The following is a 57,671-nucleotide window of genomic DNA, read 5'->3' as shown; positions in this document are numbered from 1 at the left end:
GGAAGAAAAATTGGTGGAGCCGGGGGGATTTGAACCCCCGTCCGCCAGTACTCCGCTGTCGGTACTACATGCGTAGCCGTGTCTACTGATTTAATCCGCAGCCGCCCGACGGGCAGGGTGCTTTGGATGAGTTGTGTAAGTTTTAGTCACTTCGCCCACAACGTGCTACGCGACGATCCTGTTCTGTATGACAATCAGTTCGGGTTTACAGGCATCCCCTAGTGATTGCTGGAGCCGAAGCTACCAGAAGCAAAGGTCACTTACGCTGCGAGAGCGTAGGTTTCCTCGCCGTAGGTTTCGTCATTGGCAACTATAGAAAGTTGCAACAGTGGATTTACGAGTTCTGTTACCAACTCGGCATGCACCTAGAGTTTCGCTACCGGCGTCGAATCCTAATCGGCCCCACACTAGCGTTACGCTAACGCACCTTACGGCACGTGGGACGGAGTATACGCCATTGAGCGGGCGACGTCGACAGCTGGTCCTGTCGCCCGCATCAAGGCTCACGCGCCGCCGCCGCCGCTGCCGGAGCTGCTGCCTTTTTCGGTTTTTTCCAGGCGCTCCAGCACTTTGCTGGTGATGGCGATGCATTCCTTGGTGTCGCCCGAAGCCTGGGCGGCCTTGGCTTTGTCGACGTGCTCGGTGAGGGCCTTGTCCAGGCCTTCGGAGGTGGCGCCGGCGGTGGCCATGCTGTCGTCGATCTTTTGCAGGTTGGTGGTGCAGAGGTCATCGGCGGCAAACACCGGCGAAGCCAGCAGGGTGGCGGCCGCGAACAGGGCCGAAAGCGCGGTACCTTTCATGGGTGTCTCCTCTGGGGCCTCTGGAAGGTGGGCCTGTAGGGTGGACTGTGGGGGATTGGCGGGGGTTCAATCGGGATGGCGGCGGGGCGATATTGAGGTGGGGGATGGCACCGGCTTTGCCGGTGTTCGCGGCTGAAGCCGCTCCCACAGGGATCGTGCTTGGCTCGGGGATGCGCTGTACCTGTGGGAGCGGCCTTGTGTCGCGAAAGGGCTGCAGGGCAGCCCCCGATCTATGCAGCACTGCTGAGAACCTGGGGCCGCTTTGCGGCCCGATCGCGACACAGGGCCGCTCCTGCAAAGGTGAAGGTGTCTGCCTTTAGATGCTGCGTGGGCGGGTGACGCGGTCTACCAGGTAGACCAGGCCATGGTAGTCAATGCCGCTGTGACTCGACAGGCCTATCTCGCAGGTGCGGCTGGTGGAGATGCCTTCGCTGCAATACTGCACCGCATCCTTCAGGCTGCGCAGCGAGTGGGCGTTGAGCTCGGGGGTGGTGAAGCCTTTGTCACCGGCAAACCCGCAGCAATGGATGCCTTCGGGGATTACCACCTGTTTGCTGCAACGCCGGGCCAGGTCGATCAGGGCCTGGCTTTCGCCCAGGTGCTGGGTGCTGCAGGTCACGTGCACGGCCACCGGCTCGTCTTGGGGGGTGAACTCCAGGCGGTCGAGCAGGTGGGTGCGGATGAAGCGCACCGGGTCGTACAGGTCGAGGCGGGTTTCGCCCAGGTCTTGCACCAGGCGCAGGGTGCAGGGGCTGGTGTCGCAGTAGATCGGGTCCAGGCCGCCGCGGCTGGCGTGCAGCAGGGCGGCGATCAGTTCCTGGCGCTTGTGCTCGGCCTGTTCGGGGTAACCCTTGGAGGCGAAGGGCTGGCCGCAGCACAGGCTGTCGGCGTTGTCGGGGAACACCACCTGGTAGCCGGCCTTTTCCAGCAGGCTGCGGGTTTTGTCTAGCAGCGAACTTTGCTCGCGGTCGGCGTAGGCCGGGCCCATGACACGTGAAACGCAGGCGGCCAGGTACACCACGCGGGGGCGGGCGTCGTTGCTGGCCGGGCCGAAGCTGATCGGGCGCAGGGGTTGTGGCATGGCCGGTGTCCACTGCGGCAGGCGGCCTTTGCTGGCGTTGCTCAGCGAGGTGCTCAGGCGGCCCAGGCGCGGGGCGCCGAGCAGCTTGCGTGCAGTGTTGGCGGCCGTGAGGGTAAGGCGGGCGCCACCCAGTGCGGTGTGGAAGTGCTCGGCTAGCCAGTCGGCGGTCTTGGTGTGTTCGGCGGCCTGGCTGCGCAGCTTTTTCACCAGTTCGCCGGTGTTGATTCCGACGGGGCAGCGCTGGGCGCATAGGCCAGTGGCTGCGCAGGTGTCGAGGCCTTGGTACTGGTAGGTCTGCATCAGTTCGCGGGTATCGATGCCGGCGCGTTGCTTGGCCTGGATGTCCCGCCACATGACGATGCGCTGGCGCGGGCTGAGGGTAAGCCCTTTGGACGGGCACACCGGTTCGCAGAAGCCGCATTCGATGCACTTGTCGACGATTTCGTCGGCGGCTGGCAGCGGCTTCAGGTTTTTCAGGTGGATATCAGGGTCTTCGCTCAGCACCACGTCGGGGTTGAGGATGCCGTTGGGGTCGAGCAGGCGCTTGAGCTTCCACATCAACTGGTAGGCGTCATGGCCCCATTCCAGTTCCACGAACGGTGCCATGTTGCGCCCGGTGCCGTGCTCGGCTTTCAACGAGCCGCCAAACTCCACCGCCACCAGTTGCGCCACGTCGTCCATGAAGGCCTGGTAACGGGCGACTTCTGCAGCGCTGTTGAAGCCTTGGGTGAAGACGAAATGCAGGTTGCCTTCCAGCGCGTGGCCAAAAATGATCGCTTCGTCGTAGCGGTGCTTGTCGAACAGCAGGATCAGGCGGTTGACGCCTTCGGCCAGTTGCTCGACGGGGAAGGTCACGTCTTCGATGATCACCGTGGTGCCGGTCTGGCGCACGGCGCCGACGGCGGGGAAGGTGTCCTTGCGGATTTTCCACAGCTGGTTGTAAACGGCTGGGGCTTCGCTGAAGTCCACTTGCTGTTCCAGCGGGAAGTCGGCAATCGAGGCCATCACCTGGCGCAGTTGCTCGTGCAGCAGGCTCTGGCTGGCGGCGCGGGACTCGATCAGCAGGGCGCAGGCATTGTCCGACAGGCCTTTTACCCACAGCGGCATGCCGGGCATGTTCTGGACCGAGCGCAGGCTGCGGCGGTCGAGCAGTTCCACGGCCGAGACTGGCTGCTGCTTGAGCACGGGCACCGCGCGGCAGCAGCTTTCGACGCTGGGGAACACCAGCAAGGCGCTGGCCTTGTGCGGGTGGTCGGGCACGGTGTCGTAGGTGACGGCGCTGATGAAGCCCAGCGTGCCTTCGGAACCGACCAGCAGGTGCTGCAGGATGTCCAGCGGCTGGTCGTAGTCCACCAGTGCGTTCAGCGACAGGCCGGTGGTGTTCTTCAGCCGGTATTTGTGCCGGATGCGCTCGGCCAGCGCGGTGTTGGCGCGGGTCTCGCGGGCCAGGTGGGCCAGCGATTCCAGCAGCTCGGCGTGGCTGCGTTCAAAGGCGGCAACGCTGGCCGGGTCTTCGCTGTCGAGGCGGGTGCCGTCGGCCAGCACCAGGCGCAGGCCGGCCAGGGTGTGGTAGGTGTTCTGCGCGGTGCCGCAGCACATGCCGCTGGCGTTGTTGGCAACGATGCCGCCAATCTTGCAGGCGTTGATCGACGCAGGGTCGGGGCCGATCTTGCGCCCGAAGGGGGCCAGCCAGGCGTTGGCCTGGGCGCCGATCACGCCCGGTTGCAGGCGGATCTGCTCGCCCTGGCCACGGATTTCGCGGCCGTTCCAGTTATCGCCAAGCACGATCAGCACCGAGTCGGTGATGGCCTGGCCAGACAGGCTGGTGCCGGCTGCGCGGAAGGTGACCGGCACCCGCTCGCGCTGGGCCAGTTTGATCAGGCCGACCACTTCGTCCTCGGACTCGACGCGCACCACCAGCTTTGGGATCAGCCGGTAGAAGCTGGCGTCGGTGCCGAAGGCCAGGGTGGACGTGGGGTCGTCGAAGCGGCGTTCGGCGGGTATCAGGCGCTCGGCATCACGCAGGAACGCGGCGGGCAAGCTCATGCAGTCTCCTCGCGGGGCCGTGGCGTCTGTGCGCCACATGCCCCGGGTCAATCAGGCGGTGTTTCTTGCAGGCGGTCAGGCGCCCAGTTCGCGTACCAACGAGTCGCGGGTGATCTCGCTGATCGACTTGGCGCCGGTCAGCACCATCGCCACGCGCATTTCCTTCTCGAACAGCTCCAGCAGGTTCTTCACCCCGGCCTCGCCGTGCACGGCAAGGGCGTAGAGGAAGGCGCGGCCGATCAGGACGGTGTCGGCACCCAGGGCGATCATGCGCACCACGTCGAGGCCACTGCGGATGCCGGAGTCGGCCAGAATTTTCAGGTCGCCTTTGACGGCGTCGGCGATGGCCGGCAGGGCGCGGGCGCTGGACAGCACGCCATCGAGCTGGCGGCCGCCGTGGTTGGACACCACGATGCCGTCGGCGCCGAACTTGACCGCGTCGCGGGCGTCATCGGCATCGAGAATGCCCTTGATGATCATCGGGCCGTCCCAGTACTCGCGGATCCACTCCAGGTCTTTCCAGGAGATGGACGGGTCGAAGTTGTTGCCCAGCCAGCCGATGTAGTCGGCCAGGCCGGTGGGGTTGCCCCGGTACCTGGAGATGTTGCCCAGGTCGTGCGGGCGGCCCATCACGCCGACATCCCACGCCCACTCGGGGTGGGTCATGGCTTGCAGTACACGGCGGAGCGGGCCGTTGCGGCCGCTCATGCCCGAGTGGGCATCGCGGTAGCGGGCGCCGGGTACAGGCATGTCGACGGTGAACACCAGGGTCTTGACCCCGGCGGCCTTGGCCCGCTCCAGGGCGTTGCGCATGAAGCCGCGGTCCTTGAGCACGTACAGCTGGAACCACATCGGCCGGTTGATCGCCGGGGCCACTTCTTCGATCGGGCACACCGACACGGTAGACATGGTGAACGGGATGCCATGGGCCGCGGCTGCACGCGCCGCCTGCACTTCGCCACGGCGCGCGTACATGCCGGTGAGGCCGACCGGGGCCAAGGCCACCGGCATGCTCAGGGTTTCGTCGAACAGCTTGGTTTCCAGGCTGAGCTCGGACATGTTGTTCAGCACGCGCTGGCGCAGGGCAATGCCGGCCAGGTCCGACACGTTGTGGCGCAGGGTGTGCTCGGCGTAGGCGCCGCCGTCGGCGTAGTGGAACAGGAAGGGAGGCAGCTTGCGTTGGGCCGCGGCGCGATAGTCGGTAGAGGCAGAAATGATCATGGATTCTCGCAGCGTTGCTTGTGGGGAGTGCCGGGCGCGCAATGGCGCCCGGCCCCTTTCACTTTAGTGATGAACCAGCATGCCGGTCAGCCAGTAAGCCTGGACCAGGGTGATCAGGCCCACGATGGTGGCAAAGAACAGGCTGTGCTTGACGGTGAAACGGAACAGGTCGGATTCCTTGCCCACCAGGCCGGTGGCAGCGCAGGCCACGGCGATGGACTGTGGCGAGATCATCTTGCCGGTCACGCCGCCGCTGGTGTTGGCCGCTACCAGCAGGGTGTCGTTTACCCCGATCTGGTGAGCAGTGGTGGCCTGCAGCGAGCTGAACAGGGCGTTGGACGAAGTGTCCGAGCCGGTCAGGAATACGCCCAGCCAGCCAAGGAACGGCGAGAAGAACGGGAACGCGGCACCGGTGCCGGCCAGTACCAGGGCCATGGTCGAGGACATGCCCGAGTAGTTGGTGACGAAGGCGAAGGCCAGCACCATGCCGATCGACAGGATGGGCCAGCGAAGCTCCCAGAAAGTCTCTTTGAAAGTGGTCAGACCAGTTTTGAAGTTGATCTTCAGCACTGCCATGGAAATCAGCGCCGAGAGGAAGATCGCGGTGCCGGTGGCGGAGATCGGGTCAAGCTTGAACACCGCTGGCATGGCAGTGGGCGCGGCAACGATCGGTGCGGTCTTGATCACCAACTGGTCGAGGTGCGGGATGGCGAAGTTGAAGACGAAGTTGTACATGGCACCGCCCGGGGCGAACGCTGCCTTGAACGGCTTCAGGGTCCAGATGGTGACCAGTACGGTCAGGATCAGGAACGGCGACCAGGCCTTGAAGATTTCGCCAAAGCTGTAAGGGCTAGGCTGGCTGCCACTTGGCTGCACAACGGCTGCGCCGACGCTGCCTTTGGCTTCGCTGAACGAACGCTTTGGCTGCCAGACTTTCAGGAACAGGGTAAGGCAGATAAGGCTGGCCAGTGCCGAGGTGATGTCGGGCAGTTCCGGGCCGATGAAGTTCGACGTGAAGTACTGGGTAACGGCGAAGCTCAGGCCGGCGACCAGGGCGGCAGGCCAGGTTTCCTTCACGCCGCGCAGGCCGTCCATCATGAACACCAGCCAGAACGGCACGAACAACGACAGCAGCGGCAGTTGGCGGCCGGTCATCGCGCCGATGTGGAAGGCGTCGATGCCGGTGACCTGGCCGGCCACGATGATCGGAATGCCCAGGGCACCGAATGCCACCGGTGCGGTGTTGGCGATCAGGCACAGGCCGGCGGCGTATAGCGGGTTGAAGCCCAGGCCCACCAGCAGTGCGGCAGTGATTGCCACAGGGGCGCCGAAGCCCGCCGCGCCTTCCAGGAAGGCACCGAAGCAGAAGCCGATCAGCAGCACTTGCAGGCGCTGGTCGTCGGTAATCGACAGCACCGAGCTGCGGATCACTTCGAACTGGCCACTCTTGACCGTGAGTTTGTACAGGAACACCGCGGCAACGATGATCCAGGCAATCGGCCAGAGGCCGTAGAGGAACCCATAACCCGCGGCAGCGAGGGCCATGTCGACAGGCATCTGGAATGCGAAGATCGCCACCAGGATCGACAGCGCGAGGGTGATGCTGCCCGCTACGTGGCCTTTCAGGCGGAACACGGCGAGGGCAAGGAAGAAGAACACGATAGGGATGACTGCCGCCAGTGCGGACAGGCCAAGACTACCAAGCGGGCTATAGAGTTGTTGCCAGGTTTGCATATGGGGTGGCCCCTAATTGTTGTTGGTCAGCACTGGCATTGGATAATTGGTAAGACCAATTTACAATGGCTGGTCGCTAGGTTAAAAGCGCTGTCGTGGGTGTGTCAATTTGTCCTGTGCAAAACTTTGGTCGCGTGCCGATGAGCGGGCGCCTGATGCGCTGGGAAAATCGCGGCTTGATGGGTGTTTGCGCGGCCTGGATCGGCGAGAATAGGCGCCCCTGAAATTTGCCGGGGGTTTGTGGAGAGCATGTGATGGTTTTTGATCAGGTCCGCCAACGGCGCCTGTCCGACGACATCGTCGATCGGTTGGAAGGGATGATTCTGGAAGGCACGCTGACCTCGGGGCAGCGGCTGCCGGCCGAACGCGCCCTCGCCGAGCAGTTCGGCGTGTCCCGCCCGTCACTGCGTGAGGCGATCCAGAAGCTGGTGGCCAAGGGGCTGCTGGTCAGCCGCCAGGGCGGCGGCAATTTTGTTGCCGAGTCACTGGGCTCTACATTCAGCGACCCATTGCTGCAGTTGCTCGAGCACAGTGCCGAGGCGCAGCGCGACCTCCTTGAATTTCGCCATACCCTGGAGGCGTCGTGTGCCTATTACGCCGCCCAGCGTGCCACCGAGCCGGACCGGGCACGCCTGAAGGCGGCCTTCGATGCGTTGCAGGACTGCTACACCCGGGTCGATGAAGTCACTCGGGCGGAGGAGGGGGTGGCCGATGCGCGTTTCCACCTGGCGATTGCCGAGGCCAGCCATAACGCGGTGCTGCTGCACACCATTCGTGGTTTGTTCGACCTGCTCAAGCGCAACGTGGTGACCAATATTGGTGGCATGTACCAGCAACGGACCGAGACCCGGGACATGCTGATCAGCCAGCACCGGGAGCTGTACCTGGCGATTGTCGAGGGCAGGGCGGAGGATGCGCGGGAGGTGTCCAGCCGGCACATTCTGTATGTGCAGGAGGTGCTGCAAGAGGCACACGAAGAGGCGCAGCGGGTGGCCCGGGCAGAGCGGCGCAGCGGGCGCTGAGATCGGTGCTGGATTCTTCGCGGGCACGCCCGCTCCCACAGGATGGGCGCCGGGTTTGAACCTGGCGCCGGTCCCTATGGGAACAGGCTAAAGACCGATTAGTCTTCCTTGCCCTTGTTCCGCACGACCCGCTGCAGCTCGCGGTTGGAATCGCGTTCGCGCACGGTGTCGCGCTTGTCGTATTCCTTCTTGCCCTTGCCCAGCGCAATTTCGCACTTGATCAGGTGCTTGCTCCAGTACAGCGACAACGCCACGCAGGTGTAGCCCTTTTGCGCTACAGCCGCTTCCAGCCGCTCGAGCTCGCGCTTGTTCAGCAGCAGCTTGCGGGTGCGGATGGGGTCGGCGATGACGTGGGTGCTGGCAGTGGTCAGCGGGGTGATGTGGCTGCCGAACAGCCAGGCTTCACCGTCCTTGAGCAGCACGTAACTGTCAACGAGGTGCGCCTTGCCAGCTCGCAGGCTTTTTACTTCCCAGCCGGACAGGACCAGCCCGGCCTCGAACTTGTGTTCGATGAAGTAATCGTGTCGCGCTTTTTTATTTTGCGCGATGGTCCCGGTCGGATGTTTTTTTTGCTTAGCCATAGGGGCGGCATTATAGGCAAGTCCGTGCGTCGTCCGCTATGGGATTTCGGTGTGCTTGAGCCACTGCAATGAATACCGGACAATACGGGCCTGTCTTGGTGACAGAACCTGTTTTCGGCACGCTGCGAAGCGCCGCCACCCAGCCTTGGAAGTGACGCCTGGATGACTACCCATATTCAACGCTCCGCCCTGCTGCCATACCCCGCCCAGGCGCTCTACGATCTGGTCAACGATGTGGCCAGCTACCCAGAGTTTCTGCCGTGGTGCTCGGCCTCGACGGTGATCGACGCCAGCGACACGCACATGCACGCCAAGCTCGAGGTGGCCAAGGGCGGCATGAGCCAGTACTTCGTCACGCGTAACGTGCTGGTGCCGGGGCAGTCTATCGAGATGAACCTTGAGGAGGGGCCGTTCACGCAGTTGCATGGCGTGTGGGTGTTCAAGCCGCTGGGTGAAAAGGCCTGCAAGATCAGCCTGGACCTGTCTTTCGATTATGCCGGGCCGATTGTGCGCGCCACCTTGGGCCCGCTGTTCAATCAGGCGGCCAACACGCTGGTCGATGCTTTCTGCCAGCGTGCCAAGCAACTGCATGCCTGACAGATACGGCGAAAACAAAAAGCCCGGACCAGGTCCGGGCTTTTTTGTGACTGCTGTTCCCGCTTAGCGGGTTTCCAGCGGAGCCGGCGTCGGGACCGGGGTGGTCTCGATGGTGTCGATTTCGCGCTGGATGGATTCTTCCACCGAGCCTGGCTTGGCTGGTTTTTCTTCAGGCTGAGCCGCTGGCTGCGCTGTCTGGCCTGGCTCGGTGGCCGGGCTGACTGTGGTGTCGCTGCTGCCCCCCAGGATTTCCTGGTCGCGGCTGACGCCTGGCATGAAGTCGCCCGACAAGCTGACCAGTTGGTCGCTCTCGTTGAAGAAGATGCTCATGCGCTCTTGCTGGCGTTTACCACCACCAGGCTGCAGGCTGTACAGGTAATCCCAACGGTTGGTGTGGAAGGTATCCTGAATCAGCGGGTTGCCCATGATAAACCTTACTTGCCGGCGGGTCATTCCCGGGCGTAATTGGTCTATCATGTCCTGCGTGACGACATTGCCCTGCTGGATGTCGATTTTGTAAACCCCGGGAAACGAGCAACCGGCGAGTGCGAGCAGTCCCACTAGGGTGAGGCTGGTTAGCAAGAGCTTGGTGTTTTGCATCGGTGGGCGACTTCCACTATCTTGGCTGGACAACGTAAACCCCGATCATACCCGTATTAAGAGAAGCTGCGAAGCAGCATCGGCGAGAAAGCTGACCATGGTTGAAAATAGCGAATTACGCAAAGCCGGTCTCAAGGTGACCCTGCCTCGAGTCAAGATCCTTCAGATGCTCGATTCCACCGAGCAGCGTCACATGAGTGCCGAGGATGTTTACAAGGCACTGATGGAAGCAGGCGAGGACGTAGGCCTGGCCACCGTCTATCGCGTACTGACCCAGTTCGAAGCAGCGGGTCTGGTGGTTCGCCACAACTTCGACGGCGGCCACGCAGTGTTCGAGCTGGCCGATGGCGGTCACCACGACCATATGGTGAACGTGGATACCAGTGAAGTCATCGAATTCATGGATGCCGAAATCGAGAAGCGCCAGCGCGAAATCGTAGCCGAGCATGGCTTCGAGCTGGTAGACCACAATCTGGTCCTGTATGTGCGTAAGAAGAAGTAACGATTTTTTATCGTTATGAATGACAAAGGCGACCTTCGGGTCGCCTTTGTGCTTTCTGCTTCGGCAGATTAATTGGGTTGTCTGCACTGGCCCTATCGCCGGCAAGCCAGCTCCCACAGGTACACCACATATTTCAGGGCCTGTGATCACCTTGTGGGAGCTGGCTTGCCGGCGATAGGGCCAGTACCGGTAGCATCAGGCCTTGCCAGAAACCACCATCTTGCGCGCATGCGCCAGGGATTCCTTGGTCAGGTCAATGCCGCCCAGCATCCGCGCCACTTCTTCTACCCGCTCACGCTTGCCCAGGCTGGCCACGGCGGTGTGGGTGGTGTCGCTGTTGCGCACCTTGTGTACAAACAGGTGGTGATGCCCTTGCGCCGCAACCTGTGGCAGGTGAGTCACGGTCAGCACCTGGCCGCGCTCGCCCAGGCGGCGCAACAACTGGCCGACGATTTCGGCAGTAGGGCCGCCGATACCCACATCGACTTCGTCGAACACCAGGGTAGGAATGCGCGATGTCTGTGCGGTAATCACCTGGATCGCCAGGCTGATACGCGACAGTTCGCCACCCGAAGCCACCTTTGCCAGGCCCTTGAGCGGCTGGCCGGGGTTGGCGCTGACCAGCAGTTCGATCTGCTCCAGGCCATGCGGTGACAGGTCCGCGCCCTCGGTGGGCGTCAGCTCGATGCGGAAACGCCCGCCGGGCATGCCCAGGCGCTGGATTTCCTGCTCGACGGCGCCCGCCAGTTGCTGGGCGGCTTGCTGGCGCAGGGCGCTGAGTTCACGGGCCCGCTCTTTATAATGCTGTGCGAAAGCAGCCAGTTCTTCGCCCAGCCGCTCGATCGACTCGTCGCTGGCGTTCAGGCCTTCGATTTCTTCCATCAGTTGTTGCTGCAGGTGCGGCAGTTCAGTGGGGTGCACGCGGTGTTTGCGCGCCAGTGTATAGATGGTGTCGAGGCGTTCTTCCAAAGCCTGCAGGCGCATCGGGTCGGCGTCGAAGTTGTCGAGGAAGCGGTTGAGCTCGCCTACGGCTTCTTCTACCTGGATCTGAGCGCTGGCGATCAGGTTGGCGGCCTCGCCCAAGGCCTTGGGTGAGTGGGTGGCAGCGCCCAGCCGGTTGAGGCTGGAGGTGAGGGCGCTGAGCACGTTGCCCGAGTCGCTTTCACTGCACTGGTCGATCACCTGGCGACAAATGCCGAACAGCGCTTCGGCGCTGGTCAGGTTCTTGTGCTCCTGCTCCAGTTGCTCCAGTTCGTGCTCGCCCAGGCCCAGGTTGTCCAGCTCTTCCAGCTGGTAGCTGAGCAGCTGATGGCGGGCGCGCTGCTCATCACCTGAATTGGACAGCCGCTCCAGCTCCAGGCGGGTCTGGTTCCAGCGCTTGGCCGCCAGATGCACCTGGCGGGCCAGGTCGACGGCGCCGGCGTACTCGTCGAGCAGGCGGCGGTGGGTGTCGGTTTTCAGCAGCGACTGGTGCTCGTGCTGGCTGTGGATATCGATCAGCAGCTCGCCCAGCGCCTTGAGGTCGCCCAGCGGGCACGGCGTGCCGTTGATGTAGCCGCGGCTACGGCCTTCGGCGGTGATGACCCGGCGCAGTATGCACAGCCCGTCGTTGTCCAGGTCGCGTTCGGCCAGCCAGGCGTGGGCCTCGGGGATGTCTACCAGGTCGAAAGTGGCGAGGATGTCTGCCTTGTCGGTGCCAGGGCGCACCACGCCACTGTCGGCCCGATCGCCCAGGGCCAGGCCGAGGGCGTCGAGCATGATCGATTTACCGGCACCGGTCTCGCCCGTGATGACGGACATGCCGCGGGCAATTTCGAGGTCGAGGTGCTCGACGATGGCGTAGTTGTGAATGGACAGGTGCACCAGCATGAGGGGCGGCTCCCGAAAGTCAGGTCTGGTTATTTATACAGTACTTTTTTCAGGCCTGCCAATGCCCCTTGGCAGATTCTGTTGCAACCGGGAAAACCACCTTGCCCCTTGAAGCTGGTTTTTCCGGCCCCATATAGCCGACATCACAGGCGAGCCTGGCTCGCAGTCCACAAAATTGCGCAGGAGAGACCCCATGGCTGATGAACAGCTGAACGAGAAAGACCTTAACGTGGAAGAAACCGGTGCAGGCACTGCAGCTGACACCCGTGTTCTGGAGCTCGAGGAACAGCTGGCCGCAGCCAAGGACCAGGCGCTGCGCGCCGTTGCCGACGTGCAGAACGTGCGACGTCGTGCCGAGCAGGATGTCGAGAAAGCCCACAAGTTCGCCCTGGAGAAGTTCTCCAACGACTTGCTGCCGGTGATCGACAGCCTGGAATTGGCCCTGGCGCACTCCAGTGACGAAGATGAGCAGGTCAAGGCTATCCGCGAAGGCGTCAAACTGACCCTCAAGATGTTCCAGGACACCCTGAAGCGCTACAACCTCGAAGTCGTCGATCCGCACGGTGAACCGTTCAACCCTGAGCATCACCAGGCGATGGCCATGCAGGAAAGCGCCGAAGTCGAGCCGAACAGCGTGCTGAACGTGTTCCAGAAGGGTTACCTGCTGAACGGCCGTCTGCTGCGCCCCGCCATGGTGGTGGTCAGCAAGGCGCCGAGCGCTGCGCAACCCTCGATCAATGAAAAGGCTTGAAATCCGTCGGGGCAACCCCATCTAGGTGTCAAGCCTTCAAGTATTACCGCAGTTGGCCAAAGTAGTCGCTGCTACCAAATTCAAGTTTCGGGAGAGTTAACATGGGCAAAATCATCGGTATCGACCTGGGGACCACCAACTCGTGTGTCTCCATCCTGGAAAACGGTAACGTCAAAGTCATCGAAAACGCCGAAGGTGCGCGTACCACCCCTTCGATCGTGGCCTACGCCAACGATGGCGAAATCCTGGTAGGTCAGTCGGCCAAGCGTCAGGCTGTTACCAACCCGCACAACACCCTGTTCGCGGTAAAGCGCCTGATCGGCCGCCGCTTTGAAGAGCAGGTCGTGCAGAAAGACATCCAACTGGTTCCGTACAAGATCGCCAAGGCTGACAACGGTGACGCCTGGGTTGAAGTGAACGGCCAGAAAATGGCACCGCCGCAAATCAGCGCCGAAGTGCTGAAAAAGATGAAGAAAACCGCCGAAGACTACCTCGGCGAGCCAGTTACCGAAGCGGTCATCACCGTTCCGGCCTACTTCAACGACAGCCAGCGTCAGGCGACCAAAGACGCCGGCCGCATCGCCGGTCTGGACGTGAAGCGCATCATCAACGAGCCGACCGCTGCTGCGCTGGCCTACGGCATGGACAAGGCCAAGGGCGACCACACTGTCATCGTTTATGACCTGGGTGGCGGTACCTTCGACGTTTCGGTCATCGAAATCGCCGAAGTCGACGGTGAGCACCAGTTCGAAGTACTGGCTACCAACGGCGACACCTTCCTGGGTGGCGAAGACTTCGACATGCTGCTGATCGACTACCTGGTCGAAGAGTTCAAGAAAGAGTCCGGCATGAACCTGAAGGGCGACCCTCTGGCCATGCAGCGCCTGAAGGAAGCGGCCGAGAAGGCCAAGATCGAGCTGTCGTCTGCTCAGTCGACCGACGTCAACCTGCCGTACATCACTGCAGATGCCACCGGTCCTAAGCACCTGAACGTGAAGATCTCCCGCGCCAAGCTGGAGTCGCTGGTTGAAGAGCTGGTGCAGCGCACCATCGAGCCTTGCCGTATCGCCCTGAAAGATGCTGGCATCGACGCCAGCAAGATCGACGACGTGATCCTGGTCGGTGGCCAGACCCGTATGCCGCTGGTGCAGAAAACCGTTGCCGATTTCTTCGGTAAAGAAGCGCGCAAGGACGTCAACCCGGACGAAGCCGTCGCCATGGGCGCCGCCATCCAGGCTGCTGTTCTGGCCGGCGATGTGAAAGACGTGCTGCTGCTGGACGTCAGCCCGCTGACCCTGGGTATCGAAACCATGGGCGGCGTGATGACTGCGCTGATCGAGAAGAACACCACCATTCCGACCAAGAAGTCGCAGGTGTTCTCGACTGCCGATGACAACCAGGGCGCCGTGACCATTCACGTGCTGCAAGGTGAGCGTAAGCAGGCCGCGCAGAACAAATCGCTGGGCAAGTTCGACCTGGCTGACATTCCGCCAGCTCCACGTGGCGTGCCTCAGATCGAAGTTACCTTCGACATCGATGCCAACGGTATCCTGCACGTCAGCGCCAAAGACAAGGCGACCGGCAAGTCGCAGTCGATCGTGATCAAGGCCAACTCCGGCCTGTCGGACGAAGAGATCGAGCGCATGGTGCGTGACGCCGAGGCCAACGCCGAGGAAGACCGCAAGTTCGAAGAGCTGGCCGCTGCCCGTAACCAGGGTGATGCGCTGGTTCACTCGACCCGCAAGATGGTCGCTGACGCGGGTGACAAGGTCACCGCTGAAGAGAAGACTGCCATCGAAGCGGCCGTGGTTGCCCTGGAAGCCGCCGTCAAAGGCGACGACAAGGCTGCCATCGATGCCAAGGTCGAAGAGCTGTCCAAGGTCTCTGCCCCGGTTGCCCAGAAAATGTACGCCGAGCAGTCGGCCGAACAGCCTCAGGGTGGCGCGCAGCAGGCCGAGCCGGAAGCCAAGCACGATGACGTGGTTGACGCCGAGTTCGAAGAAGTAAAAGGCGACGACAAGAAGTAATCGTTGCATGTTGTCGGCCAGCTCACCGCCGTTTGGCGGTGAGCTGGTAGGATGTCGCCGCGCGGGGGCTTGCTCCCGCGTTGGCGTATCTGGAATTCGAGAATTTTTACAGCATCTGTCAGCGGCCCTTGGTGGCGCAGGCAGGTGCTGACGGCGCGGCGCAGATGCCAGACGCCCAACAAGGTGCAAATGACCTATGTCCAAGCGTGATTACTATGAGGTTCTGGGTGTCGAGCGCGGCGCCAGTGAAGCTGACCTCAAAAAGGCTTACCGCCGTTTGGCGATGAAGTACCACCCGGACCGCAACCCGGGTGACAAAGAGTCGGAAGACATGTTCAAGGAGGCCAACGAGGCCTACGAAGTACTGTCTGATGCCAGCAAGCGCGCGGCGTTCGACCAGTATGGCCATGCCGGTGTCGACCCAAGCATGGGCGGCGGCGGTGCCGGCTTCGGTGGCGCCAACTTCTCCGACATCTTCGGTGATGTATTCAGCGACTTCTTTGGCGGCGGCCGTGGTGGCGGACGTGGCGGTGCCCAGCGCGGCAGCGACCTGCGCTACACCCTGGAGCTGAACCTGGAAGAAGCGGTGCGTGGCACCACGGTCAGCATCCGCGTTCCTACCCTGGTCAATTGCCAGCCTTGCGACGGTTCCGGTGCCAAGAAGGGTTCGACCCCGTCGACCTGCCCGACGTGCGGCGGCATCGGTCAGGTGCGCATGCAGCAAGGCTTCTTCTCGGTGCAGCAAACCTGCCCGCGCTGCCATGGCCAGGGCAAGATCATTACCGACCCGTGCACCTCGTGCCACGGCGAAGGGCGTGTCGAAGAATACAAGACGTTGTCGGTCAAGGTGCCGGCAGGTGTCGATACCGGCGACCGCATCCGCCTCTCGGGCGAGGGCGAGGCCGGTACCCATGGTGGCCCGACTGGCGACCTGTACGTGGTGATCAGTGTACGTGAGCACGAGATCTTCCAGCGCGACGGCAAGCACCTGTACTGCGAAGTGCCCATCAGCTACACCGATGCCGCCTTGGGTGGTGAGCTGGAAGTGCCGACCCTTGATGGTCGCGTGAAGCTGAAAATTCCGGAAGGCACCCAGACTGGCAAGCAGTTCCGCCTGCGTGGCAAGGGTGTGGCGCCGGTGCGCGGTGGTGGTGCGGGTGACCTGCTGTGCCGTGTGGCGGTGGAAACCCCGGTCAACCTCAGCCGCCGTCAGCGCGAGCTGCTCGAAGAGCTGCGTGACTCGCTGGAAGGCGACAGTTCCCACTCGCCCAAGGCCAGTGGCTGGTTCGATGGCGTGAAGCGCTTCTTCGGCGATCTCTGACAAGGAAAAGGCTATGCGACGTATTGCAGTGATGGGCGCGGCAGGGCGGATGGGCAAGACCCTGATCGAGGCTGTGCAGCAAACCCCGGGTGCCGGCCTGACGGCAGCGATCGATCGCCCTGACAGCTCGCTGGTCGGGGCGGACGCCGGTGAATTGGCGGCCCTCGGCCGGATCGGTGTGCTGCTGTCCGATGACCTGGCCAAGGTTGCCGACGAGTTCGACGTGCTGATCGATTTCACGCACCCTTCGGTCACCCTCAAGAACCTGGCGTTCTGCCGCAAGCACGGCAAGGCGATGATCATCGGTACTACGGGCTTCTCTGTTGAAGAGAAGCAACTGCTGGCCGAGGCAGGCAAGGACATTCCAATCGTGTTTGCCGCCAACTTCAGTGTCGGCGTCAACCTCAGCCTCAAGCTGCTGGATATGGCGGCGCGGGTGCTGGGTGATGATGTTGATATCGAGATCATCGAGGCGCACCACCGGCACAAGGTCGATGCGCCGTCGGGCACTGCGCTGCGCATGGGTGAAGTGGTTGCCAATGCGCTGGGCCGGGACCTGCAGGAAGTGGCCGTGTATGGCCGCGAAGGGCAGACCGGTGCGCGTGATCGCAAGACCATTGGTTTCGCGACTGTGCGTGCCGGTGATGTGGTGGGTGATCACACTGTATTGTTCGCTGCCGAAGGCGAGCGTCTGGAAATCACTCACAAGGCCTCCAGCCGCATGACCTTCGCCAAGGGCGCCGTGCGTGCGGCACTGTGGCTGGATGGGCGCGAGCCTGGCCTGTACGACATGCAGGATGTGCTCGAGCTGCGCTAAGCCGTTCGAGTGGTGTGGGCTTCTTCGCGGGCTTGCCCGCTCCCACAGGTATTGCGCCGGTCTTGTGGGAGCGGGCAAGCCCGCGAAGAAGCCACCGCCGATGTCAGTCTGTCGCATTCATGTGTTTTAGAGACACATATGCGGTAGACCGAAAACGCACTTTTCTGTAAGCTACAGCTTTAGTGTGTCCACTAAAAGCGCGCAGCGAATTGAATTCAGCACATGAAAGCGGGGTGACGTGTCCATACGTCACTCCGCTTTTTTGCAACCTGCGATCGCCCTTTCATGCTTGATTTACGGGAGGTCTTCTTGACAAAGCCAGCCATACTCGCCCTTGCCGACGGCAGTATTTTTCGCGGTGAAGCCATTGGTGCCGACGGTCAGACCGTTGGTGAGGTGGTATTCAACACCGCTATGACCGGCTACCAGGAAATCCTTACAGACCCTTCCTATGCGCAGCAAATCGTTACCCTGACCTACCCGCACATCGGTAACACCGGTACTACGCCGGAAGATGCCGAGTCGAACCGCGTCTGGTCCGCTGGCCTGGTCATCCGTGACCTGCCGCTGCTGGCCAGCAACTGGCGTAACACCCAGTCGCTGCCTGAATACCTCAAGGCCAACAACGTCGTTGCCATCGCTGGCATCGACACCCGTCGCCTGACCCGTATCCTGCGTGAAAAGGGCGCCCAGAACGGTTGCATCCTCGCCGGTGACAACATCAGCGAAGAAGCCGCCATCGCCGCTGCCCGTGGTTTCCCGGGCCTGAAGGGCATGGACCTGGCCAAGGTCGTTTCCACCAAAGAGCGCTACGAGTGGCGCTCCAGCGTGTGGGAGCTGAAAACCGACAGCCACCCGACCATCGAAGCTGCCGACCTGCCTTACCACGTGGTTGCCTTCGACTACGGCGTCAAGCTGAACATCCTGCGCATGCTGGTTGCCCGTGGCTGCCGCGTGACTGTGGTGCCGGCCCAGACCCCGGCCAGCGAAGTGCTGGCCCTCAACCCGGACGGCGTGTTCCTGTCCAACGGCCCTGGTGACCCTGAGCCGTGCGACTACGCCATCCAGGCGATCAAGGAAATCCTCGAAACCGAGATTCCGGTATTCGGCATCTGCCTCGGCCACCAGCTGCTGGCCCTGGCCTCCGGCGCCAAGACCGTGAAAATGGGTCACGGTCACCACGGTGCCAACCACCCGGTCCAGGACCTGGACAGCGGTGTGGTCATGATCACCAGCCAGAACCACGGTTTTGCTGTTGACGAAGCTACCCTGCCGGGCAACGTTCGCGCCATCCACAAGTCGCTGTTCGACGGCACCCTGCAGGGTATCGAGCGCACCGACAAGAGCGCGTTCAGCTTCCAGGGCCACCCTGAAGCGAGCCCTGGCCCGACCGACGTCGCGCCACTGTTCGATCGTTTCACCGATGCCATGGCCAAGCGCCGCTGAGCATCCTGCTTCAAGGCCCCGGGCCGGCTCGCGCCGCGCCCGGAAGCGCCTGACCCAGATTGTTCTAAGCGGCTTGCCGACTGACCCCGGATTTGAGTGACCACCATGCCAAAACGTACAGACATCAAAAGCATCCTGATTCTCGGTGCCGGCCCGATCGTGATCGGCCAGGCCTGTGAATTCGACTACTCCGGCGCCCAGGCCTGCAAGGCCCTGCGCGAGGAAGGTTTCCGCGTCATCCTGGTGAACTCCAACCCAGCCACCATCATGACCGACCCGGCCATGGCCGACGCCACCTACATCGAGCCGATCAAGTGGCAGTCGGTGGCCAAGATCATCGAGAAAGAGCGCCCGGACGCCGTTTTGCCGACCATGGGTGGCCAGACCGCCCTGAACTGCGCCCTGGACCTGGAGCGCCACGGCGTTCTGGAGAAGTTTGGCGTAGAGATGATCGGTGCCAACGCCGATACCATCGACAAGGCTGAAGACCGCTCGCGCTTCGACAAGGCCATGAAAGACATCGGTCTGGAATGCCCGCGCTCGGGTATCGCCCACAGCATGGAAGAGGCCAATGCGGTCCTCGAAAAGCTCGGCTTCCCGTGCATCATTCGCCCGTCGTTCACCATGGGTGGCACCGGCGGTGGTATCGCTTACAACCGTGAAGAATTCGAAGAAATCTGCACCCGTGGTCTGGACCTGTCGCCGACCAAAGAGCTGCTGATCGACGAATCGCTGATCGGCTGGAAAGAGTACGAGATGGAAGTGGTCCGCGACAAAAAGGACAACTGCATCATCGTCTGCTCGATCGAAAACTTCGACCCGATGGGCGTGCACACCGGTGACTCGATCACCGTTGCTCCCGCGCAGACCCTGACCGACAAGGAATACCAGATCATGCGCAACGCCTCGCTGGCGGTGCTGCGTGAAATCGGTGTTGAAACCGGCGGTTCCAACGTGCAGTTCGGTATCTGCCCGGACACCGGCCGTATGGTCGTCATCGAGATGAACCCGCGCGTATCGCGTTCGTCCGCCCTGGCTTCCAAGGCCACCGGCTTCCCGATTGCCAAGATCGCCGCCAAGCTGGCCATTGGCTACACCCTCGACGAACTGCAGAACGACATCACCGGCGGCCGCACCCCGGCTTCCTTCGAGCCGTCGATCGACTACGTCGTCACCAAGCTGCCGCGCTTCGCCTTCGAGAAATTCCCGAAAGCCGACGCCCGCCTGACCACCCAGATGAAATCCGTGGGTGAAGTCATGGCCATCGGCCGTACCTTCCAGGAATCCCTGCAGAAAGCCCTGCGCGGCCTGGAAGTCGGTGCCTGCGGTCTGGACCCGAAAGTGGACCTGGCCAGCCCTGAAGCTGCCGGCATCCTCAAGCGCGAGCTGACCGTACCGGGCGCCGAGCGTATCTGGTACGTCGCTGACGCCATGCGTTCGGGCATGACCTGTGAAGAAATCTTCGCACTGACCGGCATCGACATGTGGTTCCTGGTGCAGATGGAAGATCTGATCAAGGAAGAAGAGAAGGTCAAGACCCTGGCCCTGTCGTCCATCGACAAGAGCCTGATGCTGCGCCTCAAGCGCAAAGGTTTCTCGGACCAGCGCCTGGCCGTGCTGCTGGGTATCACCGACAAGAACCTGCGCCGTCACCGCCACAAGCTGGAAGTGTTCCCGGTGTACAAGCGCGTCGACACCTGCGCCGCCGAGTTCGCCACCGACACCGCCTACCTGTACTCCACCTACGAGGAAGAGTGCGAGGCGAACCCGTCGACACGCGACAAGATCATGATCCTGGGTGGCGGCCCGAACCGTATCGGCCAAGGTATCGAGTTCGACTACTGCTGCGTACACGCCGCCCTGGCGCTGCGTGAAGACGGTTACGAGACCATCATGGTCAACTGCAACCCGGAAACCGTCTCCACCGACTACGACACCTCCGACCGCCTGTACTTCGAGCCGCTGACCCTGGAAGACGTGCTGGAAGTGTGCCGTGTCGAGAAGCCGAAAGGCGTGATCGTCCATTACGGCGGCCAGACCCCGCTGAAACTGGCACGTGCCCTGGAAGAAGCCGGCGTACCGATCATCGGTACCAGCCCGGATGCCATCGACCGCGCCGAAGACCGTGAGCGCTTCCAGCAGATGGTTCAGCGCCTGAACCTGCTGCAGCCGCCAAACGCCACCGTACGCAGCGAAGAAGAAGCCATCCGTGCTGCTGGCGGCATCGGCTACCCGCTGGTGGTGCGCCCGTCGTACGTACTGGGCGGCCGCGCCATGGAAATCGTCTACGAACTGGACGAGCTCAAACGCTACCTGCGTGAAGCGGTACAAGTGTCGAACGACAGCCCGGTACTGCTCGACCACTTCCTCAACTGCGCCATCGAGATGGACGTGGATGCGGTGTGCGATGGCACTGACGTTGTGATCGGCGCCATCATGCAGCACATCGAACAGGCCGGCGTTCACTCCGGCGACTCGGCGTGCTCGCTGCCACCTTACTCGCTGAGCAAGGAAGTGCAGGACGAAGTCCGCGTACAGGTCACCAAAATGGCCCTGGAGCTGGGCGTTGTCGGCCTGATGAACGTGCAGCTGGCCCTGCAAGGCGACAAGATCTACGTGATCGAAGTCAACCCGCGCGCCTCGCGTACCGTGCCGTTCGTGTCCAAGTGCATCGGCACTTCCCTGGCCATGATCGCAGCCCGCGTAATGGCCGGTAAAACCCTGAAAGAGCTGGGCTTCACCCAGGAAATCATCCCGAACTTCTACAGCGTCAAGGAAGCCGTCTTCCCGTTCGCCAAGTTCCCGGGGGTTGACCCGATCCTCGGCCCTGAGATGAAATCGACCGGTGAAGTCATGGGTGTCGGTGACACCTTCGGTGAAGCGTTCGCCAAAGCCCAGATGGGTGCCAGCGAAGTGCTGCCGACCGGTGGTACCGCGTTCATCAGCGTGCGTGACGACGACAAGCCACAAGTGGCTGGCGTTGCCCGCGACCTGATCGCCCTGGGCTTCGAAGTGGTTGCAACTGCTGGCACCGCCAAGGTTATCGAGGCGGCTGGCCTGAAAGTGCGCCGTGTGAACAAGGTGACCGAAGGTCGCCCGCACGTGGTCGACATGATCAAGAACGACGAAGTCTCGCTGATCATCAACACCACCGAGGGCCGTCAGTCGATTGCCGATTCTTACTCGATTCGTCGCAATGCGCTGCAGCACAAGATTTACTGCACCACCACCATTGCGGCCGGTGAAGCCATCTGCGAGGCGCTGAAATTTGGTCCTGAAAAGACCGTTCGTCGCCTGCAAGATCTGCATGCAGGACTGAAAGCATGAGCATTACCAAGTACCCGATGACCGTCCAGGGCGCTCGCGCCCTGGAAGAGGAGCACCTGTTCCTGAGCAAGACCGAGCGCCCGCGCCTGAGCCAGGCGATCGGTGAAGCGCGCGAACTGGGCGACCTCAAGGAAAACGCCGAATACCATGCCGCCCGCGAAGAGCAGGGCATGGTCGAGGCGCGTATCCGCGATATCGAAGGCCGTCTGCAGAACTCGGTCGTGATCGACGTGACCACCATTGCCCATACCGGCAAGGTCATTTTCGGCACCACCGTTGAGCTGGCCAACACCGAAACCGACGAGCGGGTTAAATACCAGATCGTTGGCGAGGATGAAGCCAACATCAAGCTCGGCAAGCTTTCGGCAAGCGCGCCGATTGCCCGTGCCATCATCGGCAAGGAAGAAGGCGACATCGTCGTCATCAAGACGCCAAGCGGCACGGTCGAGTACGAGATTGTCGAAGTCCAGCACATCTGACCGGCGCCTGCGGGCGCCATCCCTTGAGGGGATCCTCTGGCAACTGGCCCAGGTTTTCTGGGTTGGTGGCCTGTGGGTGTTCCATGTGGGGCTGGTGCCTGCGCTCAAGGTCAGTGGTCTGGCACCCTTGCTGGTGCAAGACATTGCCGGGCAGATCGACCGCTGGTTGATTGGCGTGGCGCTGCTTGGGCTGTTGACTCAGCTGGCGGTACTGGCGAGGGTGGACGGCCTGGCGGCCTGGTGGCGGCAATTTCGCGGCCAGATGCTGTTGCTGGGGTTTTCAGCCTGCGTGGGGTACTACACCTTGCGCTACGGCATTTCGGTCGGCGAGCGCTGGCAGATGTTCTGTTTCCTGGTGCTGGGTTTTTCCGGCATCGTGCTGGTGGCCCAGCCGGTACCGGTCAGGGCGCGCAAACCGCGCCACTGATCGGAGCCACCGTTACTTGTAGCGGTGGATATTGGACAGCTGCTTGTTGGGCTGTGGGTTCTTACGGTAGATCAGCGCTTTCTTGCCGATGGTCTGCACCAGCTCGGCACGGCCGGCCTTGCACAGTTCTGCAATGGTTGCGGCACGTTCTTCGCGGTCTTCCGAGCGAATCTCGACCTTGATCAGCTCATGGTCGACCAGGGCGCGTTCCAGTTCGGCAACTACGCCTTCATTCAAACCGTTGCCAGCAACGATCAAAACCGGCTTCAGGTCATGACCAATGGACTTGTACTGCTTCTTCTGCTCGTTATTGAGCGGCATAATCTGACCCTTTCCGTCTGATTCTGTAAAATTGACCGGCATTTTACCCGAGGGCCACCGGCTCCGCCCAGTCAATCACGACGCATATCATCGAGGTGCCCCGTGGTACAACGTTCCAAAAGCAGCGCAAACTGGCTGCGAGAGCATTTTAACGACCCTTTTGTGAAACAGGCGCAGAAGGATGGCTACCGCTCGCGTGCGAGCTACAAACTGCTGGAGATCCAGGAAAAGGACCGCCTGATCCGACCTGGCATGAGTGTAATCGACCTCGGCGCGGCCCCTGGCGGCTGGTCGCAGGTGACCAGTCGTCTGATTGGTGGTCAGGGCCGGTTGATCGCTTCCGATATCCTGGAAATGGACTCGATCCCTGACGTGACCTTCATCCAGGGTGACTTCACCGAGGATGCAGTGCTGCAGCAGATCCTCGCGGCGGTCGGTGATTCGCACGTAGACCTTGTGATTTCGGACATGGCCCCCAATATGAGTGGTACGCCCGAAGTGGACATGCCGCGCGCCATGTTCCTCTGCGAGCTGGCTCTGGATCTGGCAACCCGCGTGCTGAAGCCCGGCGGAGATTTCCTGATCAAGATTTTCCAGGGCGAAGGCTTTGATATGTACCTGAAGGATGTGCGCACCAAGTTCGACAAGGTGCAAATGCGCAAGCCGTCTTCTTCGCGGGACCGTTCCCGTGAGCAGTACCTGTTGGGCAAGGGTTTCAAAGGCGTTTGAACAGCGTGCTGCGGGTGGTCGATAGTTATTTCCAATCGGCCCTCCCGTCTGGATCGTCCGAACTTCGTGTAGTCTAGCTTTCACAAAGGGTTACAGACGGTGCCTGCGGCTGCGTAGGTAATGTAGTAAGTTAGGGCGATGAATATCATGCGAGGCACGGCTGCGTCGTGCGCCGGCCTCAGAGGGTAGCGAATTGAACGACATGGCAAAGAATCTGATCCTGTGGTTGATCATCGCAGCTGTCCTGGTGACAGTGATGAACAACTTCTCCAGCCCTAACGAGCCGCAGACCCTCAACTATTCCGACTTCATCCAGCAGGTCAAGGATGGCAAGGTCGAGCGTGTGACCGTCGACGGCTACATCATTACCGGCAAGCGCGCCGACGGCGACAATTTCAAGACCGTGCGCCCGGCCATTACCGACAATGGCCTGATCGGTGACCTGGTCGACAATCACGTGGTTGTCGAAGGCAAGCAGCCAGAGCAGCAGAGCATCTGGACGCAGTTGCTGGTCGCCAGCTTCCCGATCCTGGTCATCATCGCCGTGTTCATGTTCTTCATGCGCCAGATGCAAGGTGGTGCGGGTGGCAAGGGCGGGCCGATGAGCTTTGGCAAGAGCAAGGCGCGCCTGCTGTCCGAAGACCAGGTCAAGACCACATTGGCTGACGTTGCAGGTTGCGACGAAGCCAAGGAAGAAGTGGGCGAGCTGGTCGAGTTCCTGCGCGATCCGGGCAAGTTCCAGCGCCTGGGTGGTCGTATCCCGCGCGGTGTGCTGATGGTTGGCCCGCCCGGTACCGGTAAGACCCTGCTGGCCAAGGCCATTGCGGGCGAAGCAAAAGTACCGTTCTTCACCATTTCCGGTTCGGACTTCGTGGAAATGTTCGTCGGTGTCGGTGCCAGCCGTGTGCGCGACATGTTCGAGCAGGCCAAGAAGCACGCCCCGTGCATCATCTTCATCGACGAAATCGACGCCGTTGGTCGCCACCGTGGCGCCGGCATGGGCGGCGGTCACGACGAGCGTGAGCAAACCCTCAACCAGTTGCTGGTAGAGATGGACGGCTTCGAAATGAACGATGGCATCATCGTCATTGCCGCTACCAACCGCCCTGACGTACTCGACCCGGCGCTGCTGCGTCCAGGCCGTTTCGACCGCCAGGTAGTGGTAGGCCTGCCAGACATCCGCGGTCGCGAACAGATCCTCAAGGTGCACATGCGCAAGGTGCCGATTGGCGAAAACGTCAACCCGGCGGTCATTGCCCGTGGTACCCCTGGCTTCTCCGGTGCCGACCTGGCCAACCTGGTCAACGAGGCCTCGCTGTTTGCCGCGCGTTCCAACAAGCGCCTGGTCGAAATGAAAGAGTTCGAGCTGGCCAAGGACAAGATCATGATGGGCGCTGAGCGCAAGACCATGGTCATGTCCGAGAAAGAAAAGCGCAACACTGCCTACCACGAGGCGGGTCATGCCATCGTTGGTCGCCTGGTGCCTGAGCACGACCCGGTCTACAAGGTTTCGATCATTCCGCGCGGTCGCGCCCTGGGCGTGACCATGTTCCTGCCGGAAGAAGACCGCTACAGCCTGTCCAAGCGTGCACTGATCAGCCAGATCTGCTCGTTGTACGGCGGCCGTATCGCCGAAGAGATGACCCTGGGCTTCGACGGCGTCACCACGGGTGCCTCCAACGACATCATGCGGGCCAGCCAGATCGCTCGCAACATGGTCACCAAGTGGGGCTTGTCGGAAAAACTCGGCCCGCTGATGTACGCAGAAGAAGAGGGTGAAGTGTTCCTCGGCCGCAGCGCGGGCAGCCAGCACGCCAGTGTTTCCGGCGAGACTGCCAAGCTGATCGACTCCGAAGTACGCAGCATCATCGATCAGTGCTACGCCACTGCCAAGCAGCTGTTGATCGAGAATCGCGACAAGCTCGAAGCGATGACCGAAGCGCTGATGAAGTATGAGACCATTGATGCCGATCAGATCGATGACATCATGGCTGGCCGTACGCCACGCGAACCGCGTGACTGGGACGACGACAAGCATTCGGGCACCCCTGCTGCCCAGGATGATCGCCCTGAATCGCCAATTGGCGGTCCGGCAGCTCAACACTAAGGGCGTCTATGAGCTCAGTGCAGTACCCGACCCGGTTGCCTTGCGGCAACCGGGTTCTTGATTTGTCGCGTACCCATGTCATGGGTATTCTCAATATCACCCCCGATTCCTTCTCCGATGGTGGGCGCTTCAGTCAGCGCGACGCGGCCCTGCGCCATGCCGAAGCGATGGCTGCCGCCGGCGCCACGCTGATCGACATCGGTGGTGAGTCCACGCGCCCCGGTGCGCGTGCGGTATCCGTGACCGAGGAGCTGGAGCGTGTGGCGCCGATGGTCGAGGCTATCAACAGCCGCCTGGACGTCGTCATTTCGGTCGATACTTCGACGCCTGCCGTCATGCGTGAATCGGCGCGCCTCGGTGCCGGGCTGATCAATGACGTCCGTGGCCTGGAGCGTGATGGCGCCCTGGATGCCGCTGCCGACACCGGGCTCCCGGTGTGTCTCATGCACATGCGCGGCGAGCCGGGTAACATGCAGGACGACCCGCATTACGATGATGTGACCGCCGACGTTACGCGTTATCTTGAACAGCGGATGGCCGCCTGCGCTGCAGTGGGCATCGATGCGAACAGAATCATCCTTGATCCGGGCTTTGGTTTCGCCAAGACATTGGCGCACAACCTGAGCCTGTTCAAGCACATGGAAGCGCTCTATCGCCTTGGGCGCCCGCTGCTGGTGGGCGTTTCACGAAAGAGCATGATCGGCCTGACGCTGGATCGTCCGGTCGGCGAGCGGTTGTACGGCAGCCTTGCGCTGGCGGCGTTGGCCATGACCAAGGGGGCGAGCATCCTTCGTGTCCATGACGTGGCCGAAACTGTCGATGTGGTGCGCATGATCGCTGCGGTACAAAACGCCGAATAAGAACATTGGAGTCCCTATGAGCAGAAAATACTTTGGTACCGACGGCATTCGTGGCCGCGTCGGCGAATTCCCGATCACGCCTGACTTCATGCTGAAGCTTGGCTGGGCGGCCGGCATGGCCTTCCGTAAGCAGGGCCATTGCCGCGTGCTGGTGGGCAAGGACACGCGTATCTCCGGCTACATGTTCGAGTCCGCACTCGAAGCCGGTCTGGCCGCAGCAGGTGCCGACGTCATGCTGCTGGGGCCAATGCCTACACCGGCCATCGCCTACCTGACTCGCACCTTCCATGCCCAGGCGGGCATTGTCATCAGTGCTTCGCACAACCCGCACGAAGACAACGGCATCAAGTTTTTCTCGGGCCAGGGCACCAAGCTGCCGGACGAAGTCGAGCTGATGATCGAAGAGTTGCTCGACCAGCCGATGACCGTTGTCGACTCGGGCAAGCTGGGCAAGGTCTCGCGCATCAACGATGCTGCTGGCCGATACATCGAATTCTGCAAGAGCAGCGTGCCTAGCAGCACCAGTTTCGATGGCCTGAAGCTTGTGGTCGACTGTGCCCACGGTGCCACCTACAAGGTCGCGCCAAGCGTGTTCCGCGAGCTGGGTGCTGACGTGACCGTGCTGCATGCCCAGCCGGACGGCCTGAACATCAACGAAGGTTGCGGCTCGACCCACATCGAATCGCTGCAGGCCGCCGTGCTGGTTGGCCATGCCGACCTCGGCATTGCCTTCGACGGTGACGGTGATCGCGTGTTGATGGTCGACCACACTGGCGCCATCGTCGATGGTGACGAGCTGCTGTTCATCATTGCCCGCGACCTGCACGACCGTGGCAAGCTGCAGGGCGGGGTGGTGGGTACCCTGATGAGCAACCTGGGCCTGGAGCTTGCGCTGAAGGACCTGGATATCCCGTTCGTGCGGGCCAAGGTCGGCGACCGTTACGTCATGGCCGAACTGCTGGAGCGCGAGTGGCTGGTCGGGGGTGAAAACTCCGGCCACGTCGTGTGCTGCAACCACACCACCACCGGTGACGCGATCATTGCCGCGCTGCAGGTGCTGATGGCGCTCAAGCGCCGTGGTGAAACCCTGGCGCAGGCTCGTCAGGCCCTGCGCAAGTGCCCGCAGGTGCTGATCAACGTGCGCTTCGGCGCGAGCAAGGTCGACCCGCTGGAGCACCCGGCAGTCAAGGAAGCCAGTGCCAATGTGACCGAAGCCTTGGCTGGTCGCGGCCGTGTTCTGTTGCGCAAGTCCGGTACCGAGCCGTTGGTGCGGGTCATGGTCGAGGGCGAAGACGAAAGCCAGGTGCGGACGCACGCTGAAGCGTTGGCCAGACTGGTCGGCGAAGTTTGTGTCTGAAGGCGCTTGCCAGCGCAGATCTGGTTGGGTAAGATCTGCGCCCACTTTGACCGACGAGGTAAAGCATGCGTCGCCCTATGGTAGCTGGTAACTGGAAGATGCACGGTACCCGCGCTAGCGTCGCTGAGCTGACCGAAGGCTTGAGCAATCTCGCCTTGCCGAGCAGAGTGGAAGTCGCGGTGTTTCCACCGGCTTTGTTCATCAATCAGGTGATTGATGGCCTGGCAGGTAAAGAAATAACTGTCGGCGCACAGAATTCTGCTGTACAACCCGAACAGGGTGCGCTGACCGGGGAAGTTGCTCCGGAACAGCTGGTTGAAGCAGGTTGCAAGTTGGTGTTGGTGGGGCACTCGGAACGTCGCCAGATCATTGGTGAAACCGACGAAGTGCTCAATCGCAAGTTTGCAGCGGCCCAGGCCAAAGGTTTGAAGCCAGTGCTTTGCATCGGGGAAACCCTTGAAGAGCGCGAGGCAGGCAAAACGCTTGAAGTTGTCGGGCGTCAACTAAGCAGTATCATCGAAGCATTCGGTGTTAAGGCTTTTGCCAATGCAGTAATTGCCTATGAGCCTGTATGGGCCATCGGCACCGGCCTGACGGCCACGCCACAGCAGGCCCAGGATGTGCACGCCGCCATCCGCGGCCAGCTGGCGGCAGAAGATGCTGAAGTAGCTGCGAAGGTGCAGCTGCTCTACGGCGGCAGCGTGAAGGCGGCCAATGCGGCCGAACTGTTCGGCATGCCGGATATCGATGGGGGGCTCATTGGTGGGGCTTCCCTGAACGCAGACGAATTCGGTGCAATTTGTCGCGCCGCAGGAAACTGAACAAATGCTGGAAACAGTCATCGTTGTTTTTCATCTGTTGGCAGCGCTGTCGCTTGTAGTGCTGGTACTGTTGCAACAGGGTAAGGGTGCCGAAGCAGGTGCATCTTTCGGCGCGGGTGCTTCAAATACCGTGTTCGGGAGCCAGGGCTCTGCAACGTTCCTAAGTAAATTCACTGCTATACTCGCTGCCACTTTCTTTTTGACAGCACTTGGGTTAGGATACTTCGCGAAGCAACAAGCTCACCAGCTTAGCCAAGCAGGTCTTCCAGATCCAGCAGTGCTAGAAGTGAAAGAGCAGCAGAAGCCGGCAGTTAATGATGATGTACCGGTGCTCCAACAGCAGAAGAGCGAAACCACCAATAATACCGGTGATGTACCTCCTCCGGCTCAAGAGCAGAAGTAACGGGTTTCAAGTAGTAGTATTGCCGAGGTGGTGGAATTGGTAGACACGCAACCTTGAGGTGGTTGTGCCCATAGGGTGTAGGGGTTCGAGTCCCCTTCTCGGTACCATATTGAAGCTTGAGAGCCCGCTTTAGCGGGCTTTCTTGTAGGTGAAGGTTTGGATTTGACCCTCAATGGGGTTCGGTCTTATACTTTCGCCCCAGCTTTGTCGCGGGGTGGAGCAGCTTGGTAGCTCGTCGGGCTCATAACCCGAAGGTCGTTGGTTCAAATCCAGCCCCCGCAACCAGCTTCAGCGGAGCCCCTTTTCAGGGGCTTTTTGCTAACCGAACAGTTTTCGGCGTCGTTGTCCAACGGCGCTTTCAGGGATGGGCGCTTCGCCCATTTTTCATTTGCACAGCATGCACGAGGGGGTTCAGGTGTCGAGCAAGCTAGAACAGTTGCAGGCCTTGTTGGCCCCGGTGGTCACGGGGCTGGGCTTCGAATGCTGGGGGATTGAATTCGTCTCCCAAGGCAAGCATTCGGTACTACGTGTCTACATCGACAAGGAAGGCGGGATTCTGGTGGACGACTGCGCAGAAGTCAGCCGTCAGGTCAGCAGCGTTCTCGATGTGGAAGATCCGATCAGCTCTGAATATACCCTAGAGGTTTCTTCTCCTGGCATGGAACGCCCGCTGTTCACGCTTGAACAGTTTGCCTCGCATGCCGGCGAACAAGTGAAGATCAAGCTGCGCTCACCCTTCGAGGGTCGTCGTAACTTCCAGGGCCTTCTCCGCGGTGTGGAGGAGCAGGATGTGGTGGTCCAGGTGGACGATCAAGAGTTCCTGTTGCCGATCGACTCGATCGACAAGGCCAATATTATTCCCAGTTTTGACTGAGACGTGCCGGGCCCGGCGGACTATCCGGGCCCAATGGCTTGCGCAAGGCGAGGCGTACGATGAGCAAAGAAGTACTGCTGGTTGTTGAATCGGTATCCAACGAAAAAGGTGTACCGCCCGGCGTCATTTTCGAAGCGCTGGAAGTGGCTCTGGCCACTGCGACCAAAAAACGTTTTGAAGATGAAGTCGATCTGCGTGTGGAAATCAATCGTCACACCGGTAGCTACGAGACCTTCCGTCGCTGGACCGTGGTCGATGAAGCCGATCTTGATGATCCGGCGATCGAAACCTGGCTGGACAAGATCAAGGACACTCATCCGGAAGCCAAGATTGGTGACGTGATCGAGGAGAAGATCGAGTCCATCGAGTTCGGTCGCATCGCCGCCCAGACCGCCAAGCAGGTCATCGTACAGAAGGTCCGTGAGGCCGAGCGTGCCCAGGTGGTCGATGCTTACCGCGAACGGGTAGGCGAGATCATTTCCGGTACCGTTAAAAAGGTTACCCGCGACAACGTCATCGTTGACCTGGGTAACAACGCCGAGGCCTTGCTGGCCCGCGAAGATATTATTCCGCGCGAAACCTTCCGTGTGGGTGTGCGCCTGCGTGCACTGCTCAAGGAAATTCGCACTGAAAACCGTGGTCCTCAGCTGATCCTGTCGCGCACCGCGCCACAGATGCTGATCGAGCTTTTCCGCATTGAAGTGCCGGAAATTGCCGAGGGCCTCATTGAAGTCATGGCTGCCTCCCGTGATCCGGGTTCGCGAGCCAAGATCGCCGTCCGCTCCAAGGACAAGCGCATCGACCCGCAAGGCGCCTGTATCGGCATGCGTGGTTCGCGCGTCCAAGCTGTATCCGGGGAGTTGGGTGGTGAGCGTGTGGATATCGTCCTCTGGGACGATAACCCGGCGCAGTTCGTCATCAACGCCATGTCGCCGGCTGAAGTCGCGGCGATCATCGTTGATGAAGATGCCCATGCCATGGACATCGCCGTCGCCGAGGATAACCTGGCCCAGGCCATTGGCCGTGGCGGTCAGAACGTTCGTCTTGCCAGTCAGTTGACCGGCTGGACCCTGAACGTGATGACCGAGAAGGACATTCAGGCCAAGCAGCAGGCCGAAACAGGTGACATCCTGCGCAATTTCATCGATGAACTGGAAGTCGACGAGGAGCTGGCCCAAGTGCTGGTCGACGAAGGCTTCACCAGCCTCGAAGAAATTGCCTACGTACCGTTGGAAGAAATGCTCAACATCGATGGCTTTGACGAAGATATCGTCAATGAGCTCCGCGCTCGAGCCAAGGACCGTTTGTTGACCAAGGCCATCGCTACCGAAGAAAAACTGGCAGACGCCCACCCGGCCGAAGACCTGCTCTCTCTTGAGGGTATGGACAAGGACCTGGCGGCTGAACTGGCGGTGCGCGGCGTGGTTAACCGCGAAGACCTGGCCGAGCAGTCGATCGACGATCTGCTCGACATCGACGGCATCGACGAAGAGCGTGCCGGCAAGTTGATCATGGCCGCCCGAGCCCATTGGTTCGAGTAATTAGGCGCGGCCTGAGGAGAGAAGTGCATGACGCAAGTCACGGTGAAAGAACTGGCCCAAGAGGTCGAGGCACCGGTAGAGCGCCTGCTGCAGCAGATGCGTGAGGCAGGTCTGCCGCACACCGACGCCGGTCAGGTAGTGACCGACAATGAGAAGCAGACCCTGCTGACTCATTTGAAAAGCAGCCACAAGAGCAAGGCGGAAGAGCCGCGCAAGATTACCTTGCAGCGCAAAACCACCAGCACCCTGCGTGTCGCCGGTAGCAAGAGCATTAGCGTAGAAGTACGCAAGAAGAAAGTATTCGTGCAGCGCAGCCCGGAAGAAGTCCAGGCTGAGCAGAAGCGTGAAGTGGAAGAGCGCCGTGCGGCTGAAAACGCCGTTCGTGACAAGGTTGATGCCGAAGTCCGCCAGCGCAACGAAGATCAGGCTCGCCGTCAGGCAGCCGACTCTGCTGTAGCCGCTCCTGCGCCTGCCGCCAAGCCAGAGCCGGCACCTGCCGCTGCCCCGGCTCCGGTAGTCGCCGACGCCCCGGCCTCCGAAGACGCTGCAGCCCGTGCTGCCGAGCGCAAGAAGGACGAGACCCGTCGCAACGAAAGCCGTACTCGCGATGACGATCGTCGTCGTGGCGAGGCGCCTCGTGTGTCGATCAAGGTCAAGGTCAAGGAAAAGGAAAAGGCGCCGACTCCGCGTGCCGCTCCGCGTACCACCGACGAAGAGAGCGATGGCGCTCGTCGCGGTCGTGGTGGCAAGGGCAAGCTGAAGAAGCGTAACCAGCATGGCTTCCAGAACCCGACCGGCCCCGTCATCCGTGACGTGACCATCGGCGAGACCATCACGGTCTCCGAACTGGCCAACCAGATGTCCGTCAAGGGCGCTGAAGTTGTCAAGTTCATGTTCAAGATGGGCACCCCGGTTACCATCAACCAGGTACTCGACCAGGAAACCGCTCAGCTGATCGCAGAAGAGCTGGGCCACAAGGTCACTCTGGTCAGCGACAGCGCCCTGGAAGACTCCCTGGCCGAATCGCTGAAATTCGAAGGCCAGTCCGAGTCGCGTGCGCCGGTGGTAACTGTCATGGGTCACGTTGACCATGGTAAGACCTCGCTGCTCGACTACATCCGTCGTGCCAAGGTTGCCGCTGGCGAAGCCGGTGGTATCACCCAGCACATCGGTGCCTACCACGTCGAAACCGACCGCGGCATGGTCACCTTCCTCGACACCCCGGGCCACGCAGCTTTCACTCAGATGCGTGCACGTGGTGCCAAGGCGACCGACATCGTCATCCTGGTGGTGGCGGCGGACGACGGCGTGATGCCGCAAACCCGCGAGGCCGTTCAGCATGCCAAGGCAGCTGGCGTTCCGCTGGTGGTCGCGGTGAACAAGATCGACAAGCCGGGCGCTGACCTCGATCGCATCCGCAACGAACTGTCCGTCGAAGGCGTGACCTCCGAGGAATGGGGTGGTGACACGCCGTTCGTCAAGGTTTCGGCGAAGATGGGTACCGGTGTCGACGAACTGCTCGAAGCCGTCCTGCTGCAGGCCGAGGTTCTCGAACTGACCGCTACGCCGACCGCCCCAGGCCGTGGTGTCGTGGTTGAATCGCGCCTCGACAAGGGCCGTGGTCCGGTTGCTACCATCCTGGTCCAGGACGGTACGCTGCGTCAGGGCGACATGGTCCTGTGTGGCTCCAACTATGGCCGTGTTCGCGCCATGCTCGACGAGAACGGCAAGCCTGTGAAGGAAGCTGGCCCGTCGATCCCGGTCGAGATCCTCGGCCTGGATGGCACGCCGGAAGCCGGTGACGAGCTGTCGGTAGTGGCCGACGAGAAGAAAGCCCGCGAAGTTGCCCTGTTCCGTCAAGGCAAGTACCGCGAGGTCAAGCTGGCCCGTGCTCACGCCGGCAAGCTGGAAAACATCTTCGAGAACATGGGCCAGGCCGAGAAGAAAACCCTCAACATCGTTCTCAAGACCGATGTTCGCGGTTCGCTCGAGGCGCTCAACGGTTCGCTCGGCGCTCTGGGCAACGACGAAGTACAGGTCCGTGTGATCGGTGGCGGCGTCGGTGGTATCACCGAGAGCGACGCCAACCTGGCGCTGGCTTCGAATGCAGTACTGTTCGGCTTCAACGTGCGTGCCGATGCCGGCGCGCGCAAGATCGTCGAGCAGGAAGGTCTGGATATGCGTTACTACAACGTGATCTACGACATCATCGAAGACGTCAAGAAGGCCCTGACCGGCATGCTCGGCAGCGATGTTCGCGAGAACATCCTGGGTGTCGCCGAAGTACGTGACGTGTTCCGTTCGCCGAAGTTCGGCGCCATCGCTGGCTGTATGGTCATCGAGGGTACCGTGTACCGTAACCGTCCGATCCGCGTACTGCGCGAAGACGTGGTTATCTTCGAAGGCGAGCTGGAATCGCTGCGTCGCTTCAAGGACGACGCCGCCGAAGTGCGTAACGGCATGGAGTGCGGTATTGGCGTCAAGAGCTACAACGACGTCAAGGTCGGTGACAAGATCGAAGTGTTCGAGAAAGTCCAGGTGGCTCGTACCCTCTAAGGGCGAGCTAGCCGCAAACGCCCGCTACAGGGCGGTTTGCGGCACCTCTTCAGGTAGCGCCCGGTCAGGCATTCGTCTGACCGGGCGTTTGCCGCTTTAAGTTACAGGTAGCAAGAATGGCCAAAGAATACAGCCGTACCCAACGTATCGGCGATCAGATGCAGCGCGAGCTGGCCGAGCTGATCCGTCGCGAAGTCAAGGATCCACGTGTCGGTCTGGTCACCATCACCGCCGTGGACGTCAGCCGTGACCTGGGCCATGCCAAGGTGTTCATCACCGTCATGGGCGAGGAAACGCCAGACGCCGTGAAGCAGTCGTTGAAGGCACTCAACAGTGCTGCCAGCTTCCTGCGTCTGCACCTGGGCCGCTCGATGCAGCTGCGCAGCGTGCCGCAGTTGCACTTCCACTTCGATGAAAGCGTCAGCCGCGGTGTGCACCTGTCGGCGCTGATCGAGCGTGCAGTGGCCGAAGACCGCCTGCACAAGGATACCGACGAGCTGGACACCAAGGAGTAAGCGGTGGCCCAGGTCAAACGTATCCGCCGCAATGTCAGCGGCATCATCCTGCTCGACAAGCCTCTGGGCTTCACGTCCAACGCCGCCCTGCAAAAGGTGCGCTGGCTGCTCAACGCGGAAAAGGCCGGTCACACCGGTAGCCTCGACCCGTTGGCAACCGGCGTGCTGCCGCTGTGCTTCGGCGAGGCGACCAAGTTTTCGCAGTACCTGCTCGATTCCGACAAGGGCTACGAAACCGTCATGCAGATGGGGCAGACTACCAACACCGGTGATGCTGAAGGTGAGGTGCTGCAGACCCGCGAAGTGACCGTTGGTCGTGCCGACATCGAAGCGGTGCTGCCACGTTTTCGTGGCCCGATCAGCCAGATACCGCCGATGTACTCGGCGCTCAAGCGTGACGGCCAGCCGTTGTACAAGCTGGCACGTGCAGGAGAGGTAGTGGAGCGCGAGGCGCGTTCTGTTACTATTAACCGCTTGGAGTTGCTGGAGTGCGAAGGCACTCGTGCACGGTTGACCGTAGGATGCAGCAAAGGCACCTATATCCGCACCCTGGTGGAGGATATCGGCGAGGCCCTTGGTTGCGGTGCCTATGTTGCCGAGTTGCGCAGGACCCAGGCCGGGCCCTTCGCGCTGGCACAAACGGTCACGCTCGAAGCGCTTGAACAGGCCCATGCCGAAGGCGGTAACGAAGCGCTCGATCGCTTCCTGATGCCCTCGGACAGCGGCCTGCAGGACTGGCCCATGGTGAGCCTGTCCGAGCACAGCGCGTTCTACTGGCTGCATGGTCAGGCGGTACGCGCGCCGGACGCGCCACAATTTGGCATGGTCCGGGTACAGGATCACAATGCGCGCTTCATCGGTATCGGTGAAGTGAGCGAAGACGGGCGTATTGCGCCGCGTCGGCTGATTCGGTCGGAATGACCGAAACCGCAGGGTGAGGCTTTGGCCGAACCCTACGGAATCAAGGGTGGCTGTCAGTAGGCACGGTCACACCTTTTTTATTAATACAGGGATTTGTCCCTGGCCTATTGGACCCCGCTTGCGGGATCCGTTATCAGGAGAAGCCAAATGGCCCTCAGCGTTGAAGAAAAAGCTCAAATCGTTACCGACTTCCAGCAAGCCGCTGGCGACACTGGTAGCCCGGAAGTTCAGGTTGCTCTGCTGACCGCGAACATCAACAAGCTGCAAGGCCACTTCAAGGCCAACGGTAAAGACCACCACTCGCGTCGTGGCCTGATCCGTATGGTAAACCAGCGTCGTAAGCTGCTGGACTACCTGAAGGGTAAAGACACCACTCGTTACAGCGCCCTGATCGGTCGCCTGGGCCTGCGTCGCTAATAGCGGCCTGGTCAGTGGTGTGCATGGCGTGTCTCATGCAGTGGCAGCGCTGCCTGGCAGCGTTGTCTATGGGCACGCCATGCGTATCTCCGAGGTTGGCAGCCTGGTGAAGTGGAGCGGTTTTCCGCTCTTCAGCCAGGCTCCCAGCCTCGTGTTGTATCTGGACGGTCAATGGGGCCGATTCCCCGTTCTGCCCACAAATTCGCAAGAAACCAGTTCCCCCAGAGCCACTGAAAAAGGTAGGAAACCGTGAACCCGGTAATCAAGACATTCCAGTTCGGTCAGTCGACCGTTACTCTCGAAACGGGCCGTATTGCCCGTCAGGCAACCGGCGCCGTGCTGGTTACCGTCGACAACGACGTCACCGTGCTGGTGACTGTGGTAGGCGCCAAACAGGCTGATCCAGGCAAGGGTTTCTTCCCGCTGTCGGTTCACTACCAGGAAAAGACCTACGCCGCCGGCAAGATCCCAGGTGGTTTCTTCAAGCGTGAAGGCCGTCCTTCCGAGAAAGAGACCCTGACCTCGCGCCTGATCGACCGTCCGATCCGTCCGCTGTTCCCGGAAGGCTTCATGAACGAAGTGCAGGTCGTCTGCACCGTGGTTTCCACCAGCAAGAAGACCGACCCGGACATCGCTGCGATGATCGGTACCTCGGCTGCCCTGGCCATCTCGGGTATTCCGTTCGAAGGCCCGATCGGCGCCGCCCGCGTTGCCTTCCACGAAAGCACCGGCTACCTGCTGAACCCGACCTACGAGCAACTGGCTGCCTCGAGCCTGGACATGGTCGTTGCCGGTACCTCCGACGCGGTACTGATGGTTGAATCGGAAGCCCAAGAGCTGACCGAAGACCAGATGCTGGGTGCCGTACTGTTCGCCCACGACGAATTCCAGGCCGTTATCCAGGCTGTCAAAGAGCTGGCCGCCGAAGCTGCCAAGCCTACCTGGGACTGGAAACCAGCCGTTGCCAACACCGAGCTGTTCAACGCCATCCGCGCCGAATTCGGCGAGGGCGTTTCGCAGGGCTACACCATCACCGTCAAGGCTGACCGCTACGCCCGCCTGGGTGAGCTGCGTGATCAGGCCATCGCCAAGTTCTCCGGTGAAGAAGGCCAGCCTTCGGCTGCCGAAGTCAAAGAAATCTTCGGCGAAATCGAATACCGCACCGTTCGCGAAAACATCGTAAACGGCAAGCCACGTATCGACGGCCGCGACACCAAGACCGTTCGTCCGCTGAACATCGAAGTAGGTGTTCTGCCGAAGACCCACGGTTCGGCGCTGTTTACCCGTGGCGAAACCCAGGCTCTGGTCGTTGCGACGCTGGGTACTGCCCGTGACGCCCAGCTGCTGGACACCCTCGAAGGCGAGAAGAAAGACCCCTTCATGCTGCACTACAACTTCCCGCCGTTCTCGGTGGGCGAGTGTGGTCGTATGGGCGGTGCTGGCCGTCGCGAAATCGGCCACGGCCGTCTGGCCCGTCGCTCGGTCCAGGCCATGCTGCCGGCTGCTGACGTGTTCCCGTACACCATCCGCGTGGTTTCGGAAATCACCGAATCCAACGGTTCCAGCTCCATGGCTTCGGTCTGCGGTGCATCCCTGGCCCTGATGGACGCCGGTGTGCCAATGAAGGCGCCGGTTGCCGGTATCGCCATGGGCCTGGTCAAGGAAGGCGAGAAGTTTGCCGTTCTGACCGACATCCTGGGTGACGAAGACCACCTGGGCGACATGGACTTCAAGGTAGCCGGTACCGCCAAAGGTGTTACCGCGCTGCAGATGGACATCAAGATCAACGGCATCACCGAAGAGATCATGGAAATCGCCCTGGGCCAAGCCCTGGAAGCGCGCCTGAACATCCTCGGCCAGATGAACCAGATCATTGGTCAGTCGCGTACCGAGCTGTCGGCCAACGCCCCGACCATGATCGCGATGAAGATCGACACCGACAAGATCCGTGACGTCATCGGTAAAGGCGGCGCCACCATCCGTGCCATCTGTGAAGAGACCAAGGCTTCGATCGATATCGAAGACGACGGCTCGATCAAGATCTTCGGCGAAACCAAGGAAGCGGCAGAGGCTGCCAAGCAGCGCATCCTGGGCATCACCGCCGAGGCCGAAATCGGCAAGATCTACGTGGGTAAGGTTGAGCGTATCGTCGACTTCGGCGCCTTCGTGAACATCCTGCCTGGCAAGGACGGCCTGGTGCACATTTCGATGCTGAGCGATGCTCGCGTCGAGAAAGTCACCGACATCCTGAAAGAAGGCCAGGAAGTTGAAGTGCTGGTACTGGACGTGGACAACCGCGGCCGTATCAAGCTGTCGATCAAAGACGTTGCCGCGGCGAAGGCCTCGGGCGTCTAAGCGACTGCACCGCAACAGAAAAAGGGCCCTTCGGGGCCCTTTTTTCATGGGTGGCGGGAACCTTTTGCGGACTTGCATCTTGCATGCAGGTTTACCGCGCAGATTGCAAAATGCACGACCACGCAACTGATGGCTGTGTGCTAACTATCTGATTTATAAGGGTTAAATAGAAGTCTCAAAGCTGGCACGGCACATGCAACTACCTTCATACCTGCCGCCAGGACACAGGCGCAGACCTTTCGAAAAAACAGGAGTGACCCACATGAAGAAGTTCGCCATTGCTGCCGCTACTGCTACCGCTCTGACCCTGACCATGGCTAACGCGGCATTTGCCCAACAGTCCACCCAGGCCCCCATGACGCTGGCGGCCGGTGAGGTGACCCAAGCCAAGGAAGCTACCTCTGATACCTGGATCACCACCAAGGTCAAAGCTGACCTGATGACCGAGAAAGGCGTGCCAGGCAGCGACATCAAGGTTGAAACCAACAAAGGCGTTGTGTCGCTGTCGTCCGATGTTGCCGTTACCGATTCACAGAAAGAGATGGCAGTCGCCATCGCCAAGAAAATCAAAGGCGTCAAGGCCGTGTCGGCTGATGGCCTGAAGTCCGAATAAGGGATGTCCCGTCGGCCATAAGGATTTGGCCACCTCTACTGAAGCCCTGGCCTGTGCCGGGGCTTTGCTTTTGGCGCTCAGTACACCGGGTTGCGGGCGATTACATCGCTCTCGAAGCATTCCTGCTCCAGGATCAGCGGTTCTACCAGTGGGCGGCTGTCGCGAAAGTGCGCGGTCTGGGTATGGGCTTCATACGCGGCATCGTCGCGGTAGATTTCGTACAGATAGATCAGCTCCGGGTCGACCCGGTCCTGCGACACATCGAACACCAGGCAGCCGGGCTCGCTGGCAACCGACGCGGCGGCATTGACCTTGATCGCTGCCAGAAACGCCTTCGCACAACCGGGCTTTACACGGGTCTTGATGAACAGGCTATACACAAGTCGCTCCTTTTGTTTTAAATTCGATTATGAATTGTATACAAAAAACGGAGCCTCGCGAATGTCTGAATTGCCTGCACGTCCCGGCCGCCTGAATGGCCTGCGCCATATTGCCCTGCTGGTACCCAACCTGGAGGAGTGCGAACGCTTCTACGTCGATGTGCTGGGCATGGAAGTGCTGAACCGCGCCAACGAAGACCTGGTGTACCTCACCTGCGGCAACGACAACCTTTCGCTGGGGCGGGGAGCCGGGGCGGCCAACGGTTTGCAGACCCTGGATCACTACGGGTTCATTGTGGACAGCGTGGAGGAACTGGAAGCCTGGTACCAGTACTTCAAGGCCCATGGCGTAACCTTGCTGGACAGGCCATTCAACCATGGTGACGGGGCGCGCAGCTTCCACCTGCTGGACCCGGCGGGGAACAAGGTGCAGCCGCTGTATCACCCGGCGGTGTCGGGGCAGCGGTTGGTCTGAAGCCTGTGCCGGCCTCTTCGCGGGCGCGCCCGCTCCCACAGGTATCGCGCAGGTCTGTGGTAGTGCGCGATCTCTGTGGGAGCGGGCATGCCCGCGAAGAGGTCAAGCATGCTAGAGGGGATTACTCGGCATCCAGATGCATCGGCGTCACCACCCGGCCATCGCTCTCGGGCTGGCCCAGGCTGGTATCGATGAAATACACCCGGTCATCTTCCAGCTTGCCCTTGTCCACCAGGTAATCCTTGATACTGCTGGCCCGCTCTTGGCCCAGTGTACGCAGCAGTGGGGTGCTTTCTGCCCACGACTTGATCACTGCCTCACGTAGCTTGGTGGTGCGTTCGTCGCGGCCCAGTTGCTCCCATTCGGCAGGCGGTTGCTGTTTCAGGCGCGTGCGGTAGATGCCTTCCAGCATTGCTGGCTTGTCGCTGTCGTCGACTACCAGCATCGACGCATTGGCCGGCACTTTTTCACCGCGGCGCTGGAGGATCTTGTACCAGGTGGCCTGGTATTCACGCTCCAGGCGCTGCTGGGCGATCAGCGGGCCGTCGCTGGCCTGGGCGCTGGTGCCTTCGATTTCCAGGCGCAGCTCCGGGCGCTCTTTCAGCGCCGACGCCAGCTTGTCCAGTGACGACTGGGCATCGCCGGTGAGTTCGCTGGAGCCCGGGGCAAAGGCCACGTTACCCAAGTCTTCCGAGCCACCGCCGGTAACCAACCCGCCAATGAACTTGAACGGCGCCTGTGCCGCGCGCAGCACCAGGTTGCGCAGGGTTTGCCAGACAATCGGCATCACGCTGAATTGTGGGTTGTTGAGGTCGCCGGTTACCGGCAGCTCGATCGAGATCTTGCCCTCGGTATCCTTCAGCAGGGCCACTGCCAGGCGGATCGGTAGGTCGACCGCGTCCGGGCTGTCGACTTTCTCGCCCAGTTGCAGTTGCTCCACCACTACCTTGTTCTCGGCCTTGAGTTGGCCGTTGGTAATCAGGTAGTGCAGGTCGAGGTTGAGCCGGCCCTTGCGGATGCGGAAACCGGCAAACTTGCCGGAGTAGGGCGTCAACGTGGTCAGCTCGACGCGCTTGAAGCTGGTGGCGATGTCCAGGCTGGCAAGCGGGTTGAACGGGTTGAGGGCACCCTTGATGGTAACCGGTGCGTAGCGGTCGACCTTGCCCTTGATATCGACCTTGGCCGGCAGCGGCTTGCGGTTGTCGATGGTGCCGATCTGGCCGTTGAGCTGCTGGACGGCGGTGGCGAAATTGGGGGTGAGCGACAGGTCGGCAAAGTTGGCCGAACCGTCCTTGATGTCGACTTGGCCGATGTGGATGCCCAGCGGCTTGTCGCTGCTGGCCGAGGCCGGTTTCGCCGGGCTGCTCGCCGGGGCGCCGGCCGATTGCGGGATCAGCAGGTCATTGACGTTGGTGGTGCGGTCTTCGTTGATGATGAAACGCGCATAGGGCTGTAGCAGGGTCACCTTGTCGATCGACAGTGCATCGCCGTGCACGTAGGACAAGCCGTCGACATTCACCTGCTGCCATTTGACGAAGTCGCGGCTCTTGATGGTATCCAGGGTATGCAACTGGTTGACCTGCGCCTTGCCGGTCACGTTGAACGCCAGCGGCGCGGTGTTCTTCAGGTCGACCTTGAGGTCGCTGGCGAGCATGCCGCTGCGCAACTCCAGCAGGATGAACGGGCTGATGTAGGCCTGGGCCACGCGCAGGTCGATGTCGCGAGTACTCACATCCAGCTTGGCCCATATCGGCGCCAGGTTGACCTGGCCAGCCGCCTGCAGCTTGCCTTGCTTGCCTACGCCGGTATCGAGCTTGAGCGTGAAGGGCGACTGGTTGAGGCTGTCGAAACCTTGCAGGTCGGCGTTGAGCGGGCCGATGTCCAAGGCGACAGGCTCTTTCTGGCTGCGGTCTGCCAGGTGCACCAGGTAGTTGCGCAATTGCACGTCCTTGAGCAGCACTTGCCACGGCTTGCCAGGCTCCTTGGCGGCTTTCTCTTCAGGCGTAGGCTCGGCGGCGGCAGGCTCGGCCTTTTCCTTCGGCGTGGCCTTGGCCGGTTGGCTGGCGAACAGTTTCTGCCAGTCGAGCTGGCCGTCTTTTTCCAGTGCCGCCCAGGTTTCCAGTTTTTCGCTGCGGATCTTGCCCACGCTGACAAGTTGCTTGACCAGGTCTACGGAGGTTTCGCTCACCTCCAGGCTGGCCAGGCGCGCCAACGGGCGACCGTCCGGTGCCTTGATGGCGAATGGCGCGATGCGCAGGGAGGCGTTATCCAGCAGCAGTTCGGTCTGTTTGGCGAGGTTGAGCTTGTAATGCGTATCGAGGCTGACCACGCCGTCTTCCAGCACCAGTGGCACCGCATCGCGCACGTAGGGCCAGAACAGCTTCATCTTGGCGTCGGTGACTTTCAGGGTGCCTTCGGAGGCGATCGGCGACAGGCTCAAGGTGCCTTTCCAGTCGACACGGCCACCGTTGGGGCCGTTGGCCACCAGCGTCATGTCGGCATTGTCGTTGGGCAGGGTGCTGAGGTTTTTCAGCTCCAGGTTCATGTTGTCGTAGAGGAACTCGATGGGCTCGCTGGGGCGCTGGTCCTCGAAGTGCAGGTAGCCATCGATTAGCTTGATGCTGGCAACACGTAGCGGGAACGGGTCGCTGGGCGGCTCTTCGGGTTTCGCTTCACTGGCAGGCAGCTTGAACAACCTGGTCAGGTTCAGGGTACCGTCCTTGGCGAACAGCACCTCGTTGCGTGGCTTCTCGAGTTCCACGGCTTCCAGATGCAGGGCTTTGGTCCACAGGCTGTCGAGCGAGAGGTTGGCGTACAACCGCTCGAAACCGACCTGCTCCTTGCCGGTCTCGCCGATCTGCAGGCCCCACAGCGTCATTTCGAGGCTGAAGGGGTTGAGTTCGATCCGCTCGAGGTGGGCCGGCACGGTCGCGTACTGGGCCAACTGCTGGTTGGCGATGCGCAGCGCGACACCGGGAAGGACGAGAAAGCCGAGCAGGCTGTAGAGGGCTACGAGGGCCACGATTGCGCCAGCGGCGCGAGTCAATCCTTTGTACATGTGTCGCTTCGTCTGTCTAAGCAGGAGTGCTTGGAGTATGGCACGTTAAATCAGTTCCGCAGGGGCGACCATTTGCCCTCACTCGATGCCCATGCGCCGTTTGGCCCGATGCGCCGAGCCGTCGCGCATTGCCCAGCGCAGCACAGGCGCGGTGCGTTTCAGGCCCAGGCGGATCAGGCGCTGTTGCAAGGGGCCGTGCTGCAGGCCGAGCATGGTCTGGGCCCAGCCTGGAAGCAGGTCGATGCCGGCGTGCAGCATCAGCTTGCCTACCGGCTGTGCCAGGCGGCTGGGGGCAGGGGCGTCGAGCAGGATCTGTATCACCTCATGGCTGCGCGTATCGCAGTGCAGCTGCGCGCGCATGCGTTGCAGGTAGTCTTCGACCTGCTGGCACGAACGTGGCACGTCACGGGCGCCAAGGCGTTCGGCGATCAGGGCGATTTCGTTGTAGTAGGCATCCTGCTCGGCGCGCGGCAGGTGCGGGTTGCGGTAACGCAGGTGGGCGGCGAGGAAACTGCTGACCTCCGCCACATGCACCCAGGTCAGCAGGTCCGGGTCGCTGGCGGCATAGGGGCGGCCGTCCGGTGCGGTGCCGGTGACCTGCAAGTGAATGGTGCGCACCTTGTCGATCAGCCACTCGGCATCGCCGGTGGCACCAAAGGTGGTACCGGAAATGAACTGGCTGGTGCGGCGCAGGCGGCCGAGCAGGTCTTCACGGAAGTTTGAGTGGTCCCACACACCGGCCAGGGCCAGCGGGTGGAGCAACTGCAGCATCAGTGCGCTGATCCCGCCCACCAGCATGCTCGGGAAGTCGCCATGTACCCGCCAGCTGATGCTGTGCGGGCCGAACAGTCCGGGGTCGCCCTTGGGCGATTCCAGGTCGAGCTGGCCGAGGGCCAGCCCGGTGAGGCTCATGACCTGGGTTTCGATGCGGCGGCGAAGGGCTTCCATGGCGACCTGTGGTTCAGGGCGGCCATGGACAGTGGCCGCCGGTTACTGGTTGAGGCGTTTATCAATCAGGCCCTGTACCACGCTGGGGTCGGCCAGGGTCGAGGTATCGCCCAGGTTGTCCAGCTCGTTGCAGGCGATTTTGCGCAGTATACGCCGCATGATCTTGCCTGAGCGGGTCTTGGGCAGCGCCGGGGCCCACTGGATCAGCTCGGGCTTGGCGAAACTGCCGATTTCCTTGCTGACCAGGGCCAGCAGTTCGGCCTTGAGCGCGTCGTCCGGGGCCACGCCGTTCATGGTCGTGACGAAGGCGTAGACGCCCTGGCCCTTGAGGTCGTGGGGGTAACCGACCACCGCTGCTTCGGCGACGCTGTCATGTAACACCAGCGCGCTTTCCACCTCTGCGGTGCCGATGCGGTGCCCGGACACGTTGATCACATCGTCGATGCGCCCGGTGATCCAGTAGTCGCCATCGGCGTCGCGGCGGGCACCGTCGCCGGTGAAGTAGTAGCCGGGCATGGGCTTGAAGTAGGTGTCGACCATGCGCTGGTGGTCGCCATAGACGCTGCGGATCTGACCCGGCCAGCTGGCCTTGATCACCAGCAGGCCGGCGCCGGGGCCTTCGATCAGCTTGCCTTTTTCGTCCAGCAGTACCGGTTGCACGCCGAACATGGGCTGGGTGGCGCAACCGGGCTTGAGTGACTGCGAGCCGGGAAGCGGTGTGAGCATGATGCCGCCGGTTTCGGTCTGCCACCAGGTATCGACGATGGGGCAGCGCTTTTGCCCGACTTCCTCGAAATACCATTCCCAGGCTTCGGGGTTGATCGGCTCGCCGACGCTGCCCAGCAGGCGCAGGCTTTTGCGCGAAGTACCCTGCAATGGCGCCGAGCCCTCGCGCATCAACGCGCGCAGGGCGGTTGGGGCGGTGTAGAAGATGTTCACCTGATGCTTGTCCACCACTTGCCAGAAGCGCGAGGTGTCCGGGTAGTTGGGCACGCCTTCGAACATCAGCGAGATAGCGCCATTGGCCAGCGGGCCATAGACGATGTAGCTGTGGCCGGTGACCCAGCCGACGTCGGCGGTGCACCAGAACACCTCGCCGTCGCGGTAATCGAACACCACCTTGAAGGTCATCGTCGCCTGCAACAGGTACCCGCCGGTGGTGTGCAGCACGCCCTTGGGTTTGCCGGTGCTGCCTGAGGTGTAGAGGATGAACAGCGGGTCTTCGGCTTCCATCGGTTCGGGGATGCAGTCGTCGCCAGCGTTGTCGGTTGCCTCGTGGTACCAGAGGTCGCGGCCTTCGGCCCAACTGACATCGCCGCCGGTGCGGCGCACCACGAATACACTGCTGACTGCCGGGCAACTGGCCAGGGCCTTGTCGACGTTCTGCTTCAGCGGGATGCGCTTGCCACCCCGCACGCCTTCGTCGGCGGTGATCACCGTGCGGCAGTCGGCGTCGAGTATGCGGTCACGCAGGGCGTCGGGGGAGAAACCGCCGAACACCACCGAGTGGATGGCACCGATGCGGGTGCAGGCGAGCATGGCGAAGGCAGCTTCGGGGATCATCGGCATGTAGATGCATACCCGGTCGCCTTTTTTAACCCCGCGTGCTTTCAGTGCGTTGGCCAGGCGGCAGACCTGATGGTGCAGTTCGCGGTAGGTGATGGTCTTTGCATCTTTCGGGTCGTCGCCTTCCCACAGCAGGGCGGTCTGCTCGCTGCGCTGGGCCAGGTGACGGTCGATGCAGTTGTAGCTGACGTTCAGTTGTGCACCGTCGAACCAGCGGGCTTTGCCGGTGTTCAGGTCGCATTGCTGCACGCTCGACCAGGGCTTGATCCAGTCCAGGCGTTTGGCTTGTTCGGCCCAGAAAGTGTCAGGGTCGTCGACCGACTGGCGGTAGAGGCGACGGTATTCGTCAGGGGTGAGGGCGGCGGACTGGCTGACGGCCAGGGCCTGGGGGTAATTGCGGATATCGAACATGGCGGGTGGTCCTGCTCTTGTAAGGGGCGATGGACTGCAACGGCTATTCGATAGGACAGTGTAGCTGGGAGCGGTGTTCAACCTGTGCTGACCTCTTCGCGGGTGAACCCGCTCCCACAGGGACCGCACAATTCTTGAAACCTGTGCAATTCCTGTTGGAGCGGGTTTACCCGCGAAGCGGCCCGTACAGGCGTTGGATCAACCGCGGTGACGGCCGCGGAAGTAGTTGATCAGGCCTTGGGTAGAGCCGTCTTCGGCGCTGTCTTCCAGGGTGCCGACCAAGCGTTGGTAAACACCCTTGCCCAGCTCTTTGCCCAGTTCCACACCCCATTGGTCAAAGGCGTTGATACCCCAGATCACGCTCTGCACGAACACTTTGTGCTCGTACATTGCCACCAGTGCGCCCAGGCGGCGTGGGCTGATGCGCTCCACTACCAAGGTGTTGCTCGGGCGGTTCCCCGGGATCACCTTGTGCGGGGCCAGCTTCGCGATGTCCGCTTCGTTCAGGCCTTTGCTGCGCAGTTCGGCCTCGGCTTCTTCACGGGTCTTGCCCTGCATCAGCGCCTGGCTCTGCGACAGGCAGTTGGCGTACAGCCACTGGTGGTGGTCGGCCACCGGGTTGAAGCTCACCACCGGAACGATGAAGTCGGCCGGAATCAGCTGGGTGCCCTGGTGCAACAACTGGTGGTAGGCGTGCTGGCCGTTACAGCCGACCCCGCCCCAGATCACCGGGCCGGTATCGGTTTTCACCGGGGTGCCGTCCTGTAGCACGCTCTTGCCGTTGGACTCCATGTCCAGCTGCTGCAGGTGCTTGGTGATGTTGCGCAAGTAGTGGTCGTACGGCAGGATCGCGTGGCTGTTCGCGCCCCAGAAGTTGCCATACCACACGCCCAGCAGGGCCAGCAGCACCGGCATGTTCTTGTCGAACGGCGCGGTCTGGAAGTGCTGGTCCATGGTGTGGGCACCGGACAGCAGTTCCTTGAAGTTGGCTGTGCCGATGGCCAGGGCGATTGGCAGGCCGATGGCCGACCACAGCGAATAGCGCCCACCCACCCAGTCCCACATCGGGAAGATGTTCTCTTCGCGAATACCAAAGGCCACGGCGGCGGCCTTGTTGCTGGAAACCGCGATGAAGTGGCGGTACAGCTCGGCTTCCGAGCCGCCCTGGGCCAGGTACCAGGTGCGCGCGGCCATGGCGTTTTTCAGGGTCTCGAGGGTGTTGAACGACTTCGACGAGACGATGAACAGGGTGGTTTCGGCGCGCAGGTTGGCCGACAGCTCGTGGAACTCGCTGCCGTCGATGTTGGCCAGGTAGTGGCAGCGTACGCCACGCTGGGCGTAGGGCAGCAGCGCCTCGGAAACCAGCTCGGGGCCAAGGAACGAGCCACCGATGCCGATGTTGACCACGTCGGTGATGGGCTTTTCGCTGTAGCCGCGCCACAGGCCGTCGTGGATGCGCCCGACCAGTTCGGTGATCTGGTTGAGTACCTTGTGTACTTCCGGCATGACGTTCACGCCGTTGACGCTGAGCTTGTCGCCCACGGGCCGGCGCAGGGCAGTGTGCAGCACCGGGCGGCCTTCGGAGGCGTTGATGATTTCGCCGCTGAACATCGACTTGATGGCGTCTTGCAGGCCCACTTCGTTGGCCAGGTTCACCAGCAGGTCGCGGCTTTGTTCGGTGATCAGGTTTTTCGAGTAGTCGAGGAACAGGCCGCAGCAGCTCAGGGAGAACTGGTCGAAGCGTTGGGCATCGGCGGCGAAGGCTTCGCGCATGCTGAAGCCTTGCATGGCGTCGCGGTGTTGCTGAAGCGCCTGCCAGGCGGGCAGGGCCGTCACATCGTGGGGAGTACGGTAATACGCCATTGCGCGGGGTTCCCTTGGTGCGTGGTGATGCCTTGGACACGGCAGTCATTGCCGGGTTCAGGCTGGCATCATTATAGGCAAAGGCCACGCGCTGGGAATGAGTATGACAGGGTGATTTTGGGGGCACCTGTGGGAGCGGGCATGCCCGCGAATGGGCTGCATGGCAGCCCCAGGCCGTTACGCGGTCTTCTCTTCCACATGCAGGTAAAGGTTGTCGATCAACCTGGTGTTACCCAGGTAAGCCGCCGCAATCACCACCAGGTGCCGGTCATCGATCACGGCCGGGCGCAGGCTCACGGCATGGCGCACCTCTAGATAATCCGTGCGCAACCCCGCCGCACTCAGCTGCGCCTGCCCATCAGCGACCAACGCGGCAAAGTCCCGTTGGCCACGGCCGATGGCCTCTGCAATGTGCTGCAACGTGCGGTACAGCACTGGCGCGATCGCACGCTGCTCCGGCGTGAGGTAGCCATTGCGCGACGACAGCGCCAGGCCATCTTCGGCGCGCACAGTGGGCTCGCCTATGATCTGAATCGGCATGTTCAGGTCGCGCACCATGGCGCGGATCACCGCCAGCTGCTGGAAGTCCTTTTCACCGAACACGGCAAGGTCAGGCTGGACCATGTTGAACAGCTTGCTGACTACGGTGGCCACACCTTCGAAATGCCCGGGCCGGCTGGCGCCACACAGGCCTTCGGAAAGGTGGGGCACACTGACGCGGGTTTGCACGCTCATACCGTCGGGGTACATCTCTTCGGCGCTGGGCGCGAACAGCAGGTTGCAGCCCGCCTGCAGCAGGCGCTCCTGGTCGGCGACCAGGGTGCGCGGGTACTTGTCGAGGTCTTCGTTGGCGCCAAACTGCAGCGGGTTGACGAAGATGCTGGCCACCACGAAATCGGCGCGCTGCGCAGCCTTGGTCACCAGGGCCGCGTGGCCGCTGTGCAGGTTGCCCATGGTCGGCACGAAGCCGATGCGCTTGCCTTCACCACGAGCGCGGGCGACGGCGGCGCGTAATTCGCGGACGGTCTTGACTGTATTCATGCACTGAACCCGTGTTCGCTACCTGGGAAGCTGACCTGCTTTACCGCCTCGACGTAAGCGACGAGGGCGCTGTGGATATCAGGCTGGCCTTGCATGAAGTTCTTCACGAACTTCGGCACCCGGCCGGTCAGCGACAGGCCGAGCATGTCGTGCAGTACCAGCACCTGGCCATCGGTGGCGCTGCCGGCGCCAATGCCGATCACCGGAATGCCCACGGCATTGGTAATCTCTGCCGCCAGTTCGCTGGGCACGCATTCGAGCAGCAGCATGGCCGCGCCGGCCTGTTCCAGGGCGATGGCGTCGGCGCGCATCTGGCGGGCCTGGGCTTCCTGGCGACCTTGCACCTTGTAGCCGCCCAGCACGTTGACGGTCTGCGGGGTCAGGCCCATGTGCGCACACACCGGCACGCCGCGCTCAGCCAGCAGACGGATGGTTTCGGCCAGCCATGCGGCGCCTTCGATCTTGACCATGTGGGCGCCAGCCTGCATCAGCGTGGCGCTGTTGGCAAAGGCTTGCTCCGGGGTGGCGTGGGCCATGAACGGCAGGTCGGCGAGGATCAGCGCGCCGTCGTTGCCGCGTTTGACGCTGGCGGTGTGGTAGGCCATGTCCGCCGTTGTGACCGGCAGGGTGCTGTCGTGGCCTTGCAGGACCATCCCCAGCGAGTCGCCAACCAGCAACACTTCGATGCCGGCCTGGCTGGCGGCCTTGGCGAAGGTCGCGTCATAGCACGTCAGCATGGTGATTTTTTCACCCTTGGCCTTGAGGCCATTGAGGGTGGTAAGGGTTACTTCAGGCATGTCGGAAAATCCTCGTTCAGGCGCTGTAAAAAACGACTGCATTCAACGCGTGTAGTCATCTTCCGGAGCGGCACATCATCGCGCGTGATGTTCGGGCACAGGTCCGTCCGGGCCTAAATACGGGTATGCGGCACTTTGGTGCCACACGGGACGCCTATAGTCGTGAGCGAGGTGGGGGAAGTCAATCACCCTGTTACCGCATTGTTACGATCAGGGTGTTACTGGCGTTACCGTGCCAGCGGGCAAGGCTGGAACGCCCGGTTTACAGGCGTTCAAGGCCGACGAACGGGCAGTCGTCGAGCAGTTGCGCAAGGGCCCGGCCATCGGCCAGGTGGAAATCGTCCGGTACCAGTTCGGCCAGTGGGTACAACACGAAAGGCCGGGCATGCATGTGGTAGTGCGGCACTTTAAGGCGTGGCTCGTCGAGTACCTGGTCGCCGAACAGCAGGATGTCCAGGTCCAGCGTGCGCGGGCCCCAGCGCTCCTTGCGCACGCGGCCCTGGCCGTTCTCGATGGCTTGCAGTGCATCAAGCAGCGCCAGTGGCGGCAATGCGGTGTCCAAGGCGGCGACAGCGTTGGTGTAACGCGGTTGACCGGGCAGCAGCGAATCGCTGGTGTACAGGGCCGAAGCCGCCACCAGGCGGGTCTGCTCGACCTGGTCCAGCGCCTGCAAGGCACTGCGCAGTTGCTCGGCAGGTGCGTCCAGGTTGCTGCCCAGGCCGACGTAGGCGCGAGTCTTCACTCGGGCGCCTCGTCGCCACCGCGCTTGCGTTTGCTGGCGCTGCGTTTGCGTTTACGCGGGCCGGCACCGGTGCCTTCGTCACGGCTGCCCAGCTCGCGGATCATCTCGCGGCGCTCGCTGTCGTTGGCATCCTGGTAGTCGGTCCACCACTGGCCGAGATCGTCGGTCTCTTCCCCGGCGCTTTCACGCAGCAGCAGGAAGTCGTAACCGGCGCGGAAGCGTGGGTTGTCCAGCAGCAGGTCGGCGCGTTTGCCGCTGCGCCGTGGCAGGCGCTCCTGCATGTCCCAGATCTCGCGGATCGGCAGGGTGAAGCGCTTGGGAATGGCGATGCGCGCGCATTGCTCGGCGATCAGGTCGTGTGCAGCGCCGTTCATGGCCGGGATCGGCGGCACGCCCTGGTTCTGCAGGTGCAGTACACGGGCCGGCAGGGCTGGCCACAGCAGTGCAGCGAACAGGAATGCCGGAGTTACCGGTTTGCCCTGCTTCACGCGCAGGTCGGTGTTTTGCAACGCCTGGCTGATCAGTGTGTGGGCGTAGGTCGGGCGCTCGTCCAGGGCGTGTGCACTGGCCGGGAACAATGGCTCGAACAGCTGCAGGTCGACCAGCATTTCGAAGGCGATGGCGCCTTGGCCGGAGAGGAACAACTTGAGGCATTCCTCGAACAGCCGTGCCGGCGGGATCTCGCGCAGCAGCGGGGCCAGTTCGCGGATCGGCTGGACCGTGTGCTTCTCGATACCGAAGTCCAGCTTGGCGGCGAAACGCACCGCGCGCAGCATGCGCACCGGGTCTTCCTGGTAGCGGTGGGTCGGGTCACCGATCAGCCGCAGCAGGCGGTTGCGTACATCGTGTACACCATTGGCGTAATCGAGAATGCGCTCGCTGACCGGATCGTAGTACAGGGCATTGATGGTGAAGTCGCGACGTTGCGCGTCTTCTTCCAAGGTGCCGTAAACGTTGTCACGCAGGATGCGGCCACTGGAATTGTGCGACGAACGGTGGCTGTCGCCCTGATCGTCTTCCGAGTGGGGAGCACGGAAGGTGGCAACTTCGATGATCTCACGGCCGAAATGCACGTGAACCAGCTTGAAGCGGCGACCAATGATGCGCGCGTTACGGAACTCGGCACGGACCTGTTCGGGGGTGGCGCTGGTGGCGACGTCGAAGTCCTTCGGCGTGATGCCCAGCATCAGGTCGCGGACACAGCCACCGACCAGGTAAGCCTGGTAGCCGGCGCTCTGCAGGCGTTCCACGATGTTCACCGCGTGACGGCTGAACTGGTGGCGCTGCAGCGAGTGCTGGCTCTTGTTGATCACCTCAGGCGTGGTGCGCCTGTGGTGCGGGCCCGGTACGGGCGGGCGGAAAGACTGGAACAGCTTCTTCAGCATGGGATGCACTGTGTGAAGGAATGTTCGGCCAACAATAGGAGAATGGCCGCATGATGGGCGGGGATTCTAGCATTTACTCGGGGAATGGTGTAGGCGGGTAGCAGGATGGCTGCCAGAAGGGTAGAAACGACAAGGGGAGCCTAAGCTCCCCAAGAAGTCGTTGCGTGCTCTTATTGTTTTTTTTACTGGGCTTTTTGTTTTTGTTGAGTGCCCTGTCCACAAATCTCGAAGCTTGTGGACGACCCCCAATCCAGGGGTTAAGAGCAAACGGATTGCTTTGGCCGCTGATGTCACGTTGATCTATCGATCCAACCAGTTCAGGCGCTGCTTTTTAGTGCAGTTTTTGTTGTTCTCTGCCTGGTCGTGGGGCAAGCCCCAAACACGCATCCTCTCCAAAAGAATCAGTTAGCTGCGCCTCCGCCGTCTTGTTTTTATTGTGCGTGAGCCGTTTCGTCTTGTTCTTATTTTAGGTTGCAGTGCTTGTTATTGTTTTTGTACTAAGCATATAGCAGGTGCCGTGCCAACTTTTCAAAACCCAGTAAAATCAAGGGTTTGAGGGGTTTCGGCGAAATTCTGCGGGCTGAAATCGGTGCGATTTCGTTACCGTACACCTCGGGAACTGTTACGGCGGAAAGGTTGGGTAACAGATTTTTGTGGGAACTGATGTGTTACCTGGGTGTACGCGGTGGCTGTGCTGGCCTTTTCGCGGGCTTGCCCGCTCCCACAGGATCCCCACAGGCTGCGAAGTTGTCCGGTCCCTGTGGGAGCGGGCGAGCCCGCGAATACGCCGGTGAGGCTGGTAGAGAAGGGGCAGGAGGAACCTCCTACCCCTGGCAGGCAGGTTATTCGCTGGTAGCGTTGCTCTTGCGCCGTGGAATGCCCAGGCGCTGGCGGCGTTCCCACAGGCACTTGCGGCTGACGCCTAGCTTCCGTGCCAGTTCGGTTTCGGTCATGTGGTCCTGGTGCTCGAGCACGAAGTGCTGGAAGTAGTCTTCCAGCGAAAGGTCTTCGGTCGGCTCGTGGCTGGCATTGGCAGCACTGGCCACTACCAGCGCGTTGTTGAGGATTTCGTCCTCCTCCAGGTCGCTCAGCTCGATGTCGATGCCCAGCAGCTCGGCAGAAATTTCTGCGCTCTCGCTGAGGATCACCGCGCGCTCCACGGCGTTTTCCAGCTCACGTACGTTACCCGGCCAGCTGTAATGACGAATGGCCTGCTCGGCTTCGGCCGAGAAATGCAGGTCGTCGCGGCCGATGCGCGCACTCTGGCGGGCGAGGAAGGCGCTGGCGATCTCGTTGACGTCGCTGCCGCGCTCGCGCAGGGCAGGCAGTTTCAGGGCGATCACGTGCAGGCGGTAGTAAAGGTCCTCGCGGAACTGGCCGGCCTTGGCCAGGTTCTTCAGGTCGCGGTGGGTCGCGGCGATCAGGCGCACATCGACCTTTTGCGATTGCACCGAACCTACCCGGCGAATCTCGCCTTCCTGCAGCACGCGCAGCAGGCGGGCCTGGGCCTCCAGTGGCAGTTCGCCGATTTCGTCGAGGAACAGCGTGCCGCCGTCGGCGGCTTCTACCAGGCCGGCACGCCCGGCGCTGGCGCCCGTGAAGGCGCCTTTTTCGTGACCGAACAGTTCGGACTCGATCAGTGTCTCGGGGATGGCGGCGCAGTTCACCGAGATCATCGGTGCCTTGGCCCGGCGCGACAGGTTGTGCAGGGCGCGGGCCACCAGCTCTTTACCGGTACCCGACTCGCCCTGGATCAGCACGTTGGAGTCGGTAGGCGCCACCTTGCGGATCTTGCTGTACATGTCCTGCATCGGCGGACACGAGCCGATGATGCCGATTTCGCCATTGGCCGCAGCCGCGCTGCCTTTGTCGGCCGGTGCGGCCTTGCCATTCGTGGCGCGTGGCTCGGCAGCCGATGCGGCGCCCGGGGCGTTCTGCCGGTCGCGCAGGATGCGCGCCACGGCCTGCAGCATCTCGTCGTGGTCGAAAGGCTTGGCGATGTAGTCCACCGCGCCCATTTTCATCGAGTCCACCGCCGAGCGCAGGCTGGCGTAGCTGGTCATGATCAGCACCGGGGTGCCCTGGCCGAGCTTGATCAGCTCGGTGCCGGGTGCGCCTGGCAGGCGCAGGTCGCTGACGATCAGGTCGAAGGTGGCAATGCTGAAGCGTTCCTGGGCTTCCTGCACCGAGCCGGCTTCGCTGACCTGGTACTGGTTCCGCTCGAGCAGGCGACGCAAGGCCGAGCGGATGATGGTTTCGTCTTCGACGATCAGAATGTGCGGCATTGATTCAATTCTCTCGACGGTCTCGAATTTCAGGGGACGTCGCTACGACATGCCGGGGCAGGGTCACGCGGATCCGGGTGCCACGTTGCCGTTCGATATCGGCCGGGCTGTCGATGGTGATTTGCCCATAATGCTCTTCCACGATGGAATAGACCAGAGCGAGCCCTAGTCCGGTTCCCTCGCCCGGGTCCTTGGTGGTGAAGAAGGGTTCAAACAGGCGGTCCATGATGTTCTTCGGTATCCCGCTGCCCTCATCCTCGACGATCAGGTCGACGGTATGTTCGCTGACCTCGCTGCGCACGCGTACGGCGCTGCCGGGCGGTGAGGCGTCGCGCGCGTTGGAGAGCAGGTTGATCAGCACCTGGGCCAGGCGCTGCGGGTCCCCTTCGGCCCAGTGATCCGGGTTGCAGAGGTTGAAGAACTGTACTTCGAAATTGCGCCGGTTCAAGGCCAGCAGACCGATGGCGTCCTGCGCGACTTCGGCCAGGCACACCGGTTCTTCGCTGTTCTGGTGGCTGCCGCCGGCATGGGCGAAGCTCATCAACGACTGGACGATGCGCGACACACGCTTGGTCTGGTCGAGGATCTGGCTGGACAGCTCGATGATTTCGCCATCGCCTTCGCGTTCCTCGCGCAGGTTCTGCGCCAGGCAGGCGATGCCTGTAATCGGGTTGCCGATTTCGTGGGCCACGCCGGCGGCCAGGCGGCCGATGCTGGCCAGGCGCTCGGAGTGCACCAGCTTGTCTTCCAGGGCCTGTGTTTCGGTAAGGTCTTCCACCAGCAGCACAAGGCCGCTGTTACCGGGGGCCAACGGCTCGTCGATGGCGGCCTTGTGCAGGTTCAGCCAGCGCGGCTGCCCGTCCAGTGCCAGGCGCTGCTTGTGCAGGTGTTCGTCGGGCAGGTTGATGAAACCTTGCAGCAGGCCCCGCCACGGTTCGTCGATGGTGAGCAGGCGCGAGCCGACCACGTGCTTGGCGGCGATACCGGTCAGCTCTTCCATGGCCTTGTTCCACATCAGGATTTCCTGGTCCTTGGCCAGCGAGCAGACGCCCATGGGCAGCTCCTGCAGGGTCTGGCGGTGGTAACGGCGCAGGGCATCGAGCTCGGCGGCCAGGCCGGTCAGGCGCGAGTGATAGTCTTCCAGGCGGCTTTCGATGAAGTGGATGTCTTCGGTCACGTAGTTTTCGTTACCGGACTTGTAGGGCAGGAAGGTTTCAACCATGTCCTGCGCCACGCTCGGCCCCATCAGGCCTGACAGGTTGGCCTCGATGCGGTCGCGCAGGCGGCGCAAGGCGTAGGGGCGACGCTCGTCGAACGGCAGGTAGAGGTCACGCAGGGCCTGTTCCACTTCCTTTTGTGCGGCCTTGGCGCCCAGCGGCTTGGCCAGTTGGGTGGCGAACTCCTGCGGCGAGGCGGCGTGCAGCTCGCGCCGCTGCGGGCGGCGTACGTTGTCCACGGCGCAGGCTTCGGCCGCGCTGACTTCCTCTGTGCTGGCGTTGGTGAACAGCGAGATCAGGGTGAACAGCAAAACGTTGGCCGCCAGCGAGGCAATGGCCGCCATGTGCCAGCTGGTATCGTCCAGCACATAGATCATGTCCAGCAGCGGGATGTAGAAGCCCTGCAGATTGCCCAGCAGCGGCAGCAGCATGGTCACCATCCACACCAGGGTGCCGGCCAGCAGCCCGGCGATGAAGCCGCGGCGGTTGGCGGTGGGCCAGTACAGCACCGACAGTACGCCCGGCAGGAACTGCAGGGTGGCGACGAAGGCGACGATGCCCAGGTTGGCCAGGCTCTGGTGGTTGTTCTGGGTCAGGTAGAACATGAAGCCGGCGGTGATGATGGCGACGATCAGCGCGCGGCGGGTCCACTTCAGCCAACGGTAGATATTGCCTTCGGCCGGGGGCTGGTACAGCGGCAGCACCAGGTGGTTGAGGGCCATGCCCGACAGCGCCAGGGTGGTGACGATGATCAGGCCGCTGGCGGCCGACAAACCGCCGACGTAGGCCAGCAGTGCCAATGCTTCGTTGTTGGCGGCAATCCCCAGGCCCAGGGTGAAGTACTCGGGGTTGGTAGTGGCGCCCAGGCGCAGGCCAGCCCACAGCACCAGCGGCACGGCCAGGCTCATCAGCAGCAGGAACAGCGGCAGGCCCCAGCTGGCACTGACCAGCGAGCGCGGGTTGAGGTTTTCGGTGAAGGCCATGTGGTACATGTGCGGCATGACGATGGCCGAGGCGAAGAAGACCAGCAGCAGGGTGCGCCATGGGCCTTCCTGCAGCGGGGTGTGCAGCGCGGCCAGGGCGGTCTGGTTCTGCAGTAGCCACACTTCCAGCTCGTGCGGGCCACCGAATACGCCGTACAGGGCGTAAAGCCCGATACCGCCCAGGGCCAGCAACTTGATCACCGACTCGAAGGCGATGGCAAACACCAGGCCTTCGTGTTTTTCGCGCGTGGCGATGTGCCGCGAGCCGAAGAAGATGGTGAACAGGATGATCAGCGTACAGAAGGCAAAGGCCACCCTGGCCTTGACCGGCTCACCGGTGAGGATGCTGATCGAGTCGGCCACCGCCTGGATCTGCAACGCCAGCAACGGCAGCACGCCGATCAGCATGATGATGGTGGTGAGCGCCCCGGCCCAGGTGCTGCGGAAGCGAAACGCCAGCAGGTCGGCCAGCGATGACAGCTGGTAGGTGCGGGTGATCTTGAGGATCGGGTAGAGCAGCACCGGTGCCAGCAGGAACGCGCCGGACACCCCCAGGTAACAGGCAAGGAAGCCGTAGCCATATTGGTAGGCCAGGCCCACCGAGCCATAGAAGGCCCAGGCACTGGCGTACACGCCCAGCGACAGGGTGTAGGTGAGCGGGTGGCGAATGATCGAACGCGGGATCAACCCCCGCTCGCTGATCCAGGCCACGCCAAACAGCACCATGAGGTACCCGGCGCTGATCAGGATCATCTGGGTCAGGCTAAAGCTCATCGGCATCTCGTTGGCTCTGCAGGATGAAGGTGACGACGATCAGGATCAGCCAGAGCAGGTAGGGGCGGTACCAGGCTCCGGTCGGTTCGATCCACCAGTCCATGATGGCCGGGGAGAACAGGTAGATCCCCACGACCAGAAGCAGGACCAAACGATAGATGTACATGCTGGCCTCGATGGTTGGGCGGTGCGGGCTTGGACTTATTATTGGCGCAAATGGCGGGGGGGATGCTAGCGGGAATCCACAGCGTTCGCCAAGGTTTTGAAATTATTGGGCTTTTGTTTTTAGGGGGCTTTGCCTGTGCCGGCCCTTTCGCGGGCATGCCCGCTTGTATGGTTAGACTTGAAGGGGTGGTGGGACTAAATGCCCGATTCTGACTGTTCACAGCAGTACAGACCGTGGGAGACATCGCCCCACCCCTTCCACCAAAGCGCCGATAAAGAATGCATCGTTTGCAAACGACGATAGAAGCAAGCCAGCGCCTCTTGGTGAAACCCCTTCAAGCCAAAAAACCATAACGTGAGGAGGCTCCCGTGGCAATGCAGGTTGGCAAATTGATCGTGGGTGCGGATGTCGCGAAAGCAGAATTAGTGATTCATCACGATGATCGCGATGAGATCTTCAAGGTGAAAAATACCAAACCGGAAATCAAGAAATGGCTGAAGCAACAGCCTCTCAACACGGCAATTGCTGTTGAGGCGACCAAT

General features: G+C 61.8%; 46 protein-coding genes, 2 tRNA genes, 1 other RNA gene and 1 pseudogene. 29 read left to right on the top strand and 21 right to left on the bottom strand.

Annotated elements, in window-relative coordinates:
* Positions 1–11 precede the first annotated feature (11 nt).
* The 5 genes from ssrA to WF331_RS19770 all read right to left on the bottom strand — a co-directional run bounded on the left by ssrA (position 12) and on the right by WF331_RS19770 (position 6,882).
* Positions 12–404, bottom strand: a transfer-messenger RNA (tmRNA) gene (ssrA, locus tag WF331_RS19790).
* 99 nt (positions 405–503) lie between these two features.
* Complete coding sequence (locus WF331_RS19785; protein WP_016501659.1) at positions 504–800, bottom strand: hypothetical protein; 297 nt, start codon at positions 798–800, stop codon at positions 504–506.
* A gap of 316 nt (positions 801–1,116) precedes the next feature.
* The gene (locus tag WF331_RS19780) at positions 1,117–3,927 is read right to left on the bottom strand and encodes an FAD-binding and (Fe-S)-binding domain-containing protein (protein WP_016501658.1); all 2,811 of its coding nucleotides are present in this window, start codon (positions 3,925–3,927) and stop codon (positions 1,117–1,119) included.
* A gap of 75 nt (positions 3,928–4,002) precedes the next feature.
* Positions 4,003–5,148, bottom strand: a complete 1,146-nt coding sequence (lldD, locus tag WF331_RS19775) for an FMN-dependent L-lactate dehydrogenase LldD (protein ID WP_016501657.1) — start codon at positions 5,146–5,148, stop codon at positions 4,003–4,005.
* A 63-nt stretch (positions 5,149–5,211) separates the two neighbouring features.
* Complete coding sequence (locus tag WF331_RS19770; protein WP_016489185.1) at positions 5,212–6,882, bottom strand: lactate permease LctP family transporter; 1,671 nt, start codon at positions 6,880–6,882, stop codon at positions 5,212–5,214.
* A gap of 254 nt (positions 6,883–7,136) precedes the next feature.
* On the opposite strand from WF331_RS19770, the gene WF331_RS19765 reads away from it, so the two are divergent.
* On the top strand, positions 7,137–7,904 hold the full coding sequence (locus WF331_RS19765) for an FCD domain-containing protein (protein ID WP_016501656.1): 768 nt from the start codon (positions 7,137–7,139) through the stop codon (positions 7,902–7,904).
* Positions 7,905–8,002: 98 nt separating this feature from the next.
* On the opposite strand, the gene smpB is transcribed toward WF331_RS19765, so the two are convergent.
* Positions 8,003–8,485 carry an SsrA-binding protein SmpB gene (gene smpB, locus WF331_RS19760; RefSeq protein WP_016501655.1) on the bottom strand — a complete coding sequence of 161 codons (483 nt, stop codon included), beginning with the start codon at positions 8,483–8,485 and terminating at the stop codon, positions 8,003–8,005.
* Positions 8,486–8,647: 162 nt separating this feature from the next.
* Between smpB and WF331_RS19755 the strand changes: the two genes are divergently transcribed.
* On the top strand, positions 8,648–9,082 hold the full coding sequence (locus tag WF331_RS19755; RefSeq protein ID WP_016501654.1) for a type II toxin-antitoxin system RatA family toxin: 435 nt from the start codon (positions 8,648–8,650) through the stop codon (positions 9,080–9,082).
* Between the two features lie 63 nt (positions 9,083–9,145).
* Here WF331_RS19755 and WF331_RS19750 read toward each other — a convergent pair whose 3' ends face one another.
* Positions 9,146–9,682, bottom strand: a complete 537-nt coding sequence (locus tag WF331_RS19750) for an outer membrane protein assembly factor BamE (RefSeq protein ID WP_016501653.1) — start codon at positions 9,680–9,682, stop codon at positions 9,146–9,148.
* Positions 9,683–9,779: 97 nt separating this feature from the next.
* Here WF331_RS19750 and fur point away from each other — a divergent pair, with 97 nt between their 5' ends.
* Positions 9,780–10,184 (top strand): ferric iron uptake transcriptional regulator, encoded by a 405-nt coding sequence (gene fur, locus WF331_RS19745; protein WP_003249922.1) that lies wholly within the window; start codon positions 9,780–9,782, stop codon positions 10,182–10,184.
* Positions 10,185–10,379: 195 nt separating this feature from the next.
* Here fur and recN read toward each other — a convergent pair whose 3' ends face one another.
* Positions 10,380–12,053, bottom strand: a complete 1,674-nt coding sequence (recN, locus tag WF331_RS19740; protein ID WP_016501652.1) for a DNA repair protein RecN — start codon at positions 12,051–12,053, stop codon at positions 10,380–10,382.
* Positions 12,054–12,246: 193 nt separating this feature from the next.
* Here recN and grpE point away from each other — a divergent pair, with 193 nt between their 5' ends.
* The 8 genes from grpE to WF331_RS19700 all read left to right on the top strand — a co-directional run bounded on the left by grpE (position 12,247) and on the right by WF331_RS19700 (position 22,648).
* Positions 12,247–12,804 carry a nucleotide exchange factor GrpE gene (grpE, locus tag WF331_RS19735; protein ID WP_016501651.1) on the top strand — a complete coding sequence of 186 codons (558 nt, stop codon included), beginning with the start codon at positions 12,247–12,249 and terminating at the stop codon, positions 12,802–12,804.
* Positions 12,805–12,905: 101 nt separating this feature from the next.
* Positions 12,906–14,831: a molecular chaperone DnaK gene (dnaK, locus tag WF331_RS19730; protein WP_016501650.1), complete on the top strand. Its 1,926-nt coding sequence runs from the start codon at positions 12,906–12,908 to the stop codon at positions 14,829–14,831.
* 196 nt (positions 14,832–15,027) lie between these two features.
* A complete protein-coding gene (dnaJ, locus tag WF331_RS19725; RefSeq protein WP_016501649.1) occupies positions 15,028–16,152 on the top strand; it encodes a molecular chaperone DnaJ in 1,125 nt (374 codons plus the stop codon).
* A 13-nt stretch (positions 16,153–16,165) separates the two neighbouring features.
* Positions 16,166–16,969: a 4-hydroxy-tetrahydrodipicolinate reductase gene (dapB, locus tag WF331_RS19720; protein ID WP_016501648.1), complete on the top strand. Its 804-nt coding sequence runs from the start codon at positions 16,166–16,168 to the stop codon at positions 16,967–16,969.
* A 309-nt stretch (positions 16,970–17,278) separates the two neighbouring features.
* Positions 17,279–18,415 (top strand): glutamine-hydrolyzing carbamoyl-phosphate synthase small subunit, encoded by a 1,137-nt coding sequence (gene carA / locus WF331_RS19715; protein ID WP_016501647.1) that lies wholly within the window; start codon positions 17,279–17,281, stop codon positions 18,413–18,415.
* 105 nt (positions 18,416–18,520) lie between these two features.
* Complete coding sequence (gene carB, locus WF331_RS19710) at positions 18,521–21,742, top strand: carbamoyl-phosphate synthase large subunit (protein WP_016501646.1); 3,222 nt, start codon at positions 18,521–18,523, stop codon at positions 21,740–21,742.
* Entirely contained in the window at positions 21,739–22,221 is a 483-nt protein-coding gene (greA, locus tag WF331_RS19705; RefSeq protein ID WP_016501645.1) for a transcription elongation factor GreA, read from the top strand. The genes carB and greA overlap by 4 nt, the downstream gene beginning before the upstream one ends.
* Complete coding sequence (locus WF331_RS19700; RefSeq protein WP_016501644.1) at positions 22,199–22,648, top strand: hypothetical protein; 450 nt, start codon at positions 22,199–22,201, stop codon at positions 22,646–22,648. Before greA ends, WF331_RS19700 begins: the two co-directional genes overlap by 23 nt.
* Positions 22,649–22,660: 12 nt before the next feature.
* Here the strand turns inward: WF331_RS19700 and WF331_RS19695 are convergent, their stop codons facing one another.
* Positions 22,661–22,969, bottom strand: a complete 309-nt coding sequence (locus WF331_RS19695) for a YhbY family RNA-binding protein (RefSeq protein WP_016489174.1) — start codon at positions 22,967–22,969, stop codon at positions 22,661–22,663.
* Positions 22,970–23,071: 102 nt separating this feature from the next.
* On the opposite strand from WF331_RS19695, the gene rlmE reads away from it, so the two are divergent.
* The 16 genes from rlmE to WF331_RS19615 all read left to right on the top strand — a co-directional run bounded on the left by rlmE (position 23,072) and on the right by WF331_RS19615 (position 39,038).
* Positions 23,072–23,698, top strand: a complete 627-nt coding sequence (rlmE, locus tag WF331_RS19690) for a 23S rRNA (uridine(2552)-2'-O)-methyltransferase RlmE (RefSeq protein WP_041167880.1) — start codon at positions 23,072–23,074, stop codon at positions 23,696–23,698.
* 202 nt (positions 23,699–23,900) lie between these two features.
* Entirely contained in the window at positions 23,901–25,805 is a 1,905-nt protein-coding gene (gene ftsH, locus WF331_RS19685) for an ATP-dependent zinc metalloprotease FtsH (RefSeq protein ID WP_041167879.1), read from the top strand.
* 8 nt (positions 25,806–25,813) lie between these two features.
* Positions 25,814–26,665, top strand: coding sequence for a dihydropteroate synthase (gene folP / locus WF331_RS19680; protein ID WP_340623227.1), 852 nt, complete (start codon positions 25,814–25,816; stop codon positions 26,663–26,665).
* A 16-nt stretch (positions 26,666–26,681) separates the two neighbouring features.
* Entirely contained in the window at positions 26,682–28,022 is a 1,341-nt protein-coding gene (gene glmM, locus WF331_RS19675) for a phosphoglucosamine mutase (protein WP_016501640.1), read from the top strand.
* A gap of 65 nt (positions 28,023–28,087) precedes the next feature.
* Positions 28,088–28,843 (top strand): triose-phosphate isomerase, encoded by a 756-nt coding sequence (tpiA, locus tag WF331_RS19670; protein ID WP_340623226.1) that lies wholly within the window; start codon positions 28,088–28,090, stop codon positions 28,841–28,843.
* 4 nt (positions 28,844–28,847) lie between these two features.
* Positions 28,848–29,246 (top strand): preprotein translocase subunit SecG, encoded by a 399-nt coding sequence (secG, locus tag WF331_RS19665; RefSeq protein WP_043202565.1) that lies wholly within the window; start codon positions 28,848–28,850, stop codon positions 29,244–29,246.
* A 21-nt stretch (positions 29,247–29,267) separates the two neighbouring features.
* Positions 29,268–29,353, top strand: a tRNA-Leu gene (locus tag WF331_RS19660).
* A gap of 101 nt (positions 29,354–29,454) precedes the next feature.
* Positions 29,455–29,531 (top strand) — tRNA-Met (locus tag WF331_RS19655).
* Positions 29,532–29,661: 130 nt separating this feature from the next.
* Positions 29,662–30,120, top strand: a complete 459-nt coding sequence (gene rimP, locus WF331_RS19650) for a ribosome maturation factor RimP (RefSeq protein WP_033702568.1) — start codon at positions 29,662–29,664, stop codon at positions 30,118–30,120.
* A 59-nt stretch (positions 30,121–30,179) separates the two neighbouring features.
* A complete protein-coding gene (gene nusA, locus WF331_RS19645; protein ID WP_016489167.1) occupies positions 30,180–31,661 on the top strand; it encodes a transcription termination factor NusA in 1,482 nt (493 codons plus the stop codon).
* 27 nt (positions 31,662–31,688) lie between these two features.
* The gene (gene infB / locus WF331_RS19640) at positions 31,689–34,217 is read left to right on the top strand and encodes a translation initiation factor IF-2 (RefSeq protein WP_016501636.1); all 2,529 of its coding nucleotides are present in this window, start codon (positions 31,689–31,691) and stop codon (positions 34,215–34,217) included.
* A 116-nt stretch (positions 34,218–34,333) separates the two neighbouring features.
* A complete protein-coding gene (rbfA, locus tag WF331_RS19635; RefSeq protein ID WP_016489165.1) occupies positions 34,334–34,732 on the top strand; it encodes a 30S ribosome-binding factor RbfA in 399 nt (132 codons plus the stop codon).
* 3 nt (positions 34,733–34,735) lie between these two features.
* Positions 34,736–35,653, top strand: coding sequence for a tRNA pseudouridine(55) synthase TruB (gene truB, locus WF331_RS19630; RefSeq protein ID WP_016501634.1), 918 nt, complete (start codon positions 34,736–34,738; stop codon positions 35,651–35,653).
* Positions 35,654–35,800: 147 nt separating this feature from the next.
* Entirely contained in the window at positions 35,801–36,070 is a 270-nt protein-coding gene (gene rpsO / locus WF331_RS19625) for a 30S ribosomal protein S15 (protein WP_012274241.1), read from the top strand.
* A 249-nt stretch (positions 36,071–36,319) separates the two neighbouring features.
* Positions 36,320–38,425 carry a polyribonucleotide nucleotidyltransferase gene (pnp, locus tag WF331_RS19620; protein ID WP_016501633.1) on the top strand — a complete coding sequence of 702 codons (2,106 nt, stop codon included), beginning with the start codon at positions 36,320–36,322 and terminating at the stop codon, positions 38,423–38,425.
* 262 nt (positions 38,426–38,687) lie between these two features.
* Positions 38,688–39,038: a BON domain-containing protein gene (locus tag WF331_RS19615; protein WP_016501632.1), complete on the top strand. Its 351-nt coding sequence runs from the start codon at positions 38,688–38,690 to the stop codon at positions 39,036–39,038.
* Positions 39,039–39,115: 77 nt separating this feature from the next.
* On the opposite strand, the gene WF331_RS19610 is transcribed toward WF331_RS19615, so the two are convergent.
* Positions 39,116–39,418, bottom strand: a complete 303-nt coding sequence (locus WF331_RS19610; RefSeq protein WP_016501631.1) for a putative quinol monooxygenase — start codon at positions 39,416–39,418, stop codon at positions 39,116–39,118.
* Between the two features lie 61 nt (positions 39,419–39,479).
* Between WF331_RS19610 and WF331_RS19605 the strand changes: the two genes are divergently transcribed.
* Positions 39,480–39,893, top strand: a complete 414-nt coding sequence (locus WF331_RS19605) for a VOC family protein (protein WP_010955354.1) — start codon at positions 39,480–39,482, stop codon at positions 39,891–39,893.
* A 121-nt stretch (positions 39,894–40,014) separates the two neighbouring features.
* Here WF331_RS19605 and WF331_RS19600 read toward each other — a convergent pair whose 3' ends face one another.
* The 11 genes from WF331_RS19600 to WF331_RS19550 form a co-directional block, all read right to left on the bottom strand.
* Positions 40,015–42,951, bottom strand: a complete 2,937-nt coding sequence (locus WF331_RS19600; RefSeq protein WP_340623225.1) for a DUF748 domain-containing protein — start codon at positions 42,949–42,951, stop codon at positions 40,015–40,017.
* 78 nt (positions 42,952–43,029) lie between these two features.
* Positions 43,030–43,899 carry an oxygenase MpaB family protein gene (locus WF331_RS19595; protein WP_061202870.1) on the bottom strand — a complete coding sequence of 290 codons (870 nt, stop codon included), beginning with the start codon at positions 43,897–43,899 and terminating at the stop codon, positions 43,030–43,032.
* Positions 43,900–43,941: 42 nt separating this feature from the next.
* Positions 43,942–45,876, bottom strand: coding sequence for an acetate--CoA ligase (gene acs, locus WF331_RS19590; protein ID WP_016501627.1), 1,935 nt, complete (start codon positions 45,874–45,876; stop codon positions 43,942–43,944).
* Positions 45,877–46,074: 198 nt separating this feature from the next.
* Entirely contained in the window at positions 46,075–47,739 is a 1,665-nt protein-coding gene (gene pgi / locus WF331_RS19585; RefSeq protein ID WP_169725164.1) for a glucose-6-phosphate isomerase, read from the bottom strand.
* Positions 47,740–47,916: 177 nt separating this feature from the next.
* Entirely contained in the window at positions 47,917–48,780 is an 864-nt protein-coding gene (gene panC / locus WF331_RS19580; RefSeq protein WP_340623224.1) for a pantoate--beta-alanine ligase, read from the bottom strand.
* Complete coding sequence (panB, locus tag WF331_RS19575; RefSeq protein WP_019470466.1) at positions 48,777–49,577, bottom strand: 3-methyl-2-oxobutanoate hydroxymethyltransferase; 801 nt, start codon at positions 49,575–49,577, stop codon at positions 48,777–48,779. Before panB ends, panC begins: the two co-directional genes overlap by 4 nt.
* A gap of 262 nt (positions 49,578–49,839) precedes the next feature.
* Positions 49,840–50,319, bottom strand: coding sequence for a 2-amino-4-hydroxy-6-hydroxymethyldihydropteridine diphosphokinase (folK, locus tag WF331_RS19570; protein WP_049276398.1), 480 nt, complete (start codon positions 50,317–50,319; stop codon positions 49,840–49,842).
* Positions 50,316–51,704: a polynucleotide adenylyltransferase PcnB gene (locus tag WF331_RS19565; protein ID WP_016501622.1), complete on the bottom strand. Its 1,389-nt coding sequence runs from the start codon at positions 51,702–51,704 to the stop codon at positions 50,316–50,318. The genes folK and WF331_RS19565 overlap by 4 nt, the downstream gene beginning before the upstream one ends.
* Before the next feature lie 842 nt (positions 51,705–52,546).
* The gene (locus tag WF331_RS19560; RefSeq protein WP_340623223.1) at positions 52,547–53,989 is read right to left on the bottom strand and encodes a sigma-54-dependent transcriptional regulator; all 1,443 of its coding nucleotides are present in this window, start codon (positions 53,987–53,989) and stop codon (positions 52,547–52,549) included.
* 4 nt (positions 53,990–53,993) lie between these two features.
* Entirely contained in the window at positions 53,994–56,969 is a 2,976-nt protein-coding gene (locus tag WF331_RS19555; RefSeq protein WP_162471775.1) for a sensor histidine kinase, read from the bottom strand.
* Positions 56,953–57,129 (bottom strand): hypothetical protein, encoded by a 177-nt coding sequence (locus WF331_RS19550; RefSeq protein ID WP_003250005.1) that lies wholly within the window; start codon positions 57,127–57,129, stop codon positions 56,953–56,955. Before WF331_RS19550 ends, WF331_RS19555 begins: the two co-directional genes overlap by 17 nt.
* Before the next feature lie 368 nt (positions 57,130–57,497).
* Here WF331_RS19550 and WF331_RS19545 point away from each other — a divergent pair.
* Positions 57,498–57,671 (top strand): annotated as a pseudogene (locus WF331_RS19545) (IS110 family transposase); the annotation flags it as partial.

This window comes from Pseudomonas sp. YNh, assembly GCF_037993085.1.
In the GTDB taxonomy this organism is placed as follows: Bacteria; Pseudomonadota; Gammaproteobacteria; order Pseudomonadales; family Pseudomonadaceae; genus Aquipseudomonas; species Aquipseudomonas putida.
Note: the sequence above shows the minus strand (reverse complement) of the source record. Positions and strands in the feature narration are given on the sequence as shown.

Excerpts from the sequence above, each read along its gene's own strand:
- WF331_RS19785 (WP_016501659.1), bottom strand. The coding sequence starts at position 800 with ATGAAAGGTACCGCGCTTTCGGCCCTGTTCGCGGCCGCCACCCTGCTG.
- WF331_RS19780 (WP_016501658.1), bottom strand. The coding sequence starts at position 3,927 with ATGAGCTTGCCCGCCGCGTTCCTGCGTGATGCCGAGCGCCTGATACCC.
- lldD (WP_016501657.1), bottom strand. The coding sequence starts at position 5,148 with ATGATCATTTCTGCCTCTACCGACTATCGCGCCGCGGCCCAACGCAAG.
- WF331_RS19770 (WP_016489185.1), bottom strand. The coding sequence starts at position 6,882 with ATGCAAACCTGGCAACAACTCTATAGCCCGCTTGGTAGTCTTGGCCTG.
- WF331_RS19765 (WP_016501656.1), top strand. The coding sequence starts at position 7,137 with ATGGTTTTTGATCAGGTCCGCCAACGGCGCCTGTCCGACGACATCGTC.
- smpB (WP_016501655.1), bottom strand. The coding sequence starts at position 8,485 with ATGGCTAAGCAAAAAAAACATCCGACCGGGACCATCGCGCAAAATAAA.
- WF331_RS19755 (WP_016501654.1), top strand. The coding sequence starts at position 8,648 with ATGACTACCCATATTCAACGCTCCGCCCTGCTGCCATACCCCGCCCAG.
- WF331_RS19750 (WP_016501653.1), bottom strand. The coding sequence starts at position 9,682 with ATGCAAAACACCAAGCTCTTGCTAACCAGCCTCACCCTAGTGGGACTG.
- fur (WP_003249922.1), top strand. The coding sequence starts at position 9,780 with ATGGTTGAAAATAGCGAATTACGCAAAGCCGGTCTCAAGGTGACCCTG.
- recN (WP_016501652.1), bottom strand. The coding sequence starts at position 12,053 with ATGCTGGTGCACCTGTCCATTCACAACTACGCCATCGTCGAGCACCTC.
- grpE (WP_016501651.1), top strand. The coding sequence starts at position 12,247 with ATGGCTGATGAACAGCTGAACGAGAAAGACCTTAACGTGGAAGAAACC.
- dnaK (WP_016501650.1), top strand. The coding sequence starts at position 12,906 with ATGGGCAAAATCATCGGTATCGACCTGGGGACCACCAACTCGTGTGTC.
- dnaJ (WP_016501649.1), top strand. The coding sequence starts at position 15,028 with ATGTCCAAGCGTGATTACTATGAGGTTCTGGGTGTCGAGCGCGGCGCC.
- dapB (WP_016501648.1), top strand. The coding sequence starts at position 16,166 with ATGCGACGTATTGCAGTGATGGGCGCGGCAGGGCGGATGGGCAAGACC.
- carB (WP_016501646.1), top strand. The coding sequence starts at position 18,521 with ATGCCAAAACGTACAGACATCAAAAGCATCCTGATTCTCGGTGCCGGC.
- greA (WP_016501645.1), top strand. The coding sequence starts at position 21,739 with ATGAGCATTACCAAGTACCCGATGACCGTCCAGGGCGCTCGCGCCCTG.
- WF331_RS19695 (WP_016489174.1), bottom strand. The coding sequence starts at position 22,969 with ATGCCGCTCAATAACGAGCAGAAGAAGCAGTACAAGTCCATTGGTCAT.
- ftsH (WP_041167879.1), top strand. The coding sequence starts at position 23,901 with ATGGCAAAGAATCTGATCCTGTGGTTGATCATCGCAGCTGTCCTGGTG.
- folP (WP_340623227.1), top strand. The coding sequence starts at position 25,814 with ATGAGCTCAGTGCAGTACCCGACCCGGTTGCCTTGCGGCAACCGGGTT.
- glmM (WP_016501640.1), top strand. The coding sequence starts at position 26,682 with ATGAGCAGAAAATACTTTGGTACCGACGGCATTCGTGGCCGCGTCGGC.
- tpiA (WP_340623226.1), top strand. The coding sequence starts at position 28,088 with ATGCGTCGCCCTATGGTAGCTGGTAACTGGAAGATGCACGGTACCCGC.
- secG (WP_043202565.1), top strand. The coding sequence starts at position 28,848 with ATGCTGGAAACAGTCATCGTTGTTTTTCATCTGTTGGCAGCGCTGTCG.
- nusA (WP_016489167.1), top strand. The coding sequence starts at position 30,180 with ATGAGCAAAGAAGTACTGCTGGTTGTTGAATCGGTATCCAACGAAAAA.
- infB (WP_016501636.1), top strand. The coding sequence starts at position 31,689 with ATGACGCAAGTCACGGTGAAAGAACTGGCCCAAGAGGTCGAGGCACCG.
- rbfA (WP_016489165.1), top strand. The coding sequence starts at position 34,334 with ATGGCCAAAGAATACAGCCGTACCCAACGTATCGGCGATCAGATGCAG.
- rpsO (WP_012274241.1), top strand. The coding sequence starts at position 35,801 with ATGGCCCTCAGCGTTGAAGAAAAAGCTCAAATCGTTACCGACTTCCAG.
- WF331_RS19615 (WP_016501632.1), top strand. The coding sequence starts at position 38,688 with ATGAAGAAGTTCGCCATTGCTGCCGCTACTGCTACCGCTCTGACCCTG.
- WF331_RS19605 (WP_010955354.1), top strand. The coding sequence starts at position 39,480 with ATGTCTGAATTGCCTGCACGTCCCGGCCGCCTGAATGGCCTGCGCCAT.
- WF331_RS19600 (WP_340623225.1), bottom strand. The coding sequence starts at position 42,951 with ATGTACAAAGGATTGACTCGCGCCGCTGGCGCAATCGTGGCCCTCGTA.
- WF331_RS19595 (WP_061202870.1), bottom strand. The coding sequence starts at position 43,899 with ATGGAAGCCCTTCGCCGCCGCATCGAAACCCAGGTCATGAGCCTCACC.
- acs (WP_016501627.1), bottom strand. The coding sequence starts at position 45,876 with ATGTTCGATATCCGCAATTACCCCCAGGCCCTGGCCGTCAGCCAGTCC.
- pgi (WP_169725164.1), bottom strand. The coding sequence starts at position 47,739 with ATGGCGTATTACCGTACTCCCCACGATGTGACGGCCCTGCCCGCCTGG.
- panC (WP_340623224.1), bottom strand. The coding sequence starts at position 48,780 with ATGAATACAGTCAAGACCGTCCGCGAATTACGCGCCGCCGTCGCCCGC.
- panB (WP_019470466.1), bottom strand. The coding sequence starts at position 49,577 with ATGCCTGAAGTAACCCTTACCACCCTCAATGGCCTCAAGGCCAAGGGT.
- WF331_RS19565 (WP_016501622.1), bottom strand. The coding sequence starts at position 51,704 with ATGCTGAAGAAGCTGTTCCAGTCTTTCCGCCCGCCCGTACCGGGCCCG.
- WF331_RS19560 (WP_340623223.1), bottom strand. The coding sequence starts at position 53,989 with ATGCCGCACATTCTGATCGTCGAAGACGAAACCATCATCCGCTCGGCC.
- WF331_RS19555 (WP_162471775.1), bottom strand. The coding sequence starts at position 56,969 with ATGCCGATGAGCTTTAGCCTGACCCAGATGATCCTGATCAGCGCCGGG.
- WF331_RS19550 (WP_003250005.1), bottom strand. The coding sequence starts at position 57,129 with ATGTACATCTATCGTTTGGTCCTGCTTCTGGTCGTGGGGATCTACCTG.